36 protein-coding genes and 1 pseudogene (1 of these 37 cut by a window edge) are annotated in these 57671 nt (G+C 36.9%); 26 read left to right on the forward strand and 11 right to left on the reverse strand.

Features of this window, described 5'->3' with window-relative positions:
- Together sltY and trpR are read left to right on the forward strand one after the other, a co-directional pair.
- Positions 1–678, forward strand: partial view of a murein transglycosylase gene (gene sltY / locus SB028_RS03155; RefSeq protein ID WP_069368662.1) — the final stretch only. 1242 nt of this gene lie to the left of the window's left edge; the window shows 678 of its 1920 coding nt (coding positions 1243–1920); the start codon falls outside the window, past its left edge; its stop codon occupies positions 676–678.
- A gap of 102 nt (positions 679–780) precedes the next feature.
- Positions 781–1092 carry a trp operon repressor gene (trpR, locus tag SB028_RS03160; protein ID WP_069368661.1) on the forward strand — a complete coding sequence of 104 codons (312 nt, stop codon included), beginning with the start codon at positions 781–783 and terminating at the stop codon, positions 1090–1092.
- A gap of 105 nt (positions 1093–1197) precedes the next feature.
- Here trpR and yjjX read toward each other — a convergent pair whose 3' ends face one another.
- Entirely contained in the window at positions 1198–1734 is a 537-nt protein-coding gene (gene yjjX, locus SB028_RS03165; RefSeq protein WP_069368660.1) for an inosine/xanthosine triphosphatase, read from the reverse strand.
- A 51-nt stretch (positions 1735–1785) separates the two neighbouring features.
- Between yjjX and gpmB the strand changes: the two genes are divergently transcribed.
- Positions 1786–2433, forward strand: coding sequence for a 2,3-diphosphoglycerate-dependent phosphoglycerate mutase GpmB (gpmB, locus tag SB028_RS03170; protein ID WP_069368659.1), 648 nt, complete (start codon positions 1786–1788; stop codon positions 2431–2433).
- A 74-nt stretch (positions 2434–2507) separates the two neighbouring features.
- Here the strand turns inward: gpmB and robA are convergent, their stop codons facing one another.
- Complete coding sequence (gene robA / locus SB028_RS03175) at positions 2508–3416, reverse strand: MDR efflux pump AcrAB transcriptional activator RobA (protein ID WP_069368658.1); 909 nt, start codon at positions 3414–3416, stop codon at positions 2508–2510.
- A gap of 220 nt (positions 3417–3636) precedes the next feature.
- On the opposite strand from robA, the gene creA reads away from it, so the two are divergent.
- On the forward strand, positions 3637–4095 hold the full coding sequence (creA, locus tag SB028_RS03180) for a protein CreA (RefSeq protein ID WP_171455359.1): 459 nt from the start codon (positions 3637–3639) through the stop codon (positions 4093–4095).
- Positions 4096–4307: 212 nt separating this feature from the next.
- On the opposite strand, the gene arcA is transcribed toward creA, so the two are convergent.
- On the reverse strand, positions 4308–5024 hold the full coding sequence (arcA, locus tag SB028_RS03185) for a two-component system response regulator ArcA (RefSeq protein ID WP_006535263.1): 717 nt from the start codon (positions 5022–5024) through the stop codon (positions 4308–4310).
- An 806-nt stretch (positions 5025–5830) separates the two neighbouring features.
- On the opposite strand from arcA, the gene thrA reads away from it, so the two are divergent.
- From thrA to SB028_RS03205, 4 genes are all read left to right on the forward strand, one after another.
- Entirely contained in the window at positions 5831–8290 is a 2460-nt protein-coding gene (thrA, locus tag SB028_RS03190; protein ID WP_069368657.1) for a bifunctional aspartate kinase/homoserine dehydrogenase I, read from the forward strand.
- Positions 8272–9222: a homoserine kinase gene (thrB, locus tag SB028_RS03195; protein WP_069368656.1), complete on the forward strand. Its 951-nt coding sequence runs from the start codon at positions 8272–8274 to the stop codon at positions 9220–9222. Before thrA ends, thrB begins: the two co-directional genes overlap by 19 nt.
- Positions 9223–9225: 3 nt before the next feature.
- Positions 9226–10518: a threonine synthase gene (thrC, locus tag SB028_RS03200; RefSeq protein ID WP_069730290.1), complete on the forward strand. Its 1293-nt coding sequence runs from the start codon at positions 9226–9228 to the stop codon at positions 10516–10518.
- A gap of 160 nt (positions 10519–10678) precedes the next feature.
- Positions 10679–18850: an RTX toxin gene (locus tag SB028_RS03205; RefSeq protein WP_318859815.1), complete on the forward strand. Its 8172-nt coding sequence runs from the start codon at positions 10679–10681 to the stop codon at positions 18848–18850.
- 62 nt (positions 18851–18912) lie between these two features.
- On the opposite strand, the gene yaaA is transcribed toward SB028_RS03205, so the two are convergent.
- Positions 18913–19695 (reverse strand): peroxide stress protein YaaA, encoded by a 783-nt coding sequence (gene yaaA, locus SB028_RS03210; protein WP_069368654.1) that lies wholly within the window; start codon positions 19693–19695, stop codon positions 18913–18915.
- A 304-nt stretch (positions 19696–19999) separates the two neighbouring features.
- Between yaaA and tal the strand changes: the two genes are divergently transcribed.
- From tal to dnaJ, 5 genes are all read left to right on the forward strand, one after another.
- Complete coding sequence (gene tal / locus SB028_RS03215) at positions 20000–20953, forward strand: transaldolase (protein WP_069368653.1); 954 nt, start codon at positions 20000–20002, stop codon at positions 20951–20953.
- 183 nt (positions 20954–21136) lie between these two features.
- On the forward strand, positions 21137–22120 hold the full coding sequence (locus tag SB028_RS03220) for a tetratricopeptide repeat protein (RefSeq protein WP_069368652.1): 984 nt from the start codon (positions 21137–21139) through the stop codon (positions 22118–22120).
- 223 nt (positions 22121–22343) lie between these two features.
- Positions 22344–22931 (forward strand): molybdopterin adenylyltransferase, encoded by a 588-nt coding sequence (mog, locus tag SB028_RS03225; RefSeq protein WP_069368651.1) that lies wholly within the window; start codon positions 22344–22346, stop codon positions 22929–22931.
- 483 nt (positions 22932–23414) lie between these two features.
- Positions 23415–25340 carry a molecular chaperone DnaK gene (gene dnaK, locus SB028_RS03230; RefSeq protein WP_069368650.1) on the forward strand — a complete coding sequence of 642 codons (1926 nt, stop codon included), beginning with the start codon at positions 23415–23417 and terminating at the stop codon, positions 25338–25340.
- Positions 25341–25445: 105 nt separating this feature from the next.
- Positions 25446–26582 carry a molecular chaperone DnaJ gene (dnaJ, locus tag SB028_RS03235; protein ID WP_069368649.1) on the forward strand — a complete coding sequence of 379 codons (1137 nt, stop codon included), beginning with the start codon at positions 25446–25448 and terminating at the stop codon, positions 26580–26582.
- Positions 26583–26657: 75 nt separating this feature from the next.
- Here dnaJ and SB028_RS03240 read toward each other — a convergent pair whose 3' ends face one another.
- Entirely contained in the window at positions 26658–27503 is an 846-nt protein-coding gene (locus SB028_RS03240) for a DMT family transporter (protein ID WP_069368648.1), read from the reverse strand.
- Positions 27504–27949: 446 nt separating this feature from the next.
- Between SB028_RS03240 and nhaA the strand changes: the two genes are divergently transcribed.
- Together nhaA and nhaR are read left to right on the forward strand one after the other, a co-directional pair.
- Complete coding sequence (nhaA, locus tag SB028_RS03245; RefSeq protein WP_069368647.1) at positions 27950–29128, forward strand: Na+/H+ antiporter NhaA; 1179 nt, start codon at positions 27950–27952, stop codon at positions 29126–29128.
- Positions 29129–29317: 189 nt separating this feature from the next.
- A complete protein-coding gene (gene nhaR, locus SB028_RS03250) occupies positions 29318–30238 on the forward strand; it encodes a transcriptional activator NhaR (protein WP_069368646.1) in 921 nt (306 codons plus the stop codon).
- A gap of 72 nt (positions 30239–30310) precedes the next feature.
- On the opposite strand, the gene rpsT is transcribed toward nhaR, so the two are convergent.
- Positions 30311–30571, reverse strand: a complete 261-nt coding sequence (rpsT, locus tag SB028_RS03255; RefSeq protein WP_069368645.1) for a 30S ribosomal protein S20 — start codon at positions 30569–30571, stop codon at positions 30311–30313.
- A gap of 432 nt (positions 30572–31003) precedes the next feature.
- On the opposite strand from rpsT, the gene ribF reads away from it, so the two are divergent.
- The 8 genes from ribF to carB all read left to right on the forward strand — a co-directional run bounded on the left by ribF (position 31004) and on the right by carB (position 42669).
- Positions 31004–31945 carry a bifunctional riboflavin kinase/FAD synthetase gene (gene ribF, locus SB028_RS03260; RefSeq protein ID WP_069368644.1) on the forward strand — a complete coding sequence of 314 codons (942 nt, stop codon included), beginning with the start codon at positions 31004–31006 and terminating at the stop codon, positions 31943–31945.
- A gap of 29 nt (positions 31946–31974) precedes the next feature.
- The gene (ileS, locus tag SB028_RS03265; RefSeq protein WP_069368643.1) at positions 31975–34785 is read left to right on the forward strand and encodes an isoleucine--tRNA ligase; all 2811 of its coding nucleotides are present in this window, start codon (positions 31975–31977) and stop codon (positions 34783–34785) included.
- 3 nt (positions 34786–34788) lie between these two features.
- Complete coding sequence (gene lspA, locus SB028_RS03270; RefSeq protein WP_069368642.1) at positions 34789–35304, forward strand: signal peptidase II; 516 nt, start codon at positions 34789–34791, stop codon at positions 35302–35304.
- 69 nt (positions 35305–35373) lie between these two features.
- Positions 35374–35844 (forward strand): FKBP-type peptidyl-prolyl cis-trans isomerase, encoded by a 471-nt coding sequence (fkpB, locus tag SB028_RS03275; protein WP_069368641.1) that lies wholly within the window; start codon positions 35374–35376, stop codon positions 35842–35844.
- A complete protein-coding gene (gene ispH, locus SB028_RS03280; RefSeq protein ID WP_069368640.1) occupies positions 35825–36778 on the forward strand; it encodes a 4-hydroxy-3-methylbut-2-enyl diphosphate reductase in 954 nt (317 codons plus the stop codon). Before fkpB ends, ispH begins: the two co-directional genes overlap by 20 nt.
- A gap of 233 nt (positions 36779–37011) precedes the next feature.
- Positions 37012–37833 (forward strand): 4-hydroxy-tetrahydrodipicolinate reductase, encoded by an 822-nt coding sequence (gene dapB, locus SB028_RS03285; protein ID WP_069368639.1) that lies wholly within the window; start codon positions 37012–37014, stop codon positions 37831–37833.
- Between the two features lie 434 nt (positions 37834–38267).
- Positions 38268–39431 carry a glutamine-hydrolyzing carbamoyl-phosphate synthase small subunit gene (gene carA / locus SB028_RS03290; protein WP_069368638.1) on the forward strand — a complete coding sequence of 388 codons (1164 nt, stop codon included), beginning with the start codon at positions 38268–38270 and terminating at the stop codon, positions 39429–39431.
- Between the two features lie 16 nt (positions 39432–39447).
- Positions 39448–42669, forward strand: a complete 3222-nt coding sequence (carB, locus tag SB028_RS03295) for a carbamoyl-phosphate synthase large subunit (protein ID WP_069368637.1) — start codon at positions 39448–39450, stop codon at positions 42667–42669.
- Between the two features lie 152 nt (positions 42670–42821).
- Here the strand turns inward: carB and SB028_RS03300 are convergent, their stop codons facing one another.
- The 3 genes from SB028_RS03300 to SB028_RS03310 form a co-directional block, all read right to left on the reverse strand.
- Complete coding sequence (locus tag SB028_RS03300) at positions 42822–49907, reverse strand: Ig-like domain-containing protein (RefSeq protein WP_318859818.1); 7086 nt, start codon at positions 49905–49907, stop codon at positions 42822–42824.
- Positions 49908–50126: 219 nt separating this feature from the next.
- Positions 50127–50957 (reverse strand): 2,5-didehydrogluconate reductase DkgA, encoded by an 831-nt coding sequence (dkgA, locus tag SB028_RS03305; protein WP_069368635.1) that lies wholly within the window; start codon positions 50955–50957, stop codon positions 50127–50129.
- Positions 50958–50984: 27 nt separating this feature from the next.
- A complete protein-coding gene (locus SB028_RS03310) occupies positions 50985–52142 on the reverse strand; it encodes an iron-containing alcohol dehydrogenase (protein WP_069368634.1) in 1158 nt (385 codons plus the stop codon).
- A 180-nt stretch (positions 52143–52322) separates the two neighbouring features.
- Here SB028_RS03310 and SB028_RS03315 point away from each other — a divergent pair.
- Positions 52323–53098: pseudogene (locus SB028_RS03315) on the forward strand (class I SAM-dependent methyltransferase).
- Positions 53099–53261: 163 nt separating this feature from the next.
- Here the strand turns inward: SB028_RS03315 and SB028_RS03320 are convergent.
- Together SB028_RS03320 and metC are read right to left on the reverse strand one after the other, a co-directional pair.
- Positions 53262–53930, reverse strand: coding sequence for a DedA family protein (locus SB028_RS03320; RefSeq protein ID WP_069368633.1), 669 nt, complete (start codon positions 53928–53930; stop codon positions 53262–53264).
- Positions 53931–54055: 125 nt separating this feature from the next.
- Positions 54056–55246, reverse strand: coding sequence for a cystathionine beta-lyase (metC, locus tag SB028_RS03325; RefSeq protein WP_069368632.1), 1191 nt, complete (start codon positions 55244–55246; stop codon positions 54056–54058).
- A gap of 328 nt (positions 55247–55574) precedes the next feature.
- Here metC and exbB point away from each other — a divergent pair, with 328 nt between their 5' ends.
- Positions 55575–56582, forward strand: coding sequence for a tonB-system energizer ExbB (gene exbB / locus SB028_RS03330; protein ID WP_069368631.1), 1008 nt, complete (start codon positions 55575–55577; stop codon positions 56580–56582).
- A gap of 6 nt (positions 56583–56588) precedes the next feature.
- Positions 56589–57017: a TonB system transport protein ExbD gene (gene exbD, locus SB028_RS03335; protein WP_023580921.1), complete on the forward strand. Its 429-nt coding sequence runs from the start codon at positions 56589–56591 to the stop codon at positions 57015–57017.
- The last annotated feature ends 654 nt before the right edge of the window (positions 57018–57671 follow it).

Below are 57671 nucleotides of genomic sequence, written 5' to 3' on the forward strand. Positions count from 1 at the left end.
TGGCAGATGGATAACTTAGCGCGATCAGAGTGGGCAAACTATGTTGCTTCACAGCCAGCGCAAATACAGTCTGAATTAGCGCGTTATGCGTATGAGCAAAAATGGGCTGATTTAGCGGTGCAAGCCACGATAACAGGGAAAATGTGGGATCATCTAGAAGAACGCTTTCCTCTTGCTTGGAAAAATGAGTTTGAGCAATACACGAAAGATAAATCCATAGATCGTAACTATGCGATGGCTATTGCTCGTCAAGAAAGTGCGTGGGATCCTCAGGCTCGCTCTTCAGCTGGCGCAACAGGCTTAATGCAGATCATGCCCAAAACAGCAGAGTTTACGGTAAAACAAGCGGGTATTACGGGATATGTCAGTAGTGCACAGCTAACCAATCCAGTGAAAAATATTGAGATTGGTACGGCTTATCTTGACTCTGTTTATCAACGTTTTAATCAAAACCGCATTTTAGCAAGTGCTGCGTATAATGCGGGGCCTGCGCGTGTTGATCGTTGGTTATCTGATGCGAATGGTCAATTAGATGCGATCGCGTTTGTTGAAAGTATTCCTTTTGCTGAAACGCGAGGTTATGTGAAAAATGTACTCTCCTTCGCTGTTTTTTATAGCTATTTTGCGGGTGAACAGCAGCCTGTACTGACTGAAAAAGAGTGGAATAGTCAGTATTAATAGATAATCACTCGTATTTATCGATGGGGGCCTCTTTGTACATTAGCAAAGTATGTTATATTATGTACTAGTTAATGAGTGTGGCAAAAAGAGGTTCCCACGATGCAAGATCCTGCATTATCACCTGAAGAGAATGAGCACTGGCTAAGATTTGTTGAGTTATTACAACATGCTTTTGAGCAAGATGTGCAATTTCCTATTTTACAACTTTTAATGACGCCTGATGAACGTAGTGCATTGGCAACACGAGTTCGCATTGTGCAAGAGTTAATGCGAGGAAACTTAAGTCAGCGTGAGTTAAAAGAAGAGTTAGGCGTTGGTATTGCCACCATCACTAGAGGCTCTAATAGTTTAAAAACAGCGCCACATGATGTGAAATTATGGCTTGAAAAAGAGCTAATGACGAAAAGCTAGTCGCACTGTTATGATCTAAACTAGAATAATAAAAAGCCATTTAATTATTTGATTAAATGGCTTTTTTGTTTCTAATCTATCTAAAGAAACGTATCAGATTAATGATTAATCTTCTTTTTGATTGAGTTCTTTGTAGATGTCATGAGTCACGGGTACTAATGCCAGTACTAATGCTTGTTGATACACAGAAGTGCGACTAAGTAGACCATCAGTAAAATAACCAATCGCGCCGCCGCGCTGTTTAATGTTGTCAATTTTTGTTAAGAACGCCATTTCATCGCCAAGCTCACGACCTTCACGGATCCCTTTTAAGATCTGTTCTGGTAGCATAAGGCTTGCTGAACGTGACTCTCCCCGAATTTGACCATGTTCGACAACAATCCAAGCAAAGGTCATATCATCTTCAATACCCGCTTCGACGCCAACCCAAAAATCAGCTTCAGGGCGAACTTGGCGGGCAGCCATCACACGTTGACGTGCGCCAGTTCTCGTTTCTGAATTTCCGATAGGTTGCTGTGGAACACGACTATCGACATTAATATCTTCAATATCAAAGGTATCTTTACCGAATACTTGCTCAAAAGCGAGTTTTATTGCGTTGATTTTTGCTGGATTCGTAGTGGCTGCAATGACATGATACATAATGAATTAATCATCCTTTGAAAAATTAGAGCAGTATAACGGAAAAAATGTATGTTACAGGTCTATCTTGTTCGCCACGGTGAAACTGAATGGAACGTGGCGAGACGTATTCAAGGGCAATCTGATAGCCCTCTAACAGCAAATGGCGTGCGTCAAGCACAGCAAGTTGCTGAAAAAGTAAAATCAGCAGGTATTACCCACATCATCTCAAGCGATCTTGGCCGTACTCGTCAAACGGCAGAAATCATTGCACAAGCTTGTGGCTGTGAAGTGATAACTGACCCACGTTTACGTGAACTCAATATGGGCGTTCTTGAACAGCGAGAGATCGCAACATTAAATACACAAGAAGAGGCTTGGCGCAAGAGTTTGATTGATGGTACACCTGATGGACGAATTCCCCAAGGAGAATCAATGGCAGAATTAGCAAGTCGTATGCAGGCTGCGCTAAATCAATGTCTTGATTTACCCGAAAATAGCCGCCCACTCTTAGTCAGTCATGGTATTGCTTTAGGGTGTTTACTGAGCACCGTGTTGGGATTACCTGCCTATGCTGAGCGCCGTTTAAGGCTGCGTAACTGTTCCATTTCACGCGTTGATTATCAAAATAGCCCTTGGCTTGCTAATGGCTGGGTGATTGAAACGGCGGGGGATGTGAGTCATCTGACCGATATTGCACTAGATGAAGTTCAGCGCTAAAAAATAAAAGCTCTCTTTTCATATCACAAAGAGAGCTTTTTCTTATCAGGTGTGCCGTAAATCCGGGGAGGATGTTAAGCGGTTACATCTTCGCGTTTAATTGGAATGTAATACTCAAACCGTTCTATATGATCCTGTGGTTCAGTCACCATCTCATTGCTGTAACGCACATTTTTAAGATAGTATTTTTCAACGTCATAGCCTTTACGGCGCGTTAATCCCATTTTAGGTAAACAGACACCATAAATTAGGAATAAAAATTCCTGCATTGCCCCCCGTTTTGCCTCACCTTCAAAATCAAAGCGAATGTAATCGCCGCCAGCAAGAGTGACCTCATTTGCCGCATCATCCTCGACAAATGTTGCATAATCTGGCTCAACGGCGGTTGTGTAAAGTACACGTTGTTCATCTTCATGCTCATCGCTATGCTGTGCGTGGTGAAGCCCATAAACTTGATGAGGGACAGCATTTATTTTGCTCATGTAATAGTGCCAAAAAGTTTGGCGCATGTTAGAGCAGGCTTCCGCCCATTGCTCAAGTGTGTGGCTACACGTTTGCTCAATACCAATTAATTTCTTCTCAGATAGCGTTACAAATTCCCATTTAGGTAAACGCTGAGGATCTAGGGTAATGGGTGGGCAAATGCCTACCGCACACCATTCATCGGTTCGACGATAAAGTGCGGGTGTTCTATCAAACTGTTTTTTAAAAGCGCGGGTAAACGTCTGCTGAGAATCAAAACGATATTGCAAAGCAATGTCTAAAATAGGGCGGCTCGTTAAACGTAATGCAACGGCTGCACGGGATAGACGCCTTGAACGAATATAAGAACCAATCGCTTGTCCTGTAACTTCTTTAAACATGCGTTGTAGATGCCACTTGGAGTAACCTGCTTTGGTTGCGACATTATCGAGGGATAATGGCTTATCGAGGTTACTATCAAGCCAAGCGAGCAAATCACGTATGATGTTGGTTTGATCCATACATCTCCCTTAGTCATATTCGTTTGTTATTGCCGTAGATGGTAAAGAGCCTGAACATCTATAACAAGTTATATTGTTAGACAATCATAAAATATAGTCTTTTTCATCGACTAATGTACACAAATTCTTCTATCAGTTAGTAATAGATTGTTTTATTCTAGACGAAATTATTTTCTCATCTTTTCAATGGAACAAGGTAAATATGTTAAATTTCAAAAAGATGCTAGCAGTGTCTATTTTACTCCCTTTTTCTTTGATGGCAAAAGCAGAAGAAATTGGCTATGTGGATACGGTATTTAAGTTTTTTGGCGCTAACCATAAAATTGTGATTGAAGCATTTGATGATCCTGAAGTGAAAAATGTTACATGTTATTTAAGCCGAGCAAAGACCGGGGGCATTTCAGGAAGTCTAGGTCTTGCGGAAGATACTGCTGATGCTGCTATCTCTTGTCAGCAAGTAGGGCCTATTGAACTAAGTGAAAAGGTTATTAAAGGGAAAAACAATGGCGATGTTGTTTTCCAGAAAAGAACATCACTCGTCTTTAAAAAGCTTCAAGTTGTGCGTTTTTATGATAAACAGCGCCACGCTTTGGTTTACCTGACTTACTCAGACAAAGTCATTGATGGTTCACCAAAAAATGCGATTAGTGCAGTGCCCATTATGCCGTGGAAAGAGTAACTTTTATTTACTAGAGAAATTAATGGTTAATAAAATTAATATGAAAAAGGTTTAAATTTTTTTTAGAAAAGAAGTTGTCTTTTTTTTCAAAATAGTCGCAGAGATCAATTTTTACCTTTTGTGATTTTATTAATCCTACTTTAGATAAAAGAAAACCCCTAAATAGTATTCAGGGGTTTTTTTATTAGTTAAGTGCTTGATATTGGATCAAATCACTCGTCTAAATCACCACAGAAGCGATAACCTTCACCATGAATTGTTGCAATAATTTCTGGTGTATCTGGTGTAGACTCAAAATGCTTACGAATACGACGGATGGTTACGTCAACAGTACGATCATGAGGTTTCAGTTCACGACCAGTCATTTTCTTCAGTAATTCTGCACGAGTTTGAATTTTTCCTGGATTCTCGCAGAAATGTAGCATCGCACGAAATTCACTGCGTGGTAATTTATATTGTTCTCCAGCAGGGCTGATTAGTGAGCGACTGTTAATATCAAGCTCCCAACCATTGAATTTATAGCTTTCAACTAAACGACGTTCTTCTGTGCCATTAACTAAATTCATGGTACGTGACAGTAAGTTACGTGCACGAATCGTTAATTCACGAGGATTAAATGGTTTAGTAATGTAATCATCGGCACCGATTTCTAGGCCTAAGATTTTATCAACTTCATTATCACGACCCGTTAGGAACATTAATGCAACACTTGCCTGTTCACGTAATTCACGAGCAAGTAACAGCCCATTTTTACCAGGAAGGTTAATATCCATAATGACCAGATTAATATCATGATCAGATAGAACATTGTGCATTTCGTTGCCATCAGTGGCTTCGTGCACGATATACCCTTCAGCTTCGAATATGCTTTTCAGGGTATTACGAGTAACAACTTCGTCTTCAACAATCAGAATGTGCGGGGTTTGCATATTTGCTACCTAAAATTACCAAAAATAGAAAAAGGAAATCTGTGTTTAACTTCTGTGTGCGCTTGTGTGGTTATTCATTTTTGTTATTAGCACGTAAAAACTAGACCCAGATTGAAATTCGATAAATAACCATCACGTTATTACAAAACTTACAATTTTAATCGATAATGAGCGCTAAAATCAGAATGCAAAACGCCCATAGTCTATTAACAGCAATATAACACCAGTTGTATTAAATACCATCTAAAAAGCTAACTTTTGTTGACACATATCAAAATCAAGATAACAGCTTAACCTTGATTTCAATAGTTAACTATATAATTTGATTTATGTAATGTAAAAGAAAAATATATGTTAAATATAGTGGGTTTGTTTTTTTTTTCCAGTTTTGTTACACAATTTAAAGTAGCATAAAATACCTTATTCCTTATAAAAGTACAAATCCCCAAATAACTCTAAAATGGTAGCTTTATTTTCTTTATTTAACCCGTAGTGATAGCAATATGTATACTACAATAGGCGTAAGGTTCGAATATATTTTACTTAATTTGAGTTTGTTTTTTGGTGAAAAAAAAGAAAAAATTTGACATCTCTCTCGCTTTGCTTTAACCAGTATATAGTCAAACTAAATTTGAGACAGACAGGATAGTTATGCGTATTTACAGCCCAGCTAAAATGACAATTATTACCACCACCACCGGAATTTTATATTGCGGGGCGGGCTGTCGCATATAAAAAACGAAAATCGAAAAAGCCCGCATTGAGAAATGCGGGTTTTTTTTTGGGTGAAAAATCAGGAGAGCTGTATGCGAGTGTTAAAATTTGGAGGAACTTCAGTTGCCAACGCAGAGCGTGTGCTGAATGTTGCTGATATCGCTGAGAAAAAAAGAGAGCAGGGACAAGTCGCTCTTGTATTATCAGCACCAGCCAAGATAACCAACTACTTGGTTGCAATGATTGAAAAAACGGCAGAAGGCGAAGATCCTCTCACTCAAGTACGAGAAGCCGAGCAAATTTTTGCCAACTTATTACAAGGTTTAAGAGAAAAACAACCTGGTTTTGATTATGAGGGTTTAAAAGATAAAGTTGAGCGTGAATTTGCAGAGATCAAACATATTCTTCACGGGATCGCTTTATTAGGCCAATGCCCTGATAGCATCAATGCAGCGATGATTTGCCGTGGTGAAAAACTTTCTATCGCCATTATGGGATCTGTTCTACAGGCTCGTGGCTATAATGTTACAGTGATCGATCCTGTCAAAAATTTACTCGCCCAAGGTCATTATTTAGAATCGACAGTTGATATTCCTGAGTCTACTCGCCGCATCTTAGAACTCAATATCGCAAAAGACGATATAATTTTAATGGCAGGTTTTACTGCGGGTAATGAAAAGAATGAACTCGTAGTATTAGGTCGCAATGGTTCAGACTACTCTGCTGCTGTATTAGCGGCTTGCTTACGTGCGGAGTGTTGTGAAATTTGGACAGATGTTGACGGTGTTTATACTTGTGACCCTCGTTTAGTTCCTGATGCGCGTCTGTTAAAAGGCATGTCTTATCAAGAAGCGATGGAACTCTCTTACTTCGGCGCTAAAGTACTCCATCCTCGTACTATTGCACCAATCGCTCAATTCCAAATTCCTTGTTTAATAAAAAATACAGGCAACCCTGATGCGCCAGGTACATTAATTGGTGATGGTCAAAAAGACGATAGTACACCCGTTAAAGGGATCACCAACCTTAATAATATGGCGATGATCAATGTATCAGGTCCAGGTATGAAAGGTATGGTAGGGATGGCTGCTCGTGTGTTTTCTGTTATGTCGAGAGCGGGTATTTCTGTTGTTCTGATCACACAATCTTCTTCTGAATACAGCATCAGCTTTTGCGTACCACAAAAAGAACTGATTAGAGCGCAAAAAGCATTATCAGATGAGTTCTATTTAGAATTAAAAGATGGTGTACTTGATCCATTAGATATCATGGAGAACGTCGCTATCATCTCTGTTGTAGGTGATGGTATGCGCACTTTAAAAGGGATCTCAGCGCGATTTTTCTCTGCATTAACTCGTGGCAATATTAATATCGTTGCGATTGCTCAAGGCTCTTCAGAACGCTCAATTTCAGCTGTTATTGCTAATGATTCGGCAACCAATGCTGTGCGTTTATGCCATCAAATGCTTTTCAACACCAATCAAATCGTTGAAGTCTTTATTGTGGGTGTGGGTGGTGTGGGAAGCGCATTAATTGAACAAATTCATCGTCAACAAGCATGGTTGAAAAATAAGCATATCGATCTTCGTGTGTGTGGGATCGCTAACTCAAGAGCGATGCTGACAGATATGCAAGGTATTGATTTAGATAATTGGCAACATGCTTTAAAAGAAGCCAAAGCGCCTTTTAGCTTTAGCCAGCTTATTCGTTTAGAAAAAGAGTACCACTTCTTAAATCCCGTGATCGTTGATTGCACATCAAACGAAGAAATTGCGCAACAATACGCAAATTTCTTACAAAATGGCTTTAACGTGGTTACACCAAACAAAAAAGCGAATACGCTGTCGATGGATTATTACTATCAAATTCGACACGCTGCGGAAGCTTCACGCCGTAAGTTCTTATATGACACTAACGTAGGTGCGGGTTTGCCTGTGATTGAAAACTTACAAAACTTGCTAAACGCAGGCGATGAGTTAGTTCAATTTAATGGTATTCTTTCAGGGTCATTATCTTACATTTTTGGTCAATTAGATGAAGGTAAAAGCTTATCTGAAGCGACGCTTTTAGCAAAAGATAAAGGCTTTACCGAGCCAGATCCTCGTGATGATCTTTCCGGTATGGATGTTGCGCGTAAATTGCTTATTTTAGCGCGTGAAGCGGGTTATAAATTAGAGCTAACTGATATCGATGTAGAGCCTGTACTGCCTGTTTCATTTGATAGCTCAGGTGATGTAGAAAGCTTCTTAAACCGTTTACCTCAAGTTGATGTTGAATTTGATGCTAAAGTCGAAGAAGCACAAAAAGCAGGTAAGGTATTACGTTATGTCGGCATCATTAATGAAGGCAAATGCCAAGTTAAAATAATGGCAGTTGATGCAAATGATCCTCTGTTTAAAGTGAAAAATGGTGAAAATGCTTTAGCCTTTTACACTCGCTACTATCAACCTATTCCATTGGTATTACGTGGATATGGTGCTGGTAATGATGTTACTGCTGCTGGGGTGTTTGCAGATGTATTACGTACCTTATCATGGAAATTGGGAGTTTAAGCGTGGTTAAAGTTTATGCACCGGCATCAATAGGCAACGTGAGTGTCGGATTTGATGTCCTCGGCGCGGCAGTTTCACCTATTGATGGGCAATTACTGGGTGATTGTGTCACCGTTGAAGCGGCTTCGGCATTTACACTCGAAAGTAGAGGGCACTTTGTTAGCAAATTGCCTTCAGATCCTAAGCAAAATATTGTGTATCAATGCTGGCAGTTATTTTGTGAAAAGTTAGGCAAAAAACTTTCTGTTGCAATGACACTTGAGAAAAATATGCCAATTGGTTCTGGCTTAGGCTCAAGTGCTTGTTCTGTTGTTGCCGCATTGGTTGCGCTTAATGAATTTGCCCAAAAGCCTTTTGATGAAAGACAATTATTACTGATGATGGGGGAGCTTGAAGGCCGTATTTCAGGTAGTGTGCATTATGATAATGTTGCACCTTGTTATTTAGGGGGGCTGCAACTGATTTTGGAACAAAATGGCACTATTTGTCAGTCTGTACCCACCTTTGATGATTGGTATTGGGTCATGGCATATCCAGGAATTAAAGTTTCTACGGCTGAAGCTAGAGCGATTTTACCAAAACAATACTCTAAAGCAGACATCATTAACCACGGTCGTTATTTATCTGGTTTTATTCATGCCTGTCATACTCGGCAATCAGGGTTAGCTGCTAATCTGATGCAAGATGTGATTGCAGAGCCTTATCGTACTCAACTTCTTCCTGGATTTGAAAAAGCCAGAGAGGCTTCGCAGAAGAAAGGCGCATTAGCTTGTGGCATTTCAGGCTCAGGCCCTACCATTTTTACAATTAGTGATTCATTAGAATTTGCACAAGAGATGGCCGAATGGCTGAAACAAAACTACGTACAAAACAGTGAAGGTTTTGTACATATCTGCCGTATAGATACGCGTGGCGCAAGACAGATAGGATAAGTCATGAAATTATATAATTTGAAAGATAATCAAGAGCAAGTCAGTTTTGCTCAAGCGGTCAAACAAGGTTTGGGTAAACAACAAGGGCTCTTTTTTCCACAAGACTTACCTACGTTTTCTAAAGCTGAAATTGATGAATTATTAGCGCTTGATTTTGCAACACGTAGTAGCCGTATTTTAACCGCTTTTATTGGTGATGAAATTCCTGCGGATGTCTTAGCAAAACGTATTAGCACCGCATTTGCATTTCCTGCGCCAGTAACTCAAGTTGAAGATGATGTGAGTTGTTTAGAGCTTTTCCACGGTCCGACACTGGCATTTAAAGACTTTGGTGGTCGCTTTATGGCGCAAATGTTGTCAGAAGTGGCTGGCAACCAACCTGTCACTATTTTAACAGCAACATCAGGTGATACTGGTGCAGCAGTGGCTCATGCTTTCTACAAATTAGACAATGTACAAGTTGTGATTCTTTATCCTGAAGGCAAAATCAGTCCGTTACAGGAAAAACTGTTCTGTACATTAGGTGAAAATATTCACACAGTGGCAATTAAAGATGATTTTGATGCTTGCCAATCATTAGTAAAACAAGCTTTTGATGATGAGTTCTTAAAGAAAACCATGTATTTGAACTCAGCTAACTCTATTAATATCAGCCGGTTACTTGCTCAAATTTGTTATTACTTTGAAGCGGTTGCACAAATCCCAGCAGAAAAACATGAGCAGCTAGTGATTTCAGTACCAAGTGGTAATTTTGGGGATCTAACCGCGGGCTTATTGGCTAAATCGATGGGATTACCGGTTAAGCGTTTTATTGCCGCAACCAACGCAAACGACACTGTTCCTCGTTATTTAGATAATGGTAAATGGGAACCTCATCGTACTGTTGCGACACTTTCTAATGCGATGGATGTTAGCCAACCAAATAACTGGCCACGTATTGAAGAGTTATATCGTCGTAAAGGCTGGGATCTTTCGGATCTTGCCCATGGGTCAGTGAGTGACGAAACCACAGAAGAAACGGTGCGTGAACTCGCGAAGAAAGGCTATATTTCAGAGCCTCATGCTGCCATTGCCTATCGTTTATTGCGTGATGGACTTCAAGAGGGTGAATATGGTTTATTCTTAGGAACGGCTCATCCTGCGAAGTTTAAAGAAAGTGTTGAACGTATTTTAGGTGGCGAATTACCATTACCTAAAGAGCTTGCTGAGCGTGCAGACAAAGAATTACTTTCACATTTTTTACCTGCTGATTTTGCTCAACTACGTGCATTTTTGCTTGAAAGAGCACCTAAATAACAATTGTTTTAAATAATTAGATATATATTTAATTAAATAGCCCAATGTTTTATTGGGCTATTTTTTTTAAAATAGGAAAACCAGTATTTAAAAAAGATAAAAAACAATTTATATATTTTATTTCTAGTAACTAAATCAAATAAATATAAGGAAATTATATATGAATGGACTCAAAGAAATAATGTTCAAGGATACGATTAATAGTATTGTGTTAAAAATAGAAAATCATATAAAAGAAAATAAATCAGAACTGTTTTTTAAAGTAAAATCTGTAAAAAGAATATTAACTGAGAATTATATTTCTATTCTTATTTCTAAAAATGAATATGCTGCAAACGAATTCTTGAAAAAAATAGACAATAATTTCTTGCTCTATCATAAAAATGAATTTACAAAAAGCATTGATTTTCTTAGAAAAGAAATCAACTCAAGTATAGAGACACTGTTTTTTAATAGCGCTAAATTAGCAAGCCGTGAACCGAGTAAAATACAAAAAGAACGATTAAAACTATTAATTAAAAATAATTTATCCGGTGATTACTATCTAAAGTTTGCTGATAATAATGCCTTTATACAAATAGATAGTGAAAATAACAAATTTATATTCATTGATTTTAATGGATATGCCGTTTTTTTTTATAATAAGAGTGATCTAATCAATAAAATTTATGATGTTATAAATGATAAAAGTAATGAAAATTTATTATATTATCATTTTTATAATAGAAAAGAGTATGGTCGCTACTTTAATAATACAGAAAATTGGAAGGTAAATAATAGAGATATTCTTAGGGAAATAGTTAATGATATTAAGAACAAGAAACAAATAAATATTAATGAAGATATTTCTATTGAATTAAATGAAAGTTATTCATATAAGAATATTTTTATTATCAGAAATAAAATAGAAAATACAGAAAAAGTTTTACATATTTATGTCGATGATATAGAGGAAGCATTTACAGTTGCAAAAGCTAAATATGATCAGATAACAGAGAGTGGAGAACATTTACTTTATAAACTTGGTACGGGTTGGTTTATTACTAAAATAAAACATAAAGTTATAAAAGATTTTTCACAATATACCGTTCTATTAAAGCCTTTAGAAAGCGTTATGAGCCGAGTTAATCTTATTGCTTCAACAGAAACTAATTATGATTTTACTCGTATACATCCACTTGCTGGATTATGTTATGGTTTGAGCCTAAATTATTTATTAGAGGTTAGAAATAGTGGTTTAGAAGGAGGAAATAAATATTTATTTTGGTTAAAAGAAAATAGTTCATCTTATAAAAATAAAAAAGAATTAGTAATAGATGAGTTAGAAACCATTTTACTTAAAAATATACACGAATATCAAATATTAAATTTTATTAAAGAAGTAAAGAATATTATTTTTGCGCAACATTTCCAAATGGAACGGTTACGTGAAAAGGTTCAATATTTTGTTTTTGATAAAGTAAAAGCGACTGAATATAGTGAAATATTAAATAAAAAAGGTTTGATGAAATCAAATATTATTTATCTAGATTTTAATAAAGAAGAAATTAGTTATCATATAGATCGTATAGTGCAAGGATATGATGATTATTATGCGATTGTTGCATTTAAAGATCATGCTATTGCTATTGCATATAAAAAATATTCTGAAAATAATTATAAGTTTACATTATTTGATTCAAATAGTGAATTACTCGAAGTTTCTGAACTCTCATTTATAAAAGAAGTATTGGAAAATAAAATGAAGCTGTATGGTGCTCATAAAATAGAAGGTAATGAATATATTATTTTTGATGAATATAAAAAATCTAACTCAACAAATTATAAAAGTATTTTGAATAGTAATGATACTTATGTTGATAAAGAGATTGCTGAGCATATAAAAAAATTTGGATTTTTTCTACCTTTTAAAGAAAATATTACAGGACGAATTGTTCATTACAGTGAACAACGAGATCTTATACTCGAACTTAAAAAGGAGAATGTATTAATAGAAATTGTTGTAAAAAATACATACTTTGATGAAGGTATTTATCTCGTTAAGCACTATATTAATGATATTCTTGAAAATAATCAGGCAAGTAAGATTATTTTAAATAAGAATGATGATAGTGGTATTGATATTGTGGTGGCTGAACTCAACAAGTTTCAAGCGATCCAGAAAAAAAATGGGTACATTGAATTTAATGATATTTACTATCGAGATTTAATTGAAATAAACAGCTATTTAGTTAAAGGAAGTAAATCAAAAGAATTAAAAGAAATTGTTTATTTAATCGATTCGTTAACAGGAAATATCTATTTTGATAAATTAATAGCCAGTTTTTCTCTACTCAGTAAAATAAATTTATTTAATAATAATAATAAAAATATATCACTTGTTGAAATTTTAAATAAAGTAAAAAGTAAGTTAGAAAATAAATTATTTTATGATAAGTTAAATTATGGTAAAGAGAAACTCATACAATTGGCTGAAAAAAACAGTTTAGTGGCTGCAAAATTTTATCAGTTAATGGTAAACGAGATAAATGATGGTACTCATGGTGTAAGTAATTTTATTTATAATCAAATTATTGAAAGTCCCTATTTGTCAGTAGATAAAAAGAGAAGTGTTGGTGTCGCTGGTTATGATTACACAATAGAGATTCACAATAGCTATCAATATGTTAATGAGATAGTTGAGGGGATTAATATACCAGAATTAAAGAATACAATTTTAATAAAAGACAAAAATCAATTACATTTAAAAGAAAATTATAAGAAGCTATCCGAGTATAGAAGTGATAATTACGTTAGCAAGCTGTTGAATTTAATTGAGACAGAAATAGATATAAATAAAGGTAATAAATCTGGATATTATAGTGAACTCTATGTTGAGCTTTTTAGAAATAATCAATTTACCAATAGAATGATAATGCATGAAATTAGTCAATTAGAAAGTTACTATAATACAAATTATCGTGAAATAAATTATACATATCATCCGGATAATTTTTATCTAAATCAAAATGAACCTAGTGCTATATTTGAAAGTTCATTTAATCAATATAAAAATGAGATTGATTGTAGTTATTTACTCTTTGAGAGTAGTAAAGAAAATTTAAATTTTTTGTTTTCTGAGAACGTTTTTTTTACTGGCGATTCTATTGATAATATTATTATCGATAGTATAGATGCTAGTTATCAAGATGACATTATTATATATTTTTATAATGGGGTAAAAAGCGAAGCTTTAACTATTTATTTAGATAATAATCCAGAAATAAGTAATTTTCTTGATTATTGTTTAAAAAATAAAATCAGAATAACTTCGGTAGGGCATGAAGATAATACATCTTTTGAACATTCTTTTATTAAACAAAAGAATGATGTTGATTTATTGCAAAATATTATTATTGAAAATCAATTTTTTAATGAAAGAACTATTATTTTTGCAAAAAAAGAAAAATTATTAAGTTATCAATTGGGAGATTTTTTTATTGAAGGTATTGCTCAGCGATTAAATATGCCGATCTATCAGATTATTGATAATAAAGTCTCTCTTTTAAAAGAGTATGTTATTGTTAAACCTATTATTGAGAGGGAGTATATCGATAAACCGTTACTTGCGAGTACGATGGCAATTGATAAAGTAGACTACAATGATGATTTCGTTCTTTCACATAAAGAAAAAATAATTTTAGAAAATAATCGAATTGCAAAAGAAATCTATCAAATAGTTTCTTACCGATATCCTGATTATCGAGATAATGAAGCGTTTAAATTAGGTTATAACGAGAATATTAAAAAAGTTATTTCTGATTTTTCAGAGCAAATAACATTATCTGATATTTTAGATTATATAAAATTAAATCGCCATGATCTTAATATCCATCAAATTGGTTCTATTATTAACAAAGTAGATGCTATTAACATTGAATATTATAAAAAAGAATTAAATCGTATCAGTAATGAAGTTATCAATAATGATATTTCAATAAAAAAAGCATGTTTTAAATACCTCGATGAGTTATCAGTTTTTTTTAATACGATAGATAAAAAGCAATTAGAAAATAAACTGACGCAAGTAATATATGATCCCTTGATGAGCAATAAATTCAATCAATTTTTAGTAGGTGAAATATCATTTGAAGAATGGCAGTCATTAGATTTATTAACAAAAGGATATAGTACATTAATTGAAAAGACAAATAAAGCCATTAGTCTTATTCATGCAATTTATGACAATCCGTCATTGATAAAAAACCTGAGCTTATTTTCAGAGAATTTACTGAATTCATTTTTTGATAAAAATAAAAAAGGTATCTTATATCGCGTGTTGTTAGACAATATTTCAAGTTTCAAAAACTATAATAAAATAATAAACTCATTTAAAAATATTATTGCGATGATCTATCATAAGAAGATATCTGACTCTTTATCCCCCTCTATGGCTTTAGAGAAAGTCATCGATTTAAATTTGTTAGATATTTTTAAAATAAATAAAAAACCATTATTTAATAAAGAAAATGTAACAATAAATAATCTTTCTATTGATAAACAATTATTAGTTAATGTGGGCGCGAAAATTAATGGAAAAAGTATCGACTCCGTTGATCTTAATATAATAAATAGATGGGAGTCGAGACTTACCTTTGATCCTTATCACCTTAATGATTACTTTTTCTCTCTTTCTGGTGATGAAAAAGATAAAACCCTTATTTCTTTATTTCGTTACTTATTAAATAATAAAAAAGATAAAATTAAATGTTTACTTTCTAGTGACACAAATAGAATTGATTATTTAGCTGCCTCAGAAAGATTGGTTAAATTGAATGAATTAGGTCATAAAGAGTATCAAGCTCAGGATTGGGATAATTTAAGAAAGGTATCATTAAGTATTCCTAGACATATGAAAATAATTAGTAAAATTGGTTATGCTAATATTAGCTATGGTATGTGGCAGTCAATTAACTCCACATTTATGCTTGCTGAACAATTAAATAATCCGTTATTAACCCCTAAAGAACGAAAAGATATCATTAACAATCTAACCATAATGTGGTCTGAAATGACCTACAATGGTCTCTCTGAAGTCATTGAAATTACGTTAGCGAAAGGATTACTAAAATATCGTCATAATCCATTGGAATATGTTAATAAAATAAGTACGAGAGTAGGGATCGGGCTTAATGTTCTTTCTATCGGATTTGATATTTATAATGCTTACGATAATTTTAGTCGGATCTCAGGTGAAAGTAATGAAAAACGATGTATTGATTATATTGTGAATGGCTCTCTTGCCGTAGTTTCAGGGCTTGTCACTCTAGGCATTTCGATAGCGATGATTGCAGGCTCAACGATTGCAGGTCCTATTGGCATTGTTGCTGGTGCAGTTATTGCGCTTGCTACGTCGATATATAATGCGGCAAGACTGATTGAAGAAGCAAAAGTAAAGGTACAATTTACTTCATTAGAGGAGTTAGGTAATGGTTTTTATGCTTTTTTAATGGGGGAGCTCTTACCCAATAAAAAAAATGAAATAGTCTATTTAGAAACAGAAATACAATTAGAAGAGATGATGGATAAAAATGCAGTTGATTATCTTGAGAAAATAAAAAATAACAATCATCAAAGCCGTTATTTTTATACAAATGAAAAACAAGTCTATCAAGAATATTATTATTATAAGGTTGTACCTAATCTAATGGGAAAACCATTAGATTCAATTTTGAATCCTTTAGGTGAGTATGTTTCTCAGAGAGTGTCATTAAATATGAGTCAAGAGGAAGCAGAAAAAATTGCTGCACTTTCTTATCATTTACGTGCGGAAAAAACAGAATATAAATACTTTTTTCCTAAAGAAGCCATCGCTACAAATGAAACACTTATTTTTGATTTTGATTTTTTTGTCAATGAATTAAAACGTTATACTCTAGATATTATTTCTGATGATAATTCACCTTTTTTTGATGATATTGTTGATGGTGATTTTATTAGAAAAATAAAAACAACGAAAGAAAATAGTATGTTACTATTTGATGAAAATAAATTAATAGAGGATTTAATAAAATCAAATCAGAGTAAAAAGTATTATTCATCGGGTTGGGGTGAAAATGAATGCTTTTATTTCAATACTCACAATGGTAATGATATTATTTCTGCACCTTCAAATACTAAAAATACCTTTGATATCTATAATGGAACGAAGAGACTAAGCGGAGGGAGTAAAGAAGATATATTTAATTTATTTACCTCGGCGTCTCCGATTTATGCAAGTCGTTTTTATGGTAGAGGAGGAAGTGATACACTTCGTATTATAAAAACAACCAATAAATATCAAGGGTATGAAGTTAATTTATTCGATAATTACGTTAAATTCAAACACGCAGAAGAACAAACAAATAGTCAAAATTTTCATTCGAAATTATTTCTCTATCAAGAAAATGGTCATCTTTATTCAAAGCAATTTGTTGATTCCATGCCTAATATTGTACTGCAAGATCAGCAAGTGATAGCTTATTTAGACAGTATTGAAAATGTTATTGCGAGTGAGATTGGTGATGATATTATTTATGGTAATCAAGAAGATAATTATTTAGATGGTGCTGGGGGAGCTGATTTATTATATGGATTAGGCGGAAATGATACTCTAGTTTTACAAGAGGGTTATGCAGAAGGTGGAGAAGGAAATGATAATTATATTATTTTAAGATCTTCTTTAGAAAAAAATCATCATGTCCATTATGAAACAATTATAAATGAAGTGAACGATACAGAAATAAGTATGATACGGCTAAATTATCATTTTGATGAAATTAAATCTATTCGTCGAGATGGAAAAAATATTATTTTCGATATTTACGTAAATGATGGAAACGAAAATAATAAATTAATTTATCACTCTGTCACATTAAAAAATGTTTATCATGCCAATGAGACATTAGCACATAGATATACTTTAACCACACTAGATGGTTTTCTCTTCACTTTAAATGAAAATAAAACTATTGAAGATAATGCATTATACAAATTGAGTTATTTAGATAAATACAATCAAAATAAAGAGATTGTTCAAGCACTTTTTATCAACGATAATAATCATTCATTATCTATTTCATATTCTGATTATAATAAAGTTATAACGTTATTACCTCAGTTAAAATACAGTGGTTTTTCTTTTGGTGAAAAACTACGATTTGGTATTCATGGTAATGAAAGCGACAATCATTACTTTGGTATTACGGCTCATTCATTTATTAAATTAAGCGCTGGTCATGATAGTTATCAAATTAAAACTTATTTAGCAAATAATAAATACGATGAAATTAAAATTTCGCTTTCTAATAATATAAATGGAATATTATCAAACAGTATAAGTGATTTCTTTCTATCTGATATTAGTGGTTTTGATTTAATATTTAGTAATAATGTTTTATCACATCGTTATCATCCTGATAGTCACTTAAAGCTGGCTTTTGAGCCATCCCATATTGACGCTATTTGGGGAGCAGGGATGAAGCTTCGTTTTATTGATAAAGATAATATGGTTTTCACTCTTCCTACCAAAGAGAGCCAGCAACGTTTGCTCGTTCCTATTACAGATTTAAATTTAGCGATAACAGCAGAAGACGATGTACTTATGATCCCTGAGTCTTTGATTTTAAATAAAGAGACGTTATCTGAATATTCTCTTTCTCACGCTTACTCGCCGTTTTATTTGCTTGCCTCGCAAGAAAAACTGAATCAAGCGGTTGAGTTATTATCAATTATTGAACCAATGGAAGGGAATGATATTGTTGTTAATCGTAATAAAAATAGCTCGGTGATTGATGGTGGAAAAGGGGATGATCATATTGTCGTTAATCACGGACATCATATTTTAATTGCAGGAGCGGGAAATGATAGCCTCAATGCAGGAAGTGGAAATGACTTATTAATATCTGAATTTGGCGATGACTATTTAAATGGTGGTACGGGCAATAATGTTTATATTGTGAAAAAGCGTTATGGTGAAGTGACTATTTATGATGAAGGAAATAGTAGTCACCTTTTTATTTCAGGATTATCAAAACACGATAAGATTATTGCTTCTCAAGTCGGCGAGGATATGCAGTATAAAACGCAGGATAATCAATTTGTTTTAACTGTAAAGACACAACATAATGAAGCAGATAAAACCGTTTCTATTATTGAGAAACAAAGTGAGCTTTCAGCGCAATCGCTAGCTGCGATTATTCAAGAAATGGCACAGTTTAATGAGCAACAATTAATGATAATGCAAGGTAGTGAGCTTGCTCCATCACTAGTATGGTCGCCATTATCAGTGGTAGTAAAGCATTGGGAATTTTAAGATTAAAAAATAGCCCTTTGCTAAGGGCTATTTTATCATTGAGCGTTCAATTTAAACGATATTTATTTGGCCATAGATTCAGCACGTTTGAATACTAAGGTATTACCTTCTGACTCTGCCGAATTAAATTGATAACCTTCAAGATCAAACTCTTTCAGTTGTGCTTTATTGGTCAGTTTTTCTTGAATAACAAAGCGGCTCATTAATCCACGGGCTTTTTTAGCGTAGAAACTGATCACTTTATATTTTCCATTTTTTTCATCAAGAAAAATAGGCTTAACAATTTCAGCATTGAGTTTTTTCGGATTAACTGATTTAAAATATTCATCAGATGCTAAATTAATTAAAATATTATCGCCTTGTTCCTCAAGTGCTTTGTTTAACGCTTCTGTAATGGTATTTCCCCAAAATTGGTATAAATCGCTTCCTTTGTTAGTTTTTAGCTTTATTCCCATTTCAAGACGATACGGTTGCATTAAATCAAGTGGGCGAAGTACACCATATAAGCCAGAAAGCATACGTAAATGTTGTTGTGCAAATTGAAAATCATCTTCAGAAAAACCTTCAGCTTGCATTCCAGTATAAACATCACCTTTAAATGCCAAAATAGCTTGGCGTGCATTTTCTGGTGTGAAATTAGGTTGCCATTCACCAAAACGAGCGGCATTTAATCCCGCGAGCTTATCACTTATTTTCATTAAGCTTGCAATATCGCTCGATGATAATTTCCGACATTCTTCGATAAGTTGTTGGGAATATTTGAGCAATTCAGGTTGAGTGAAGTGCGTTGTTGCTAAAGGCGATTCGAAATCCAGTGTTTTAGCTGGTGAAATGGTGATTAGCATAATTCCCTCGATACGTTATTTTAATATTGACCAAATATAACAAATTCTTTTGATTAAAGACTAAATTATAGTAATAGGAAAAAACAATTGTTTCTCTTATTTGTTGTAAAATTAGACGATTTAAACGATTCAGCTTGCGACTTTCTTCTGTTTTTTTCCGCTTTTGTTTTGCGAAAACGTTTGGCATTTAAATAATTGCTTTGTATGAATCTAAGCGTCTTGTAGTGTGAGCAGTCCATGTTATTATCAATAGATATCCGCAGGTGACTGCAAACAGATTTACCTAGTAGATGAGATAAACAAAATGACCAACAAATTGACTTCTTTGCGTAAGCTGACAACGGTTGTTGCTGACACTGGTGACATCGCAGCAATGAAACTGTATCAGCCACAAGACGCAACTACCAACCCATCTTTAATTTTAAATGCAGCTCAAATTCCTGAATATCGTAAATTAATTGATGAAGCGATTGAATGGGCTCGTTCACAAAGCGATTCACGTGAACAACAAATCGTTGATGCTTGCGACAAATTGGCAGTAAATATCGGTTTAGAAATTTTAAAGCTGATCCCTGGCCGTATTTCAACGGAAGTTGACGCACGTCTTTCTTACGATACACAAGCATGTATCGAAAAAGCACGTCATTTAATCAAACTTTATAATGATGCGGGTATCAGTAACGACCGTATTCTTATCAAATTAGCATCTACTTGGCAGGGTATCCGTGCCGCAGAGCAATTAGAAAAAGAAGGTATCAACTGTAACCTGACTTTACTGTTCTCTTTTGCTCAAGCGCGTGCATGTGCTGAAGCAGGTGTTTACCTGATTTCTCCATTTGTTGGTCGTATCATGGATTGGTATAAAGCGAATACAGATAAAAAAGAGTTTGCTCCAGCTGAAGATCCAGGTGTGATTTCTGTTACTGAAATCTATAACTATTACAAACAACACGGCTATAACACTGTTGTTATGGGTGCAAGTTTCCGTAATATCGGTGAGATTTTAGAATTAGCGGGTTGTGACCGTTTAACAATTGCTCCAGCACTGTTAAAAGAATTATCAGAAGCTGAAGGTGAAGTTGAACATAAATTATCCTACAAAGGCGAAGTGAAAGCACGTCCAGACGCTATCACTGAAGCTCAATTCTATTGGGAGCATAATGCTGACCCAATGGCTGTAGATAAATTATCTGACGGTATTCGTAAATTTGCTGTTGATCAGGAAAAATTAGAGAAAATGATTGCGGATTTATTATAATTCGTCGTTAAATTCTTATAAAAATCTTAAATACCCATCTTATATAGATGGGTATTTTCATTTTTTGCTACTCAAAATAACATTTAAGTTAATTTTAAGATTAAATTGATTGGAATATATTATTTATCCAGTAATAATTATAAAAATATATTATTAAAAAACTCTATTTATTATTGGTGAATTATGAAAAAGATTGTCTTGGCAACGGTACTTGCATCGTTATTTTTTAGTGGCGCTGCAATGGCAGAAAGTAAAACGGCGTTCTCTTTACCTGCAATTGAAAAAAGTGCTGAAAGTGGAAATGCAGCATCTCAGTATCAATTGGGCGTAAAATATGAGAATGGCGAAGGTGTTGAGCAGGATGGACAAAAAGCGCTGGAGTGGTATACCAAAGCTGCCGAACAAGGTCACGCTGAAGCACAGTTAAATTTAGCACTGATGTATGACATGAGTAATGATATTGACCGTGATGCAGAAAAAGCAGTTTATTGGTATAACAAAGCCGCTGTCCAAGGTGTTTCTTTAGCTCAATATAATCTCGCTGTTTCTTATGATGATGGTGATGGTGTAGAGCAAGACCATGAGAAAGCCGTGTATTGGTATACTAAAGCCGGTGAGCAAGGCGATAGCGATGCACAATATAACCTTGGTATCTCTTATGATGAAGGTATCGGTGTAGCACAAGATCATGAAAAAGCGGTAGTTTGGTATACAAAAGCAGCAGAACAAGGTCACTCTGATGCACAATATAACCTTGCTGTTTCTTATGACGACGGTGAAGGGGTAGAGCGTAACGGCACTAAAGCCGTTTTCTGGTATACCAAAGCAGCAAACCAAGGAAATCGTGATGCGCAAAATAACTTAGGCGTAATGTACGATGAAGGCGACGGTGTTGCTAAAGATGCACGTAAAGCGGTTGAATGGTATAGAAAATCAGCGATGCAAGGTAATGGTTTGGCGCAAAATAACCTCGCTTTAAACTATTATTATGGCAAAGGCGTTAAACGCGATCTGAAAGAAGCTTATGCATGGTTCTCTGTGGCTGTTGAAAATGGTGATGGTGACGAAGCGATGTTAAAACGTACTGCTCGCGCATTAAATGCAGCACAATTAGCGGAAGCGAAAAAATTAGCGGCTTCTTATATTACTAAGTATATTGATGAATAATATTAATTAATCTTATTTAAGATGAAAGAAAGGGGGCGTATGCTCCCTTTTTCGTTATGAGTTAACACGATATAAAAATAGATTGTGATCATTTCTTATTATCTATTCTCAACAATCAAATAGTAATTATCAGTAATATATTGAGATTCTTTTTAATTCTCTTGTGTTCTCATGGTAATATCTGCGCGCAAGTTAGACGGTGATTGATTAATAGAGGTTCGATATGAATGACTTACGTATTGGTTTAGTTTCTGTTTCTGATCGTGCATCAAGTGGGGTGTATGAAGATAAAGGTTTACCCGCTTTAGAAGCTTGGCTAAAAACGGCATTAATAACGCCTTTTCATATCGAATCACGCTTAATTCCTGACGAACAACTTATGATTGAGCAAACACTGTGTGAGCTAGTTGATGAAGTCGGCTGTCATTTAGTGTTAACAACAGGGGGAACAGGCCCCGCTCGTCGAGACGTTACTCCTGATGCTACGTTGGCTATTGCAGATAGAGAAATGCCCGGTTTTGGCGAGCAGATGCGTCAAATTAGTCTGAAGTTTGTCCCCACCGCTATTTTATCTCGCCAAGTTGGTGTTATTCGTAACCAAGCGCTAATTCTAAATCTACCTGGGCAGCCGAAAGCTATCGCAGAAACATTGGAAGGATTAAAGGATAACGACGGTAATGTGATTGTTAGTGGTATTTTTGCTAGTGTACCGTACTGTATTCAACTGCTTGATGGCCCTTATATCGAAACTAATGAAGCGATTGTTGCTGCGTTTAGACCTAAATCAGCACGACGTTCCACTTCAGCATAAATGATGTAAGAGGTTATTTTTGTCGTCGCCTTTCTGTCGAGGAAATGTGGTGATTCAGTTTGAATATGCAAAAATAACCTTATATTTATCTGATGCTGTTATTATAAAAGTTAAAAAACATTGTTTTTCAAATGGTTATGCATTTATTCTAAGTCTAGTCTTAAAAAAGCATTTTAGATAAATCATAATGTGATTTGTAATTTCTCTAACATTATGAAAAATAATAAGTTTTAATTCCTATTTTATTCTTGAGCACAAATTTTTCGCATTTTTTGCATTTTTTTTCATTATTCCCCTTGATGAATGTATTTATGACCCCATCTACTTTTTCAACTGCAATTACCACTATTGAGTTGCGTTGATTTTGTATCCGCTTTGAGATGATGTTGTTTAGTCTATTAATTTGTGACTTGAAAAATGAATATTCATCCTCATATAGATTGGTAATCAAATTGATAAAGAATTCTCTTTGGAGGCGTTTAAATGGGTAAAATTATTGGTATTGACCTGGGTACAACTAACTCTTGTGTTGCTGTAATGGATGGCAAAACTGCCCGGGTTATTGAAAACGCAGAAGGCGATCGTACTACTCCTTCAATCGTTGCTTATGCACAAGATGGTGAAATTTTAGTTGGTCAACCTGCAAAACGTCAGGCTGTGACTAATCCACAAAATACTTTATTTGCCATCAAACGTTTAATTGGTCGTCGTTTTGAAGATGCAGAAGTTCAGCGTGACGTTGCTATCATGCCTTACAAAATTGTAAAAGCGGATAACGGTGATGCTTGGATTGAAGCGCGTAACGAAAAAATGGCTCCACCACAAGTATCTGCTGAAGTTTTGAAAAAAATGAAGAAAACAGCGGAAGACTATTTAGGTGAAGCTGTTACTGAAGCGGTTATTACTGTTCCAGCTTACTTTAACGATGCTCAACGTCAAGCGACTAAAGATGCGGGTCGTATCGCTGGTCTTGATGTTAAACGTATTATTAACGAACCAACAGCGGCTGCTCTGGCTTACGGCTTAGATCGTGAAGTGGGTAACCGTACTATCGCAGTTTACGACTTAGGTGGTGGTACATTCGATATCTCTATCATCGAAATTGATGAAGTTGATGGCGAAAAAACCTATGAAGTTCTGTCTACCAATGGTGATACTCACTTAGGTGGTGAAGACTTCGATAGCCGTTTAATTAACTATTTAGTTGATGAATTTAAGAAAGAACAAGGCATTGATCTGCGTAACGATCCATTAGCAATGCAACGTCTGAAAGAAGCAGCAGAGAAAGCGAAAATCGAATTATCTTCTGCACAACAAACAGATGTTAACTTGCCATACGTTACAGCTGATGCGACTGGCCCTAAACACTTAAATATCAAAGTAACTCGTGCAAAACTGGAATCTTTAGTTGAAGATTTAGTTAAACGTTCTATGGAACCAGTACGTGTTGCATTAGAAGATGCTGGTCTGAAAGTTAGCGAAGTTAACGACGTTATTCTGGTTGGTGGTCAAACTCGTATGCCAATGGTTCAAAAAACCGTTGCAGATTTCTTTGGTAAAGAGCCACGTAAAGACGTTAACCCAGATGAAGCTGTTGCAATGGGTGCGGCTGTTCAAGGTGGTGTATTAGCGGGTGATGTTAAAGACGTTCTGTTACTTGACGTAACACCACTGTCTTTAGGTATCGAAACAATGGGGGGTGTAATGACTTCCCTGATCGGAAAAAATACCACAATTCCAACTAAACATAGCCAAGTGTTCTCTACCGCAGAAGATAACCAATCTGCTGTAACTATTCACGTATTACAAGGTGAACGTAAACGTGCAAGTGATAACAAATCACTGGGTCAGTTTAACTTAGATGGTATTCAAGCAGCACCACGTGGTATGCCACAAATCGAAGTGACTTTTGATATCGATGCTGATGGTATCTTGCATGTATCAGCGAAAGATAAAAACAGCGGTCGTGAGCAAAACATCACTATCAAAGCTTCTTCTGGCTTAAATGAAGAAGAAATCCAAAAAATGGTTCGTGATGCTGAAGCAAACGCAGAAGCTGACCGTAAGTTTGAAGAATTAGTACAAACGCGTAACCAAGCTGACCAATTAGTTCACGGTACACGTAAACAAATTGAAGAAGCGGGTGATAAATTACCAGCGAACGATAAAGAATCTATCGAAAAAGCGGTAAGCGAGTTGGAAATTGCGTCTAAAGGTGAAGATAAAGACGCTATTGAAGCAAAAATTAAAGCGTTAGTTGAAGCTTCTGAAAAACTGCTAGAAATCGCACAACAACAAGCTCAAGCAGGTGCAGCAGATAATGCCGCGGGTGCTGATGCAAGTGCGAAGAAAGATGACGACGTTGTCGATGCAGAATTTGAAGAAGTTGACGGCAAAGACAAGAAATAATGCCCTTAACGGGCCACGGTAACTTACCTGTGAATAGTTACTGATACCGAACACGGGCGTCGAGGAAACTCAACGCCCGTGTGCTTATGTCAAGGGTAATCTAGAATGGCGAAAAGAGATTTTTACGAAGTCCTCGGTTTAAGTAAAACTGCCGATGAAAAAGAAATTAAACGCGCATATAAGCGTTTAGCAATGAAATATCACCCAGATCGAAATCAAGGTGATAAAGATTCAGAAGCAAAATTCAAAGAAATTAAAGAAGCCTACGAGATCTTAAGTGATGCTCAAAAACGTGCTGCTTATGATCAATATGGTCATGCTGCGTTTGAGCAAGGCGGATTTGGTGGTCAAGGTGGCGGCTTCGGCGGTGGTGCTGACTTTGGTGATATCTTTGGTGATGTATTTGGCGATATTTTTGGTGGTGGTCGTCGTCAACAGCGCGCAGCACGTGGTTCTGACTTACAATACAACATGGATCTAACGCTTGAAGAGGCGGTTCGTGGTGTTACTAAAGAAATTCGTATACCTACACTAGAAACATGTGACAAATGCCATGGTAGTGGTGCTAAAGAAGGTACATCGGCAGAAACCTGTTCTACTTGTCATGGTGCTGGTCAGGTTCATTTACGTCAAGGTTTCTTCACTGTACAGCAAGCGTGTCCAACGTGTCATGGTCGCGGTAAAGTGATTAAAGAGCCTTGTTCTAAATGTCATGGTGATGGTCGTGTTGAACGGTCTAAAACGTTGTCCGTTAAAATTCCAGCCGGTGTTGATACCGGTGACCGTATTCGCTTAAGTGGTGAGGGTGAAGCCGGTGAAAATGGCGCACCAGCAGGCGATTTATACGTACAGGTTCATGTTCGTCAGCATCATATTTTTGAACGTGATGGCAATAATCTTTACTGTGAAGTACCTATTAACTTCGCCATTGCTGCTTTAGGTGGTGAGATTGAAGTCCCAACACTTGATGGCCGTGTGAAACTTAAAATTCCAGCAGAAACACAAACTGGAAAAATGTTCCGCATGAAAGGCAAAGGTGTTAAATCAGTACGCAGTAGCAGTATTGGTGATTTAATGTGCCGCGTTGTGGTTGAAACCCCCGTTAAACTCAATGAAAAACAAAAAGAGTTAATGGAACAACTGGGTGAATCATTTGGTGGTAAGAGTGGTGAGAAAAATACCCCTCGTTCTAAAAGCTTCTTAGATGGTGTGAAAAAATTCTTTGATGATTTAACCAAATAATTTTTCTTATCACCTTCAAAAAGGCCTGATGATAAATTCTGTCATCAGGCCTTTTTATTTGAATGATGTTTCATGTTATCCCATCTTAATAGCAATAATACCTGCAAAAATGACTAAACACGCCAATAGCTGTTTACGGTTAAATTGCTCTTTTAACAGATAGACAGATAAGATCATGGCAAATAACACGCTAGTCTCTCTTAACGCCGCCACAAGCACGATTGAGGCATGGCTCATCGCCCATATCACAATACCATAGCTTACCAACTGCATGATCCCACCTAAAAATGCAGGTTTCCAATAATCCTTTATCTTAGTTTTTAAATGTTGGCGATAACGAAGCCAAGCAAGTAAATACATTGCGATGCCATTTAAAAAGAAGAGCCATAAAATATATGCAAACGGCGTTTCACCTACGCGTGAGCCATTACCATCAGATAGGGTATAACTTGCAGTAAATAATGCGGTAAGCAGCGCAAAAAAGAGTGCATCTTTACGTAAATTAAACTCTGCTATTTTTCTACTACGTGAGATCAGGATAATACCCAGAATGATAAATAAAATGCCTAGCAAGCCAGCTATTGGGAGTGTTTCATGGAAGAGAAAAAAACCAAGAAAAGCGGTCATTAATGGTGCACTACCACGAGAGATAGGGTAGACCTGATTAAAATCAGCCAATGCATAACAGCGACTTAAAGAGAGTGTGTAACCTACATGAAATAAAACAGAGAGAATAAGCCATTTCCATGCACCAATATCAGGGAGCCCAACCCAAAACAGGGCGGGGAGCGTTACAACACCCGAAAAAAAAGTCAGTAACGAGATCCCTAAAAATCGATCACTACCTACTTTAACCAATGCATTCCAACACGCATGAAAGATAGCGGCGAATAAAACGGCAATAAAAATAGTAATCGACATATTGATAGAAACCTTACTATAACGGGAGTATTCACTATCTATAAGACAATAACACAATGGTTAAATAGTGAAATGAATAACATTTTTTCTCTTATAATTTTGGAAGGCTATAAATAAAAAGATAAGAATAATAATTTTTTGATAATTAAAGATTGATATATCTGATCTATTTTATCAATTGCTATGATTTATCAAATAAGAGGCTTGTTTTTACTTAATTGTAAAAAATAACATTTGTATTCAATGTGTTATTGTAATTGTTATTAATTATTCCTATTTTTTATTTTTGAAAAATTATGTTGATGAATTGATACTATTTATCTTATTTTTCTTGATATTTCCTTTTAAATTCGAAAAATCCGAGTTGTTATCAATAAATAATCTGTTTTTTACGAATTTATAATTATCATATTATTAACAAGATTAGTGATTCTGAGGTTAATATTATGACGGCAATTATTAGACAATTTTTAAAATTAGAGGCATCAGGCGGTATTCTTCTGATTATTGCTGCCATTATCGCATTGATTATGGCGAACACACCTCTAAGTGCTTTGTATAATGAGTTTTTATCCGTTCCTATTATGATCAAATTCGGTGCGTTCGAACTTGATAAGCCATTATTGCTTTGGGTAAATGATGCCTTAATGGCGATCTTTTTCTTAGTGGTAGGATTGGAAGTTAAACGGGAATTAAAAGAAGGATCTTTGGCTCAGCGCGACAGAGCTATTTTCCCAGCAATAGCCGCAGTAGGCGGTATGTTAGCACCCGCATTGATTTATTTGATGTTTAATCATACGGATGCCGTGGGACAGCAAGGTTGGGCAATTCCAGCGGCAACAGACATTGCTTTTGCATTGGGTGTTATGGCGTTACTTGGCAAGCGTGTTCCTGTCGAGTTAAAAGTCTTCTTGTTAGCATTAGCTATCATCGATGATTTAGGTGTAATTGTCATTATTGCGCTCTTTTATTCAAAGAGTATTGCACTAATGCCTCTCGCTTTGGCGGGGTTGATTGTGATTGCTCTGGGCATAATGAACTGGCGTAAAGTGGGGAATACGGCTGCTTATTTAATTCTTGGATTCATCTTGTGGGTATGTATTTTAAAATCAGGTATTCATGCAACGATTGCAGGTGTGATTGTTGGATTCCTTATCCCATTAAGAAATAAAGAAGGTGATTCTCCTTCTGAAGAATTAGAGCATGTGCTACACCCTTGGGTTGCCTATTTTATTCTACCGCTGTTTGCATTTAGTAACGCAGGGGTTTCTTTAAATGGTGTAACGCTTGATGGCATGTTATCTGCTTTACCATTAGGTATCGCGTTAGGTCTATTTTTAGGTAAGCCGATTGGAATTTTCCTCTTTAGTTGGGTTTCGGTAAAACTAGGCATTGCAAAATTACCAGATGCGATTAACCTTAAACAAATATTTGCTGTATCTGTGCTATGTGGTATCGGTTTTACTATGTCTATCTTTATTGCTGGATTAGCATTTGATGGTGCAGATGAGGCTTATAATACCTACGCTAAGCTTGGTATTTTAGTCGGTTCAACAGTAGCTGCTGTTGTGGGATATTTATTGCTTCGTTCTGTTTTACCGAAGTTAAAAACGAAGTTAATATAGGGAAATTTATTACGGATTTGAGTTTCTTAACACAATAAATACCGAGCTATATATTTAAACCTACGGTGCAATACAGTGTATTGTGCCGTAGGTGTTTTTATGAGGATTGGATGCAAGGAAAGCCAATCGCAAACTAATGGGTTATTACATAGTCTGTGTTGAAGCACAGAAGTTGAAAGGAAGATAACTATGCGGGTGTCACATCTCAATTTTAACCATCTTTATTATTTTTGGCATGTGTGTAAAGAAGGCTCTGTTGTGGGTGCAGCGCAAGCGCTGTATTTGACACCTCAGACAATCACAGGGCAAATTAAAGCATTAGAAGAAAGATTGGGTGGCAAGTTATTTAAACGTCAAGGAAGAGGGCTGGTTCCTTCAGAATTGGGTCAGCTTATTTTTCGTTATGCCGATAAAATGTTTATGCTTAGCCAAGAAATGCTGGATATTGTCAACTACAGTCAAGAATCGAATTTACTGTTTGATGTCGGCGTCGCGGATGCATTATCAAAACAATTAGTCAGTCGAGTCTTAGAAACGGCGGTTATTGATAATGAGCAAATTCATTTACGTTGTTTTGAATCTACTCATGAACTATTACTAGAACAATTAAGTCAGCATAAGTTGGATATGATCCTATCAGATTGCCCTGTGGATTCGTCACAACAAGAAGGACTGTTCTCTGTAAAACTGGGCGAATGTAATATGAGTTTTTTTTGCAGCCATCCGCTTCCTGAAAAGCCGTTCCCTGAATGTTTAGAAGAGCGAAAACTCCTTATTCCGGGGCGTCGATATATGTTAGGTCGCCACTTATTAACATGGATACGTAATAAAAATCTGCAAGTGGAAATATTGGGTGAGTTTGATGATGCGGCATTAATGAAAGCATTTGGCTTAAATTATAATGCTATCTTTGTCGCGCCTTCACTGTATACCGATGAAACTTTTGCTCATAGTAATATCGAAGAGATTGGGGTGCTTGATACAGTAAAAGAAGAGTATTACGCGATTTTTGCAGAGCGAATGATCCAACATCCAGCGGTTCAACGTGTCTGTAACACGGATTTTTCAGCACTCTTTAATGGTGATAAAAAGGGTGTTACAACCCCATAAATAGATGGTGGTTAAAAAATAGAAAACAAAAAACCGGCATAAGCCGGTTTTTTGTAACACAATAAAACAATATTACATTGCTTTGATTTGTGCTTGCAGATTAGCTTTATGACGTGCTGCTTTATTCTTGTGAATTAAGCCTTTAGTTGCCTGACGGTCAACAAGTGGTTGCATGTCATTAAATGCTTTTTGTGCTGCTTCTTTATCACCTGAAGCAATTGCTGCGTATACTTTTTTGATGTAAGTACGCATCATAGAACGACGGCTTGCGTTGTGCTGACGACGCTTTTCAGACTGAACCGCACGTTTCTTAGCTGATTTGATATTAGCCAAGTTCCAACTCCCAAATATATTCTAGCGAGGACAAATACAAAGGTGAAGGAATATGCCTTTTCAACCTAAGTTTGTCAATGGATTTATACAAAATTAGCGTCGTTGTACGCGACACTTGTTTCGTTGTGATGGCGCAAGATTTTATCAGTTAAGACGGGTAGAATACAGTCTTTTGAGTGAAAAAATCATCAAAATCGTGTATATGAGTAATAAATAATAGATTCTAATAGGATCTATGTTTGATTTTATGCGATTTTATAACCAAGAAGTGAGTGATAGTCCATTTTTTTGTTTGATGTGAGCAATCAAATTTAAGAATAACAGTGAATCGACTTGTTGAGATATTACTCATCAATAAACATTGATATATTGGGTTACTCTCAAGCCTTTGACAAGGTATAATCCAATAATTTCCACGGTATTGAGCCAGTTATGGAGCTAATTCGCGGTATACAAAATATTAGAGCGCGACACCACGGTTGCGTTCTGACAATTGGGAATTTTGATGGTGTCCATAGAGGCCATCAGGCATTATTGAAACACTTGAAACAAGAGGCTTCACAGCGAGGATTACCTACGGTTGTGATGACATTTGAGCCTCAGCCACTTGAGTTCTTTTTACCAGAAAAGGCACCAGCACGTCTGACTCGTTTACGAGACAAGATTAAATATTTAGCTGAATGTGGTATTGATTATCTTTTGTGTGTCAAATTTGATAAACAATTTGCGGCGCAAACGCCAGAAGAATTTGTTTCATCACTATTGGTGAATAAATTAGGCGTGAAGTTTCTAGCCATTGGCGATGATTTTCGCTTTGGTAAAAATCGTGAAGGTGATTTTCACTTTTTACAGCAAGCCGGTGCAAGATATGGATTTGAAGTCGCGAATACCGAAAGTTATTGTGATAAAGGATTGCGTATCAGTAGCACGGCAGTACGAGAAGCGTTACTCAATGATGATTTAGTCCTTGCTGAATCACTACTAGGACACCCTTACAGTATTTGTGGGCGTGTCATTCATGGTAATGAATTGGGTAGAACCATTGGTTTTCCGACAGCCAATATTCCTATGAAACGCTTAGTTGCACCCGTTAAAGGCGTTTATGCCGTTGATGTCTATTTATCAGATAATCAATCACCTTTACCCGGTGTGGCAAATATCGGAAGTCGTCCTACTGTAAAAGGGAAAGGCGTACAATTAGAAGTTCATTTAATCGACGTTAATATGGATTTATATGGACGTCGTATTGATGTTGTGTTACGAAAGAAATTACGTAATGAACAGCGATTTGCATCATTGGATGCATTGAAGCAGCAAATCGCAGATGATGTGGCTACTGCTAGGGATTTTTTATCGCAGCGGTCGGAGTCATAAACTAGCGGAAAATTGGAACTGAGAATCGAATGAGTGACTATAAAAATACCCTGAACTTACCAGAAACAGGGTTCCCTATGCGCGGGGATTTAGCAAAGCGCGAGCCAGAGATGTTATCACGTTGGTACAAAGAAGGTTTGTATCAAGCAATTCGTCAGGCTAAAAGTGGTAAGAAAACATTTATTTTGCACGATGGCCCTCCATACGCCAACGGCAATATTCATATTGGTCACTCAGTAAACAAAATTCTCAAAGATATTATTATTAAATCCAAAGGGCTGTCAGGCTTTGATTCTCCGTACATTCCAGGATGGGATTGTCACGGATTACCTATCGAACTAAAAGTTGAACAAATCGTAGGTAAACCAGGAGAGAAAATATCTGCAGCACAATTCCGCGAGGAATGCCGTAAATATGCTTATGAGCAAATTGAAGCACAGAAAAAAGATTTTATTCGTTTAGGTGTTCTAGGAGATTGGGAAAAACCTTATCTTACAATGGACTATAAAACTGAAGCGAATACTATCCGTGCATTAGCGCGCATTATCGCAAATGGTCACCTGTTAAAAGGGGCTAAGCCTGTTCACTGGTGTACAGCATGTGGTTCATCATTGGCTGAAGCAGAAGTTGAATATTATGATAAAACTTCACCTTCGATTGATGTGCGTTTTACCGCCGTTGATCCAAACGCAGTTGCTGCCAAATTCCATGCAGTAACAGATAAGCCTATTTCTTTGGTTATCTGGACAACAACGCCTTGGACATTACCTGCTAACCGCGCTATTGCATTAAATGCCGACTTTAATTATTCATTAGTCTCTTTTGGTGATGAATGCGTGATTTTAGCCGCTGATCTTGTTGAAAGCGTAATGAAGCGTATTGGCGTAACGAGCTGGGGCGTTTTAGGTGAATGTAAAGGCGCTGATTTAGAGTTACTGCGCTTTAATCATCCATTTATGGGTTTTGATGTACCTGCAATTTTAGGTGATCACGTTACTTTAGATGCGGGTACAGGTGCTGTTCATACTGCACCAGGTCACGGCCCTGATGACTTCGTTATTGGTCAAAAATACGGTTTAGAAGTTGCTAACCCTGTGGGTCCAAATGGTTGTTATTTAGCAGGTACTTATCCAACATTAGATGGCATTTTTGTTTTTAAAGCGAATGATGTGATCGTTGAACTGCTAAAAGAAAAAGGCGCTCTGTTACATCATGAAGTCTTACAGCATAGCTACCCTTGCTGTTGGAGACATAAAACACCTGTTATTTTCCGTGCCACACCACAATGGTTTATTGGTATGGATAAGAACGGATTACGTCAACAATCATTAAAAGAGATCAAAGGTGTTAAATGGATCCCTGATTGGGGTCAAGCACGTATTGAATCAATGGTTGAAAATCGCCCTGACTGGTGTATTTCTCGTCAACGCACTTGGGGTACGCCAATGTCTCTGTTTGTTCACAAAGAGACTCAAGAGCCACATCCACGTACATTAGAATTGATGGAAGAAGTCGCTAAACGTGTTGAAGTGAGTGGCATTCAAGCATGGTGGGATTTAGATATCCGTGAAGTGCTGGGTGATGAAGCTGATGATTATATGAAAACGCCAGATACACTGGACGTTTGGTTTGATTCAGGATCAACACACTCAACAGTTGTTGATGCACGCCCTGAATTCCACGGTAATTCAGCAGATATGTACTTAGAAGGCTCTGACCAACATCGTGGTTGGTTTATGTCTTCACTGATGATCTCGACTGCAATCAAAGGTAAAGCGCCTTACCGTGAAGTATTAACACACGGTTTTACCGTAGATGGGCAAGGCCGTAAAATGTCTAAATCTATCGGTAACACAGTCAGTCCACAAGATGTAATGGATAAATTGGGTGCTGATATCCTACGTTTATGGGTCGCATCAACAGATTACACAGGCGAAATTGCCGTATCTGATGAAATCTTAAAACGTGCGGCTGATACTTATCGTCGTATTCGTAATACAGCGCGTTTCTTCTTAGCGAACTTAAACGGGTTTGATCCTGCAAAACACCAAGTTAAGCCAGAAGAGATGGTGACACTTGATCGCTGGGCAGTCGGTCGTGCAAAAGCCGCACAAGCGGATATCCTAAAACACTATGAAAATTATGATTTCCATAATGTTATTCAGCGCCTAATGCAATTCTGTTCAGTAGAAATGGGTTCTTTCTACTTAGATATCATTAAAGACAGACAGTACACCGCGAAAAGCGATAGCGTGGCTCGTCGTAGTTGCCAAACGGCGTTATTCCATATCAGTGAAGCCTTAGTTCGTTGGATGGCACCTGTTATGTCATTCACCGCTGATGAGATCTGGAATGAGTTGCCTGGTGAACGTGCAAAATATGTCTTAACGGAAGAATGGTATACCGATCTATTTGGCTTAGATGCATCAGAAACGTTAAATGATGACTATTGGGCTGAATTACTTGCCGTTCGTGGTGAAGTCAACAAAGTATTAGAGCAGGCTCGTACAGATAAACAGCTACGTGGATCTTTAGAAGCATCAGTCACTCTGTATGCTGATAAAGCGTTAGCAGATAAGTTAAATGCGTTAGGTAACGAACTGCGTTTTGTTTTATTAACTTCTCAAGCGAAAGTGGCAGATATTAATGAAGCACCAGAAACGGCATTAGCTTCTGATATGTCGGGTTTAAAAATTGTCCTTAACAAAGCCGATGGCGAAAAATGTCCTCGTTGCTGGCATTATGCGACAGATATCGGTCAAGTAGCGGAACACGCTGAATTATGCGGACGCTGTGTTACTAACGTAGCCGGTAACGGTGAAGAACGTAAGTTTGCTTAATTAATGAAGAAAACACTTTGCTCTACAGGTTTACGCTGGCTATGGCTAGCTGTCGCCGTAGTGGTGTTGGATTTAGGTACGAAACAGTATTTCATGCAGACATTTCGTCTGTATGAATCTGTTGCCGTGATGCCTTTTTTCAATTTCACTTACGCGCATAACTATGGTGCTGCCTTTAGCTTTTTAGCAGATAAAGGGGGATGGCAACGTTGGTTTTTTGCACTGATTGCATTGGCAATCTGTATTACCTTATTGGTAATGATGTATAAAAACAAAGCGAGTGCCAAACTAAGTAACGTTGCTTATGCGCTAATTATTGGCGGAGCATTGGGTAATCTCTCTGATCGTCTGATCCACGGGTTTGTCATCGATTTTCTTGATATTTATATTGGAGATTGGCATTGGCCTACCTTTAATATTGCTGATATGGGGATTTGTATCGGTGCTGGGCTTATTATTATTGAAAGTTTTTTCCCTGATAAAAATGTCAGTCCTCAAGATACAAAAAAGCAAAAGTAATCAGACAAGAAGTTAACTAAAATAACCCCTGCCTTATGGCGGGGGTTACGCTTAATAGAAGGTATTAGTATGGTTATGCAGGTACTCAACGACAGCGCAGTGTTGCTGAATTTCACTTTAAAGTTAGCTGATGGTTCTGTTGCTGAATCTACACAAGCACATGGTAAACCCGCCCTTTTTCGTTTAGGTGATGACAGTTTATCGCCAGCTTTAGAAGCTGAATTATTGGGATTATCAATAGGGGATAAAAAAACCTTTACGCTTGCGGGTGAACATCTTTTTGGTAAATACAATCCTGACTTGATCCAATACTTTATGCCTTCTGACTTTACAGAGTCTGGTGTGCCTGAGGCGGGTACTATCATGCTATTTACAGCGATGAATGGCAGCGAAATGCCAGGCATTGTAAGAAATGTTACTGAAGACTCTGTCACCGTTGATTTTAACCATCCGTTAGCGTCAGAAGAAGTGACATTTGATATTGAAGTTGTCAGCATCAATCCTGAGGAGGAAACAACACATGCAAATATTGCTGGCTAACCCACGAGGCTTTTGTGCGGGTGTTGACCGAGCTATCAGCATTGTTGATCGCGCTCTGGAAATCTATGGCGCACCTATTTATGTTCGTCACGAAGTTGTTCATAACCGCTATGTCGTTAATGACTTACGTGAACGCGGCGCTATCTTCATTGAAGAAATTTCAGAAGTACCCGATAACGCAATTTTAATTTTCTCTGCTCATGGGGTGTCTCAAGCTATTCGTCAAGAAGCTCGTTCACGTAATTTAACAATGCTTTATGATGCAACGTGTCCATTAGTTACTAAAGTTCATATGGAAGTGGCAAGAGCGAGCCGTAAAGGCAAAGAAGCGATATTAATAGGTCATGCAGGACACCCAGAAGTTGAAGGCACAATGGGGCAATACAATAACCCTGAAGGGGGAATGTATTTAGTTGAATCGCCAGCCGATGTGTGGAAATTAAAAGTGAAAGATGAAGACAATCTTTGCTTTATGACCCAAACAACGCTTTCTGTTGATGATACATCAGAAGTGATTGACGCTTTAAATGCGCGTTTCCCCAAAATTATTGGACCTCGTAAAGATGATATCTGCTACGCAACAACCAATCGTCAAGAAGCCGCGAGAGAGCTTGCTGAAAAAGCGGATGTTGTCTTTGTTGTTGGCTCTAAGAACTCATCAAACTCTAATCGCTTAGCAGAGCTTGCTCAGCGTGCGGGTAAGCCTTCTTATCTTATCGATAGCTTTGAAGATATTGATGAGTCATGGGTCGCTAATGCAAATATTGTTGGCGTTACGGCTGGGGCTTCAGCACCAGATATTTTGGTTCAACAAGTATTAGAGCGTTTAAAAACCTTTGGTGCTGATGACGTGGTCGAATTATCAGGGCGTGAAGAAAATATTGTTTTTGAAGTGCCTAAAGAGCTTCGCCTCGATTATAAAGTTATCGAATAATCTCACTTAAATGTGATAGTGAATTTAAAAAGCAGCGAGGATAACGCTGCTTTTTTTATGGATAAAGTAAAGTTAAATGAATAACCATGCTGTTCATCTCTTTTACTGATAATGACCACCGTTTTGTGTGTTTTTCTTATCTCTAACGTTAAATGCTGGCATCAAGTGGGTGACATAGCTACTCTGTAAACAATAAATAGAGATAATAAGTATTGTTAAGGAGAAATTTAGTTATGTCTGCAAAAGAACTTCGTCTTGCTGTTGTTGGTGCGGGTGGTCGTATGGGACGCCAATTAATTCAGGCAATTTCTCAACAAGAAGGAACCGTTTTAGGTGCTGCTTTTGAGCGTACTAATTCTTCATTGATTGGCGCTGATGCCGGAGAATTAGCAGGCATCGGGCATATTGGCGTTGCTATTACGGATAACTTGCTGGCTCAAGCGGGTGAATTTGATGTATTAATTGATTTTACACGCCCAGAAGGAACGCTTTCTCATATTGCATTTTGTGTAGAACAGAAAAAAGGCATGATTATTGGTACGACAGGCTTTGATGATGAAGGTAAAAAAGCGATTGAAAATGCCGCCCAAGTTATTCCTATTGTGTTTGCCGCTAACTTTAGTGTGGGTGTCAATTTAGTGCTTAAATTACTTGAAAAAGCGGCTAAAGTGATGGGATCTTACAGTGATATTGAAATTGTGGAAGCTCATCATCGTCATAAAGTTGATGCACCATCAGGTACTGCATTAGCGATGGGTGAATCCATTGCAGATGCATTAGGTCGTGATCTCAAAGCGTGTGCAGTTTATGAGCGAGTAGGGCATACAGGAGAGCGTGATCCTCAAAGCATTGGTTTTGCAACTATTCGTGCTGGTGATATTGTGGGAGAACACACAGCCATTTTTGCTGATATTGGTGAGCGAGTAGAGATAAGCCATAAGGCTTCTAGCAGAATGACCTTTGCAAATGGTGCTGTTAAGGCTTCTGTTTGGTTAAGTGATAAAAACTCTGGTCTTTATAATATGAAAGATGTTCTTTCTTTAGAGGATTTATAGTTTATAATTATTTTAATTTATTGAAAACTCACGATTATTTTTGCAATTGTGAGTTTTTATTTTATTTGTTTCTTTGTTTTATCTATTTTAATTATTTTTATTAATTATCTCTTTTTTTTATTCGTTTTTACCTATCTAAATACACAAAAACCTCACTTTATTCCTTCTTTCTTCTCTTTTTAAGTTATCTTGGTAAGCAAACGGTTAAATTTGTAAGATTGATTATGTAAATCGTTACTTGATTAATTAAATTGCTAATAAATGATATTTTTTAAATTAAAAAGGTGTTTTTTCTAGACATCTGCTCATTCGATCTTTAGAATGCGCCCAATTTGCCAAAAATTTGCCCAATTTTATGTTTTTGGCATTGATTTAGAGGCTTAAATCTGAATTAATATGCACTAAATGTGATTTATTATTCTCTGGAGGGCGTTTTGATTAGAAAAGCTATATTGGTTCTAGAAGATGGGACCGAATTCCACGGCAAGTCGATTGGCGCAGAAGGCGCCGCCATCGGTGAAGTCGTTTTTAATACTTCAATGACCGGTTATCAAGAAATACTAACCGACCCTTCTTACTCCCAACAAATTGTTACTCTTACTTATCCCCACATTGGCAACACCGGCGTTAATCGTTCAGATGAAGAATCAGAAACAATCCATGCTCAAGGCTTAATTATCCGTGACTTGCCATTAGTGATGAGCAACTATCGTGCTCAAGAAACGTTATCTGATTATCTTAAACGCCATAATATCGTTGCTATTGCGGATATTGATACACGTAAGTTAACGCGTTTGTTGAGAGAAAAAGGCGCACAAAACGGTTGTATCATCGCCGGCGAACATCCTGATACCCAACTTGCACTCGAAAAAGCCAAAGCCTTTCCCGGCTTAAAAGGGATGGATTTAGCCAAAACAGTCACTGCCAAACAGCCTTACCAGTGGATGCAAGGAAGTTGGACGCTAAAAAATGAATTACCCGACGCTAAATTAGCGACTGAATTGCCATTGCATATTGTGGCGTATGATTTTGGTGTGAAACGTAATATTTTACGTATGCTGGTGGATAGAGGGTGCCAAGTCACGGTTGTACCTGCTCAAACATCAGCTCAAGATGTTTTAGCCCTTTCTCCCGATGGTATTTTCCTTTCTAATGGCCCCGGGGATCCAGAGCCCTGTGATTACGCCATTAACGCCATTCAAACCTTTTTAACCAGTGATATTCCAGTATTTGGTATTTGTTTAGGGCATCAACTATTAGCATTAGCGAGCGGCGCAAAAACCATCAAAATGAAATTTGGTCACCATGGTGGCAATCATCCTGTTAAAGATTTAGATAAAAATACGGTGATGATCACAGCGCAAAACCATGGATTTGCCGTTGATGAAACCTCTCTTCCTGCTAATTTACGTGTGACACATAAATCTCTGTTTGATGGTTCTTTACAAGGCATTCATCGCACAGATAAACCAGCATTCAGTTTCCAAGGTCATCCAGAAGCGAGTCCTGGACCGCATGATGCCGCACCTCTTTTTGATCACTTTATCGAGCTTATCGCGCAATATCGTCAAAACCTGCAATCAGTGACAACCAAATAAATCAGGAGCGAAAGAAATGGCTAAAAGAACAGATATCAAAACAATCCTGATTTTAGGTGCAGGTCCGATTGTTATCGGGCAAGCGTGCGAATTTGACTATTCAGGCGCTCAAGCATGTAAAGCCCTACGTGAAGAGGGATATCGAGTTATTTTGGTAAATTCAAATCCTGCAACCATTATGACCGATCCTGAAATGGCCGATGCAACGTATATCGAGCCTATTCACTGGCAAGTTGTGAGAAAAATTATTGAAAAAGAGCGTCCTGATGCTGTATTACCGACAATGGGAGGACAAACAGCACTAAACTGTGCGTTAGAGTTAGAGCGCCAAGGTGTTTTAGCCGAGTTCGGTGTCACCATGATTGGTGCCACAGCTGATGCAATTGATAAAGCAGAAGATAGACAACGCTTTGATAAAGCGATGAAAAAAATCGGTTTAGATACAGCTCGTTCAGGTATAGCACATACGCTGGATGAAGCTTTTGCTGTTGCTGAACAAGTGGGTTTTCCTTGTATTATTCGTCCTTCATTCACGATGGGCGGAACCGGTGGTGGGATTGCTTATAATCGTGAAGAATTTGAAGAAATTTGTATTCGAGGTTTAGATTTATCACCAACCAATGAACTGTTAATTGATGAATCACTCATTGGCTGGAAAGAGTATGAGATGGAAGTGGTGCGCGATAAAAACGATAACTGCATTATCGTTTGCTCCATTGAAAACTTTGATGCAATGGGAATTCATACGGGAGATTCCATTACTGTCGCGCCAGCACAAACACTTACCGACAAAGAATATCAAATTATGCGTAATGCCTCGATGGCGGTATTACGTGAGATAGGTGTTGAAACGGGGGGATCTAACGTTCAGTTTGCTGTTGATCCTAAGACAGGACGCTTAATTGTTATTGAAATGAATCCTCGAGTTTCTCGTTCATCCGCGCTTGCCTCTAAAGCGACTGGCTTCCCAATTGCGAAGGTCGCTGCAAAATTAGCGGTAGGCTATACCCTTGATGAGCTGATGAACGACATTACGGGAGGGAGAACACCAGCCTCTTTCGAACCTTCTATTGATTATGTTGTGACAAAAATTCCTCGTTTTAACTTTGAAAAATTTGCAGGGACAAATGACCGATTAACCACGCAAATGAAATCTGTTGGCGAAGTGATGGCAATAGGTAGAACACAACAAGAATCCTTACAAAAAGCGTTACGAGGTCTTGAAGTTGGGGCGACAGGATTCGATCCTAAAGTTGATTTAGATGACCCTGAAGCATTAACAAAAATTCGTCGTGAACTAAAAGAAGCAGGCTCAGACCGAATTTGGTATATCGCGGATGCTTTCCGAGCAGGACTATCTGTTGATGGTGTCTTTAACCTCACTAATATTGACCGCTGGTTCTTAGTTCAAATAGAAGAAATTGTTCGCCTTGAAGAAAAAGTCAGCGAAGTGGGTATAAAAGGGTTAAGTGCTGATTTCTTGCGTCACTTAAAACGTAAAGGTTTTGCTGATGCGCGTTTAGCTAAAGTACTTAACGTAAAAGAAGATGTTATTCGCCAATTGCGGGAGCAATATCAACTCCATCCTGTTTATAAACGTGTTGATACTTGTGCGGCAGAATTTGCTACTGATACGGCTTATATGTACTCAACTTATGAAGATGAGTGCGAGGCAAATCCACATCAAGATAAACCGAAAGTCATGATCTTAGGTGGGGGACCAAACCGCATAGGCCAAGGGATTGAATTTGATTATTGCTGTGTACATGCAGCGCTTGCGTTACGTGAAGACGGCTACGAAACCATCATGGTGAACTGTAACCCTGAAACGGTTTCAACGGATTACGACACTTCTGACAGACTCTATTTTGAACCTGTTACATTAGAAGATGTGCTTGAAATTGCGCGTATCGAAAAACCGAAAGGGGTTATCGTGCAATATGGTGGACAAACACCATTAAAATTAGCCAGAGCGCTAGAAGCTGAAGGTGTACCAATCATCGGGACAGCGCCAGATGCTATTGATAAAGCCGAAGATCGTGAGCGTTTCCAAAAAGCGGTTGATAAATTAGGGCTTAAACAGCCTGAGAATGCCACTGTAACCGCGTTAGAAGAGGCGGTAGAAAAAGCACAATTGATTGGCTATCCGCTGGTCGTTCGTCCTTCTTATGTACTTGGTGGACGTGCAATGGAAATTGTTTATGACGAGGTTGATTTACGCCGCTATTTCCAAACTGCAGTGAGTGTGTCAAACGATGCCCCTGTCTTATTAGACCGTTTTCTTGATGATGCGATTGAAGTCGATATTGATGCGATTTGTGACGGTACACAAGTTGTGATTGGTGGCATTATGGAGCATATAGAACAAGCGGGGGTTCACTCAGGTGACTCAGCTTGCTCATTGCCTGCTTATACTCTAAGCAAAGACATTCAGGATGTGATGCGTAAACAAGTCCGTGAACTTGCGTTTGAATTAGGTGTAAAAGGGTTGATGAATGCACAGTTCGCGGTAAAAGGTGATGATGTTTATCTTATTGAAGTCAATCCTCGAGCCGCTCGTACCGTACCTTTTGTGTCAAAAGCCACGGGAGTGCCATTAGCCAAAGTCGCCGCGCGTGTCATGATGGGGCAAAGCCTTGATGCACAGGGGGTAACAAAAGAAGTTATTCCACCTTATTACGCTGTAAAAGAGGTCGTTTTACCTTTCAATAAGTTTGCCGGCGTGGATCCGATTTTAGGACCAGAAATGCGCTCAACAGGCGAAGTCATGGGCGTTGGCGCAACCTTTGCTCAAGCCTTTGCTAAAGCGATGTTAGGCAGCAGTTCTACCATGAAGAAAAAAGGTAGGGCACTTCTTTCTGTGCGTGAGGGTGATAAAAAGCGAGTTGTTGATTTAGCGACGAAATTACTAAAAAGTGGATTTGAATTAGATGCGACACATGGTACAGCCATTGTATTAGGTGAGGCGGGAATCAATCCACGTTTAGTGAACAAAGTACATGAAGGACGACCACATATTGAAGATAGAATTAAAAATGGCGAATATGACTATATTGTTAATACGACTTCTGGTCGTCAAGCCATTGAAGATTCTAAAATTATTCGTCGCAGTGCATTAAGATATAAAGTCCATTATGATACGACGTTAAATGGCGGATTTGCGACAACACTGTCATTAACGGCGGATCCAACGGCAAGTGTTATTTCAGTTCAAGAAATGCATAAAAAGATAAAATAAAAATTAAGTTTATTTATTATCGTAATTAAGATCCTGCATATGAGAAAACACATATTCGGGATCCTTTCTATTGCCATTCAGAAAAGATAATTTCTGGAAAAAACAAAAGCCACATTATTATTAATAATAATGTGGCTTTAAATTTAATCTATTTAGTATTTGTAGATGCCGTTACCGCCATTCCATTTAAATGTATCAGTCATTTCTGTTTTATTTCCATGTACTTCTATGATTAGTTTAAATACACCATCGCCTGAGTCTGGTTCCCAACATTCTTTATCAACGGCATCATCTAATGTTTTTGTCTCAAATGCATGCATCACTCCCGAGCCTTTCTGCAAGGTAAAAGAAGATGGATAAACTATACTTTGATTAATGACTCCTTGCGTATAACTCGATGGATTTAATGTTATATTATTTATTTCCGCAGTTAACTTGATTGGATAAAGCAATTTGTCAGGCTCACCCTTAAATTGTATTTCAGGTATGGCGATGAAGTTTATAGACCTTATTTCCATACCGGTTCGGCAATATGTAGCTGAGGTACCATCATCTGTATGTATAAATTTAGAATGGAATTGAATTGCCATTAAACTTCTAGCTGTTGCTACGGAAATAGATTTAACTGCAATATTATATTCTTTAGTATAAGGCGTATTATTGAAATCATATGTGCTCACTTTTAATTTCAAATTTTGTGGCTTATTAATATATTCTTCAGGTAGAACGAATAAAGCTGGAGTAGATATATTGTTTTTAGGCTGATAATCTTGTCTTTCAAGTAATTGAATTAACTTATTGTCTTTATCATACAGTGCAAAGTTAATAGCGAAAGGTGTTTCCGGTGAACTCCAATTAACAGTAAATTGATTATCCGTGGTGTAAATAGGTTCCCAAGATAAATCGCTTGAATTTGAAGCAATAGCATTGTGACCACCAGACTGAAATGTGATTGAATCAATATTCACATGAGGCGTAGGTTTTACTCTAACAGAATAACTATTCTCATAATTATGATAATAATCATCATCTTTAATTGATAATGTGAGTGTGGCATTTCCCAACTTTAAGTGAGTGATCTTACCTTCTGGAGTCACTTCTACAATATCTGGATCACTACTACTCCAAATGGCATGAACTGTAGTCGGTATTTCGGGCGTTGGTTTTTGAGCAGTCACTATGCCAGTTGATAATGCATCAACAATTATTATCTCTGTTGAATTTTTAAAACGATAATTGATTGTTCCTTTATCTTGTGTGTAATTAATGACTGTACTTGATGATTTAAATTGCTCCGTTGATTCAGATAATACGGTAATAGCGGTATCACCTGGCTTTATTGGTGTAATTTTTCCTTGATCATCGATGGCTATTATCGTTTTTTTGTAATTGATAAATTGTTTAGGTGGTGGGTTGTTTACTGCATCTTTATTGTTATATAAAAGCACCACTTGTTGTGGAATATTATCATCCCAAATGGAATGTAATTGAGTTTCCTTCGCCATTAATCCAATATCTGCTTTTTCAATAACTAAAGGATAACTCGTTTGAGCGGGTTGATATTGATCATTACCAGATGTTTGGAGTGTGATAATGACAGTGCCTGCTTTTTTCATCGAAATACTACCGTTAGTCGTATTAATAGAGGCTATAGTTGGATCGGAACTAGACCACATCACGTTAATATTATTCGGCAATCCCGTATAGCCTAATGCACTGATAGGCGCTGAAGCGTAGGTCTCTTGCTGAATTTTTTTGTCAAAAATAATATCAGGTTTCGGGATAGTCACTTTAATGGTTAATGGTTTTGCAATGGTTAATCCTTCCGCTTCAGCGGTTAAGATAATATCTGTTTTAATATGGGAAGTAAGATTGGTTTGATATTTACCATTTCCTAATGAATTTAGTGGGTTATCACTAAAATTAGGTTTACCACTGGTTGTTTTTATCGAAACTTTTTTACCATCAATAGTATTACCGTATTTATCCATTAAATTTACAGTGAGTAGGGCGCTATCTTTATCATCTCCTCCTATTGATTGACGGTTACTGTCAAAAGTTGATTTATTGGCATCAATATTCGTTGGATTTACAGTGACATCTTGAATCGGCTTATGATTATTTAAATCAAGATAAGCGCTCATCTTCAATATACCAGCAACCTTGCTGGTGACTTTTGTTTTTGCAATACCTTTAGCATCTGTATAGGTACTAAAGTTATAATCATCGGCTAAACCTTGTAATTTCCATGACACAATAATGTGAGGCAATATATTGTCATTAGCATCCACAATGGTTGCTTGATAGTTAACACCCTTATCTCCAGCAATCATGCTTGTTCTATCGACGTCAACAGATTTTACTCGCCAAGTTGTTGCATCAGCACGAAGTTGTAAGGTTTTTTGTTTTTTGAAATCCACACCATTCACTTTAACACTTAATTGTGCCGTACCTGATTTAGTCCCCGTTGCTTCAATTTCATAATGACCCGGAGAGACTTGTTTGGCTGGACTAAAGTGAATAGTTGGGTTATTAGAGATCCCTTCAACTTGCTGATCTGGCAGAATATTACCGCCTTTATCTTTAATTGCTAAAGTAAGCAATGCTGTATCTGTGCCATTGGCGATGATTGTTTCGGGTATTAAGTTGATTTCTGAACTGTTTTCATCAACATCATCCGCCACAAAATTGACATCGGGAGCCGAATAACTACCTGAAATTAATACGGCATTCACTTTAGCAATACCCGCTGGATTACGTGTTAACTCAACGTTGGCAATCCCTTTATTGTCTGTAAATGTCAGCGGTTTAGCCAGTAAGCTATCTTTATCCGTTATCCATGTTACATCCACGCCACTGTTAACGGGGTTATCATGTTTATCGCTGATATAAGCGCTATAACTGATAGTATCGCCTGCATGAGGATGTGAATTACTTATCACAAACCTGTCAACTTTGGCTGTCTGGTTATTAGGCAGAACAGTTAATGTCGCTGTTTGTGTGAGCGTGACTGAATTAACTTTAGCACTAATGGTTGTTTGACCGGCTTTTAATGCACTCACTTGAGCTTGATAAACCCCAGTTGAGATTTCATTAAATGCAGTTGTGGTTGCGGTTAAATCAGTACCGTAGCTAACGCTGATTTTTTTCTCTAGCCCTGTTAATAAATTAGCGTATTTATCTTTTAATGTTAACGTAATTCGAGAGTGACCTATTTCAGAAATAATCGTGCTAGGGGTAAGCGATAATTGAGATTTATCAGCAGATATCACATCAGTATTAAAGTTAATAGGATGGTCTGCATCGAGAGATTGTTGGCTATCAAGCATCGCTGTCACTTGCGCAGTGCCCGCTTGTGTACTGCTTAAGGTAATTTCTGCAATCCCATTTTTATCCGTTTTACTGATAGGTAATGAAAGTTTACCTAGAGAGGTTAACCACCCCACGTCAACACCTTTCACATTTGAGTTACCTTGTTTATCAACAATTTCTGCACGGATTACGACGCTATCAGTACCATTTGCGGTAACATCGAAAGGTGCGATAACATTAACTGCATTAATCCTGACATTTTGCTTGTCAGCAATAAAACCAAGAGGATGAGTTAACTTAAAGTTATTACTTGCATTAGTATATTCAACATGAATAAGGCTAATACCTTCTTGTCTACCGCGGATGGTCGTTTGATAAACGCCAGTATTAATTTCTTTAATGTCACTGAATTTAATGGTGCTATTATCACCCGAGAACGTAATAAATTTTTCTTGTTTAGGCACTGGGTTATCAAATTTATCCTTTAAGATTATTGTGCCAGTAGCAAGTGATTGACCATTAGCAATAATAGATTGAGGTTCAATCAAAAATGTACTTTGTGATGCATTGGCTAGACCTGCAATAAAATGAAGGTTTTTTGTGTCACTTTGACCATTTCCCAGTGTTGCTGTAATAGTAGTCGGTTGTGCTTCAGTGCCTTTTATGACAACTTGTACATAACCATTGTCATCAGTTTTGACCATATTTTCACTCAACACATTATGGGTTGAATGCCAGAATACAGATTGTTTTATTAATGGATTATTTTCAGCATCAGTAACATGAGCCATTAAAGTGATCGTATCGTTATTATCTGCAATCGCTTCTGTTTTGTTATTTACTGTCGTTAAGACAATATTGGCACTATTCGGATTGGCAATAGCGTTTAGTGTCACTTGCGCTTTTTCTTTATTTAAAAGCGTGGCAATAATATTTGTCGTCCCTGCTTTTTTGGTGCGAATTCGATTAGTTGTTTGCCCTTGATTATCAGTCACACTCTTTTGTTTATCGAGTGTGCTTGAGGCACTAGATTGCCATTCGACAGTAACGTTAGGCAATTTATTACCAAATTTATCTTTTACTACGGCGGTGACTATCGCTTGTTCTTTATTGTCTGCAATTAATTCAGTTTTATTTGTGGTTAACGTGATTAAACCTTGCTGGTTATTAGCAATAAAAGTAATAGGTAATGCATCGAGTGATTCATTACTGATACTGGCAGTGACAATCACATCAAAGGCTTGCGTACTCGTCACTGTCGTTTGAGCAATACCTTGGTTATCTGTTGTTGAAATTTCATTAATAGCAACAACTTGTTGATCGCGGTTAGTAGACCAAATGACTTTTGCATTCGGTAAGATATTGTGATTTTTATCTTCAACGACAGCGGTAAATGTGACTGTTGTTTTGCCATCAGCAATATAAGGTGGTGCTGATGGAGTCACCGAAATAATCTTACCATTCGATAAATCAGCAATAAATTGCGTTGTTTTTTTCGTGGTTATCTTATTAACCAGCACAGCAACTGTTACCGTACCTGATATCTTGCTGGTCATGGTTGTTGATGCATTACCTTGATTATCTGTTAATAATTCGGTTTCTTTAAGTTGCGCTTGATTATCAGCAGATAATTGAATTTTGGCATTGGGGACAGGGTTGTTATTTTTATCAACGATATTTAAATCAATTAACTTTTGATCCGTTCCATTAGCAAATGAACTGTTTGGGCTAATAGTGAAAGTCTTTATTTTGGCTGAGTTAATATCAGCAATAAAATCAACATTAGTTGAATAGGTAATATTTCTAACATTAGCATTAACCGTGCTTTTACCTATATGTGTATTGGTGATTGGAACTATAATTTTACCTTCAGCATCTGTGTTGGCTTGTCCAATAATCGTTGCACCATTATCCGCTGTAAAAGAGACGGGATAGTTAGGAATTCTATTCGCATTAATGTCCGTTACGATAACTTGAATTTTATTTTGGGTTATACCATCGGCAGGTGCGTGGTTTTTAAGTACGGTTAATCCCCCTTTAGAAATGATGGCAGAATGTATATCAGCGACAAAAGTCACTTGTGCTTGATTAAAGATGTTATCCCTAAATTTAGGTGTCAACGTCAAAATTTCAGGAGAACTTCCTGCGGTTACAGTGACTTGATATTTCCCTGTATCTATTTGGCTGAAATTAGAGATTTTACTACCACTAACAGGGTTATTAGATTGAACTTGAAGTGAGAGGTCTTCGAAATTGATATCAACAGGAAGATTATCATTATCTAAAATTGATAAAGTCAGATTTTGTGCTGAGTAATTATCTGCGGGCAGTTGTGTGGTTGTAGGTGTAAATTGGCTATTTTGTGTATTGATAGCAGATTGATCAACAATAATTTGACTTTGTACGGGATCAGAACGATTACCTTGTTCATCAATAGCAACGGCGCTTATTGTGTAGCTATTTTTTTCAGAGGAGCCAGTAATATGACGAGGAAGGATAATTGAGTAACTAAGATTATTATTGTGATTAATCTTACCTCCATTGGCAATTAGGCGACTCGCAGACCATTCAATTTGTTTAACGGGATATTTAGAGTGAACTTGTACACCGAGATCTTTTTCTTCTTTTGCGTAACCATTAATTGTTGGTGTAATAGAGAGGAAGACTAAAGTTTTCTTTTTATATTCCAAAACAATGTCATTATTTCTATCAACAAAATCATAGCGATTTCCTGACATTAAACGCATTGCTCGCACATTATTCGGATTAAGTTGTGAAGAGAGTGATTCTCCAAGTCGATATTGGATATTTACATCAAATTTATTATCACTATTATCATTTAAACCAAAACGACGCTCAGCGCCGAGAGTAAGTAAAGGTACCGGCGTATAAGTGAGTCCCGCCGTATAAGCGTGGGGGTTTTCTTGGCGATTATCCTTGCCAAATAAGCCGACTTCTTTACCGTAATATTGTTCAAAAATAAGTTTTGTGCCTAATTGTGGATAAGCAGGTAGGTAGCCTTCTGCACGAATATCCCAACCATTAGCAGGACGTTCGTTATAATCTATAACATCGTCAGAGGTACGCCAGTTTGATAGACGATGGTAGTGATTTGCACTTAACTTAAAATAGTCTCGCCATACTTCCGCACCTACACCAAAACGGCTGTGGTATCGACTTAAATCGTAGTCATAAAAAGCATTAAGACCCACCATAAATTTATCAGCAAAATGCCGATAACCAATGCCTTGGTTTAATTGGCTACGAGAATCTTTACGGTGATAACTGGTTTGAGAAAAAACTAAGTTCTTTGCGCTATCATAGAGTGGAATAAGAAGATCAGCAGAGCTTCCTTCCAAAGTGAATTTTTTGTCTGTTGAAAGTGAGACTTGAGCATGACCAAACTGATTTAACCATTGTTCTATTTGTTGATTGGCTTTACTTGATATTCGGCTTATTGCATATTGCGTCGCATCGGTATCTTTATTTAATAAAGATGAGTTATCGACAATAATTTGAGCAAGTTCTTGTCCGTTAGTTGAAGGGATCGGAATATCTTGATTGTTATTATTTAGCCATTTTTTTGTTAATAAAGCGTCGTCGGGGATATTAAGTGTAATACCTTCTTTTATTTTTAATTTACCGACTAAAGAGACATAGTTAGGATTAGCCTCAATAAGTTTAAATAATTTTATATTAAATTGTTTAGCGATAGATTCAGGTGTGTCACCTACTTTAACTAAATAGGTTTTTTGTTCTTTTAACAATTTAACAGTTTGTTTTTCTTGATTATTCCCATTAGCAAACACATTGGCTGGAAGGGTTGCTGAGATAGGGAAAACCAGTTGCATAAAGATATTAAACCATGCAACTTTCTTTGTAATAGAAGAGAGTTGAGGTGTTAACCCACTTTTACATATTGTCATTTTTATTCTCACCGTAATAAATAATGATGAGATTCTCGTATTTATAGGCGAGTTATATATCAGAAAGTGAAGGTGAATTAATTAATTTATAAATATCTAAAAATTAGAGATCAAAAAATAAAAATGAGAGTAAAAAAAGAGTGAAGAATATTTGGTTATTTGGCGTAGAAAAGCCAATAGAAAATTTATTCTATTGGCCTGTTAATTGGCATCTAAAAATTAGACATCGACAAAAATATCAGGATCAGGGCCTAAACGTTTTTTCTGCTCAAGAAGCGTAATTTCAGCCAATTCTTCTTTTTCTAATTTAAAATCAAAAATATGGAAGTTTTCTTCTATACGAGAAGGGGTGACTGATTTTGGAATAACGACAAGTCCACTATCTAAATGCCAGCGTAAAACAATTTGTGCTGGTGTTTTATGATATTTTTCAGCCAGTTTTTGAATAATAGGCTGATCAAAGACACCTTCACCTCCCTGTGCTAATGGACTCCAAGATTCGGTGACAATTTTATGGGTTGTATTCCATGCCCTTAACGGTGCTTGTTGCATTAATGGGTGAATTTCAATCTGATTTACCACAGGTGTTACACCTGTTTCGGTAATGAGACGTTCTAGATGTTCTTCTTTAAAATTACAGACACCAATGCTTTTTACTAATCCTTCTTTTTGCAAAATAATCATTTGCTTCCAAGCTTCGATATAAAGCTCTCGTGAAGGCACTGGCCAATGTATTAAATAGAGATCAATATAATCAAGTTGCAAACGCTGGAGACTTTCTAATACGGCACCACGGGCATGAGTTTGATCGTTATTCCATAATTTTGTTGTGATAAAAAGTTCATCACGAGGAACAGTGTTCTGTTTTAATGCTTTACCTACACCTTCTTCATTGTGATAAATCGCTGCCGTATCAAAAAGGCGATAACCTGTATCAAGTGCGTGATGAATCGCGTTAATAACTTGATGATTATCTGCTTTCCAAACACCTAGGCCAAGTTGTGGAATGGTATTTCCATCAGATAATTTGATCAGTTTAGGTTTATCCATTTTTATCTCCAGAGTCGCATAAAGTACTTAGAGTGCCGCTATATAAATACGTTGACTGACTTCTAATGTGATATCTTGATGCTCACCCAGTGCAATTTGTCCATGCTCTTCCAACTTTCGCACTAATGCAGGAATATCTTCTTCACTGATTTTGAAATCAGCCAGTCGAGTTCTAAGTCCCATTAATTCAAAGAATTTTCGAGTTTCATTAATCGCAGTTTCAATTTTAAAAGCATCAGAACCTTGGTTTATACCCCAAACTTTTTGTGCATATTGAATTAACTTGTCGTATTTAGCTTGACGTTTTTCATTTAGTAATGCAGGTAAAACGATGGCGAGGGTTTGCGCATGATCAAGTCCGTGTAAAGCCGTAAGTTCGTGACCTAATGCATGTGTCGCCCAATCTTGAGGAACACCAACACCAAGGATACCATTTAGCGCTTGTGATGCTGTCCACATTATATTAGCACGGATATCATAGTCTGTTGGTGATGTCAGCGCTTTTGGTCCTTGATCAATTAAAATACGTAAAAGACCTTCCGCATACTCATCTTGTACACGCGCATTCACTGGATAAGTGAGATATTGCTCTAAGATATGAATAAAAGCATCAACAACACCGTTGGCGGTTTGTCTTGGAGGTAAAGAATAGGTGGTTGTTGGATCTAAAATAGCGCAATGAGGATAAACATGAGGGCTGGCAAAGCTTTGTTTATCCATGGTCTGTTTTCTGCTGATAACAGAGAAGCTGTTGGTTTCTGTCCCTGTTGCTGGAAGTGTTAATACACAGCTTAAAGGGAGTGCTTTTTCAATAACTTTACCGCGGCTTGTGACAATTTCCCATGGTTCACCTTTATAAGGGATAGCGGCTGCAATAAATTTTGTGCCATCAATCACCGATCCGCCTCCTACCGCTAATAAATGCGTAATACCTTGATATCTGGCATAAGAAACGGCTTTCATTAATGTTTCATAAGAGGGATTGGGTTCAATACCACTAAATTGATGGATTTGATAACCTGGGAGTGCGGTATAGATCTGATCTAAAACGCCGTTGCGTTTAATGCTACCTCCGCCATAAGTTAATAGAATTCTTTCATTTTTTCCGATTTCAGAACGTAATTTTTCTATTTGCCCTTGACCAAAATGAAGGCGAGTGGGGGAGTAATAAGTAAAGTTTTGCATTTTGTATCCACCTTGATTTGATGTTCTGCAATATAACAATTAATCAGGAAAAAGTTTTTCACTGTGTCTAGACGAAATAGCATGACATAACCATAACTGTAAGGTTGTAGAAATAAGAGATGAATTATCTTTCTTAATGACTACAACAATTCAAATTGTAGCTAATTTATAAGGAGTAATATGGAAAACCATTATTTAACATTAAACCAAGAACATTGGGATAAACAAGCCGCAATGGAAAATCAGTGGTCTAAACCTGTCAGTGATGAAGACATTATTGCTGCAAAGCAAGGCGACTGGAAAGTCCATTTAACACCTAATCCGGTTAAAAAAGAGTGGTTAGCAGATATTAAAGGTAAAAAAATACTCTGTTTAGCGTCTGCCGGTGGGCAACAAGCGCCTATTTTAGCGGCTGCTGGTGGCATTGTGACGGTATTTGATTTATCTGAAGGTCAATTAAGCAAAGACTATCAATTGGCACAAAAGCATCAGTTAGATTTAGTAACAATTCAAGGAGATATGGCAGATCTAACGGCGTTTGCTGATGAAAGTTTTGATATTATTTTTCATCCTATCTCTAATTTATATGTACCAGATGTCAATCCTGTTTGGCGAGAGTGCTACCGTGTTTTGAAGAAAGGCGGTGTATTGATGGCGAGTTTTTATAATCCCGTTGTATTTGTTGATGATAGAGATCCACAATTGCGCTCACAGGGATTAATGAGGCCAGCTTACCTTATAGCGATCAAGTTTCGCTACCTTCGGAGATCCTTCAAGAAAAAGTCACCAGAGGTGATGGGCTGGTATTTGGTCATTCTTTAACTGACCTTATTGGTGGGCAACTAAAAGCGGGTTTCTTATTACAAGATTTTGTTGAAGATTTTGCTCCTCATGCTCGTTTCTTAGTTGATAGTTATATTCCAACGTTTCTTGCGTCAAAAGCCATTAAGCTTTAGCAACAAACAGATTAAGGTAAAAAGATGACAGTGATAAATATCAACGGATTTTTACTAGGATATTAATAAGATAGGAGATAAGAAAATGAACAACTGAACTTTTGATGTGTTAGATGATTAAAAAACGCCATTATGATGATTAAAATAATGGCGTTTTTCTTAATTACTTATTACTGGTGCTATTTTTACGATGGCGAATATACATCACAATCGAACCAATTAACCCCGCACTTAAGAGTAATACAGGCAATGTCATCAAAATATTCATGACCAGAGTTTCATGTTTTTGTATAAATGGAATAAGGTTTAGTACATAGCCTAAAGAAACAATAATCCCAACCCACAAGAAACCACTTAACCAGTTAAATAGTTGAAAGCGGCGTTGTTCTAATTCAGATAAACCTGCCAAGGTTGGTAATAATGTACGCACAAATCCAATAAAACGACCGAGTAATAATGCATATAAGCCTTGGCGATGGAAGAGATCATTTGCTTTATGATGATATTGCTCTGGTAATTGAGCCATCCAACGTTTAACCACTTTTGTATCACTTAGCCAGCGGCCTTGTAAAAAACCGAGCCAACTCCCAATACTCGCGGCAGCGCCTAATATAATGATAGTCGGGAAAAAGTGTAAAACACCTTTTGCAATTAAGGCACCGCAAAGAATAAGCAGTGTATCTCCTGGTAAAAATGCGGCGGGTAATACCCCGTTTTCCAGCATAATAATAACAAAAAGAACAATATAGATAACCCATAGCACATTGGGATTAGCTAACACCATATAATCGTGCTGCATTAGTGCGTGAATTATCTCTTTTAATGTACCCATTAGCGAACTCGCATTAAAAAAGGACTTTATGTTCGCTATTCTAACGCAAAATAAAGAGAACGGTTTGATTTAATCCCTGTGGAACCACAGGGATAGATTTTTTTTTATAAAAAATTCATTTTTTATTAAGAAATACGTAAAAATCCTTGTTCTAGATCTTCAATAAGGTCATCTACATTTTCTAATCCAATATGAATACGAAATAATGTTCCTGTAAATATTGGCTGAGTTTCATATTGGCGCATCGCCTTAATATCATTGGGTTGATAACCTAAAATGAGAGACTCAAATCCTCCCCATGAAAATGCCATCTTAAACAATGAGAAGTTATCTAAGAAATGTGCAAATTCTTCAGATGTTAAGATTTTCTTTAAACTAAAAGAGAATAACCCGTTGCTACCCGAGAAATCGCGTTGAAAATATTCATGTCCCTGACAAGAAGCTAACGCAGGGTGATAAACAGTATCAACTAAAGGGTGTTGTTTTAACCAGCGAGCAACTTCTAATGCACTTTGTTCGTGTTGTTTCATCCTGACAGGTAATGTTCTTAACCCTCTTGCTGTCATATAAGCAGTATCAGGATCAACACATTGACCTAATAAATAAGCGTTTTCTCGTAACTGTACCCAACAACGCTCATTAGCCACAGCGAAACCTAACATGCCATCAGAATGGCCATTAATATATTTTGTGGCAGATTGGATTGAAATATCGGCGCCTAATGTGAGTGGTTTAAGCAGTAATCCTGCCGCCCAAGTGTTATCAATCATAATTATGATTTCAGGGTTATATTGGCGAACTGAATTGATTATTCCTTGTAGATCTTGAATTTCCATCGTAATGGATCCCGGAGATTCAAGAAAAACGATTTTTGTTTCGGGACGTAGCAATTGGCTGATTTCTTTGCCGATTAAAGGATCAAAATACGTTGTTGTGACAGCGAATTTACGTAAAAGCTGATCACAAAAATGTTGAGTCGGATCGTAAGCAGAACCTGTCACAAGAATATGTGCACCTTGTTCAATAAATGCGAGTATAGATTGCGTAATGGCTGCCGCACCTGAAGGAAATAGGGCGCAACCTACGCCTTGCTCTAATTCCGTTAAAGCTTCTTGTAAGGCAAAATGTGTGGTTGTACCTCGGCGACCATAAAAAAGCGTACCTTCCGCTCGTTTTTTCGTTGCTTCACGTTTTTGCGCAACGGAATCAAAAATAACAGATGAGGTTCGCTGTATAATTGGATTTACTGCGCCTTGAGAATATTTTTTAGCTCGACCAGAAAGGAGGAGTGAGGTTTCTTGTTTTTTTAGCGTCATCCTTAATACCTTCTTTTAATTGATGGTGTGTTTACCTCAAGTTAATGCATTTTTTGGATAAGTACAAAAGGCTTACGGGGTAATTGATAAAATTTCACGTTACGTGAAAGAACGATAATTTGTCTTAAAAATCGACAAATGAAAAAAAATAGCCAAATAGTAATGATAATTACTATCAAAATGCTTCATGTTTGATATCATTTGAGCGTTTTCTCTTTCCTGATGGCAAACAGGATGATTGTAAGCGAACGATTTTGGGTAAGTAGTGGCGTAAAGATGCTATTACTGAATAAATAAATAGATAAAAAAGAGAGTAAAAGGCCAACTGATGCGTAATTTGACAGCTTCTATTCTATTGGCAATCGGTCTGACAGGCTCTGCTTTTGCGGATACGACTCCTGCCACACCAACGAAACAGCCAACTACTGCTGCCGTTTCTTCAACAGCGACTACACCAACAACTGCTACACCGACTGTTACTGATGCTACGACTTCTACAACAGGTAATGATGTGAAAGCCGTAGAGACTGAAACGACTAAGCCTGACGGTGGTAATACGCCTGTAACAACGGCAGAGAATTCAGAAAATGTACCTTCAGCAACAGAAAATACCTCATCAGAAGTTCAACCTGAATTAGTGACTGGGGGGGGATTTGCCGAAGATTTATCTGTAATGGGTATGTACCGTAATGCTGACTTAGTCGTTAAAAGTGTCATGATTGGCTTACTGTTAGCCTCTATTGTCACTTGGGCACTATTTTTTGCGAAAGGAAGCTATTTGATTTCACTGCGTCGTCGCTTAAGAAATGAGACAGCTCAGTTAGTTGAAGCTAAATCACTCAACGATGCATTAGCAATTAGCAAAAATTTTGGTAATAAGAGCGCAACCGCAGATTTCTTTAATGATGCAGAATTAGAGCGTACTTACTCTCAAGAAAGTAAAGTCGCATCAGGCATTAAAGAGCGTGTTGAAATGCGTATGGAACGCCGCGTTGCAGCCATTATTCGTGAATTAGGTCGCGGTAATGGTTACCTAGCCACAATTGGTGCAATTTCTCCTTTTATCGGCCTTTTTGGTACGGTTTGGGGGATCATGAATAGCTTTATCGGTATTGCACATTCTCAGACGACAAATCTTGCGGTTGTCGCGCCAGGTATTGCTGAAGCCCTATTGGCAACTGCGATTGGTCTGATTGCAGCAATTCCAGCAGTGATTATCTATAACATTTTTGCCCGTATGATCGCAGGTTATCGTGGTGAAATTGGTGATATCGCAACCGGTGTGGTGACATTAGTCAGCCGTGATTTAGATATCGAAAACAGCAAAGCAAGGTAATGAATTATGGCAATGCGTCTTGGTGATGATTCAGGTGATGATAATGAATTGCATGATATCAATGTGACGCCTTTTATTGATGTCATGTTGGTTCTGCTCATTATCTTTATGGTGGCGGCACCCTTAGCTACTGTTGATATAAAAGTAAATTTACCCGCTTCGAGTGCTAAACCACAGCCTCGCCCTGAGAAGCCTGTTTATTTAACAATTAAGTCAGATAAACAAATTTTCATTGGTGAAGAGATGGTCACACATGAAACGATGGCGAATGTATTAGATACCCTGACACAAGCAAACAAAGAGACAACAATCTTTTTCCAAGCAGATAAAACGGTTGATTATGAAACGTTAATGTCGGCGATGGATTCGCTAAGAAAAGCGGGTTATCTCAAAGTTGGACTCGTGGGAATGGAAACCGTCTCCACGGGGGGGTAAAATTTAGCAAATAAGTCATTTTCTAAGTATTATTACGCTATTTTAAAAGCACTTTATTTGTCGTTGTGAAATGATGAATAAAGTGTTTTTTTGTTGTATAAAAAAATAGCATTTTTATTTTTACCATTTTTAATGGTTATCGAGATTATTAATAAAATTGAGTTAGAACTAAATTTAACTTTAGTATTAAATAATATTAATAATAGATAGATTAAGTTACAGAATAAATAATTAATTAAGTTTATTGAGTAATGGTAGGCTGAATCAATTAATGCTAAGTAGATATCATTATTTGAAAGCCTCTAACATTAATATTCATTAACTCTTCATTTTTAGATTTTTTGACATTGAGTTTTTAAAGTTAAATTTAGCTATAACCTTGTGATTTATAATGTCTTTATGTGTATTTGATTTAAGTGTAAAAAGACTTGCGCAAAAAATCTTATTGGATATAATGCACTCAAGTTACAAATTGAAATATTTTGTAACGAGTTAAAACGCCTAATTTATTTATTATCTAAGCTTATCCACATTTGGATACTTATTTTTTTATTGCACCAGGTAGACCGTTGTTTTCAGTCATTCCAATTTCTGATAAGTAAATTTTATTTACTTATTCAAACCACCCCTTATCCTTGATAAGAGGTGAGTACA

The organism is Proteus vulgaris (genome assembly GCF_033708015.1).
In the GTDB taxonomy this organism is placed as follows: Bacteria; Pseudomonadota; Gammaproteobacteria; order Enterobacterales; family Enterobacteriaceae; genus Proteus.

Coding starts and splice junctions, on each gene's coding strand:
- dnaJ (WP_069368649.1), top strand. CDS start 25,446: ATGGCGAAAAGAGATTTTTACGAAGTCCTCGGTTTAAGTAAAACTGCC.
- SB028_RS03310 (WP_069368634.1), bottom strand. CDS start 52,142: ATGCAAAACTTTACTTATTACTCCCCCACTCGCCTTCATTTTGGTCAA.
- robA (WP_069368658.1), bottom strand. CDS start 3,416: ATGGATCAAACCAACATCATACGTGATTTGCTCGCTTGGCTTGATAGT.
- ileS (WP_069368643.1), top strand. CDS start 31,975: ATGAGTGACTATAAAAATACCCTGAACTTACCAGAAACAGGGTTCCCT.
- SB028_RS03320 (WP_069368633.1), bottom strand. CDS start 53,930: ATGGGTACATTAAAAGAGATAATTCACGCACTAATGCAGCACGATTAT.
- thrA (WP_069368657.1), top strand. CDS start 5,831: ATGCGAGTGTTAAAATTTGGAGGAACTTCAGTTGCCAACGCAGAGCGT.
- dapB (WP_069368639.1), top strand. CDS start 37,012: ATGTCTGCAAAAGAACTTCGTCTTGCTGTTGTTGGTGCGGGTGGTCGT.
- exbB (WP_069368631.1), top strand. CDS start 55,575: ATGCGTAATTTGACAGCTTCTATTCTATTGGCAATCGGTCTGACAGGC.
- tal (WP_069368653.1), top strand. CDS start 20,000: ATGACCAACAAATTGACTTCTTTGCGTAAGCTGACAACGGTTGTTGCT.
- nhaR (WP_069368646.1), top strand. CDS start 29,318: ATGCGGGTGTCACATCTCAATTTTAACCATCTTTATTATTTTTGGCAT.
- thrB (WP_069368656.1), top strand. CDS start 8,272: ATGGAAATTGGGAGTTTAAGCGTGGTTAAAGTTTATGCACCGGCATCA.
- nhaA (WP_069368647.1), top strand. CDS start 27,950: ATGACGGCAATTATTAGACAATTTTTAAAATTAGAGGCATCAGGCGGT.
- SB028_RS03300 (WP_318859818.1), bottom strand. CDS start 49,907: ATGACAATATGTAAAAGTGGGTTAACACCTCAACTCTCTTCTATTACA.
- SB028_RS03240 (WP_069368648.1), bottom strand. CDS start 27,503: ATGTCGATTACTATTTTTATTGCCGTTTTATTCGCCGCTATCTTTCAT.
- gpmB (WP_069368659.1), top strand. CDS start 1,786: ATGTTACAGGTCTATCTTGTTCGCCACGGTGAAACTGAATGGAACGTG.
- ribF (WP_069368644.1), top strand. CDS start 31,004: ATGGAGCTAATTCGCGGTATACAAAATATTAGAGCGCGACACCACGGT.
- yaaA (WP_069368654.1), bottom strand. CDS start 19,695: ATGCTAATCACCATTTCACCAGCTAAAACACTGGATTTCGAATCGCCT.
- dnaK (WP_069368650.1), top strand. CDS start 23,415: ATGGGTAAAATTATTGGTATTGACCTGGGTACAACTAACTCTTGTGTT.
- SB028_RS03205 (WP_318859815.1), top strand. CDS start 10,679: ATGAATGGACTCAAAGAAATAATGTTCAAGGATACGATTAATAGTATT.
- ispH (WP_069368640.1), top strand. CDS start 35,825: ATGCAAATATTGCTGGCTAACCCACGAGGCTTTTGTGCGGGTGTTGAC.
- yjjX (WP_069368660.1), bottom strand. CDS start 1,734: ATGTATCATGTCATTGCAGCCACTACGAATCCAGCAAAAATCAACGCA.
- mog (WP_069368651.1), top strand. CDS start 22,344: ATGAATGACTTACGTATTGGTTTAGTTTCTGTTTCTGATCGTGCATCA.
- fkpB (WP_069368641.1), top strand. CDS start 35,374: ATGGTTATGCAGGTACTCAACGACAGCGCAGTGTTGCTGAATTTCACT.
- metC (WP_069368632.1), bottom strand. CDS start 55,246: ATGACGCTAAAAAAACAAGAAACCTCACTCCTCCTTTCTGGTCGAGCT.
- dkgA (WP_069368635.1), bottom strand. CDS start 50,957: ATGGATAAACCTAAACTGATCAAATTATCTGATGGAAATACCATTCCA.
- thrC (WP_069730290.1), top strand. CDS start 9,226: ATGAAATTATATAATTTGAAAGATAATCAAGAGCAAGTCAGTTTTGCT.
- creA (WP_171455359.1), top strand. CDS start 3,637: ATGCTAGCAGTGTCTATTTTACTCCCTTTTTCTTTGATGGCAAAAGCA.
- exbD (WP_023580921.1), top strand. CDS start 56,589: ATGGCAATGCGTCTTGGTGATGATTCAGGTGATGATAATGAATTGCAT.
- carB (WP_069368637.1), top strand. CDS start 39,448: ATGGCTAAAAGAACAGATATCAAAACAATCCTGATTTTAGGTGCAGGT.
- lspA (WP_069368642.1), top strand. CDS start 34,789: ATGAAGAAAACACTTTGCTCTACAGGTTTACGCTGGCTATGGCTAGCT.
- trpR (WP_069368661.1), top strand. CDS start 781: ATGCAAGATCCTGCATTATCACCTGAAGAGAATGAGCACTGGCTAAGA.
- SB028_RS03220 (WP_069368652.1), top strand. CDS start 21,137: ATGAAAAAGATTGTCTTGGCAACGGTACTTGCATCGTTATTTTTTAGT.
- arcA (WP_006535263.1), bottom strand. CDS start 5,024: ATGCAAACCCCGCACATTCTGATTGTTGAAGACGAAGTTGTTACTCGT.